Source organism: Cytobacillus depressus, assembly GCF_008923245.1.
Taxonomy (GTDB): Bacteria; Bacillota; Bacilli; order Bacillales; family Cytobacillaceae; genus Cytobacillus; species Cytobacillus depressus.
The window spans coordinates 230,687-288,357 of the sequence record NZ_WBOS01000005.1; the positions used below are offsets into that span (position 1 = coordinate 230,687).

Below are 57,671 nucleotides of genomic sequence, written 5' to 3' on the forward strand. Positions count from 1 at the left end.
TTTATTTCTAATATTCAAATAATTACCCACGTGCTTGCTCAGAGTTATTTCCTGTCATAGCTTTATCCCTTCCTCATAAAAAGGAAGGGAGTCCTGTTCAAACAATTGACTTTACATGTTGATCTTAAAAAATCATTTTCTTAATTGGAACAATCTCGATGCCGCTCTCTTTTAGCGCTTCAACTATTTTTTTTGCCAAAATTGAAGCTCCTGGTGTATCCCCATGAATACAAATAGTTTCAGCTTTAATAGAAGCATCTTTACCATCGTGGGTTATGACCTTTTCTTCTTTTACCATTCGAACAACTCGTTGTGCCATGGCTTCATAATCGCTTATAACTGTCCCCCTTCTTGTTAACACAATTGATCCGCTCTCTGTATGCTCACGATCAGAATAGACTTCCTTTGCTACAGGAACGCCCATTTTTATCGCTTCTTCCAGTAATTCAGACTGATTTAGAGCAAAAATAATCATTTGTGGGTCCATTTCGTGAAGCGTTTCTAAAATGGCACGAGCTAATGCCTTATCCTCCGCTGCTTTCATAAATAAAGCTCCGTGCGGTTTACAATGCTGGATGCTCACATTGGCCGCCGAACAGAATTCTCTTAAAGCACCTACTTGATACATGACGTAATCTTTAATTTCTGATGGGGTACAAGTCATATAACGGCGGCCAAAACCTAATAAATCTGGGAATCCGGGATGAGCGCCAATTCCAACATCATATTTTTTTGCCAGCTCCACTGTCTTTCTTATAACATGCGGATCTCCAGCATGAAAGCCACAGGCAATGTTGGCAGAGGTAATGTACTGCATCATTTCTTCATCATTGCCTAATTCATAAAGACCGAAGCTTTCTCCCATATCACAGTTCAAATCTACTTTATACATCATGTCAGCTCCCAAGTAATTGTCCTTTTTGTTCGGCCAGAAATTCAGTCGTATAGTTACCGCCGATAAATTGGTCGTTTCTCATGATTTTCTCAAGAAGCAGCAAATTAGTTTTGACTCCTTGTATATTCATCGCTTCAAGTGCTTTTTGCATTTTAGTAATAGCATCATCACGGGTTATTCCATGAACGGTGATTTTTCCAATCATTGGATCATAAAATGGGGTCACCGTACTGCCGTTTACAAAGCCAAAATCATATCTCACGTCATCCCCCGGCAGCTCCAAGCTAGAAATCACTCCTGGACTAGGGAAGAAGGTAAATGGATCTTCTGCATAAAGTCTGCATTCAATCGCATGACCTGTTTTTGTGATATCATCCTGTGTAAAAGGCAAGCGCTCTTTTGCAGCGATCTTGAGCTGTAGTTCAACTAAATCCAGTCCCGTTATTTCTTCCGTCACCGGGTGCTCAACTTGAAGGCGTGTATTCATTTCAAGGAAATAGAAGTTTTTATGTTCATCAAAAATAAATTCCATCGTTCCTACATTCGTATAATTGATTTCCTTTACACCACGGACAGCTGCTTCAAACAGTTCATTTCTAAGGTCATCATCTAAAAATGGCGATGGACTTTCTTCAATCACCTTTTGATTCCGCCGTTGGACTGAGCATTCTCTCTCATATAAATGCATCACATTCCCATAAGCATCTGCAATAATCTGGACTTCAATATGGCGTGGCTTTGAAATCCACTTTTCTAAAAAGACGGTACCATCATTAAAAAATGAATTAGCCTTTTGCTTCGTTGCATCAAACACCTTGATTAATTCTTCTTGATTGTGAACGAGTTGCATCCCGATTCCACCGCCTCCAGCACTCGCTTTTAGCATAAGCGGGTAGCCAAGCTCGTTCGCAATCTGGATGGCTTCCTCAATCGATTCAATGCTTTTATCCGTACCTGGCACAACCTTCACACCTGCTTTTTGCATTTGAAGCCGTGCTTCAAGCTTGCTGCCCATCAAGTGTATCGTTTCTGCAGAAGGACCGATAAAAACGATATTTTCTTCCTCACAACGGCGGACAAATTCCGGGTTCTCAGATAAAAACCCATAGCCAGGGTGAATCGCATCGGCACTTGTTTCTTTTGCTGCCTGGATTACCTTTTCAATATTAAGATAGCTTTTTTTCGCTTGGGCTGGACCGATGCATACAGCTTCTGTTGCTTCACTTACATGTGGAGCCTCTGCGTCTGCTTCTGAATAAACTGCGACTGTATCGATGCCTAGCCGTTTACAGGTGCGAATAATTCTCCTCGCAATTTCTCCTCTGTTTGCAATCAGCACCTTTTTAAAATAGGCCATCTGCACTTTCTCCTCCTTTTTTCAAAATATTTACTGTTCAATAATGACTGCGATCTCCTGGCCAGCGTCGAGCAGGTCTTCATCCTCAACAAAGAATTGTCCTAGTACGCCCTCATTCTCTGCTTTAATTTCATAAAAGTTTTTCATAACCTCTACAAGACCAATCACATCGCCTGCTTTTACTGGTTCTCCTTCTTTAATATACACATCCTTATCAGGAGCTGGTTTTCGATAAAATACGCCTGGGATTGGTGTTAACACTGTTTTTTGTTCAGCCATTTTTTATACCTCCAACTTGAGCTAATACTTGCTCCTTCATTTGATTGATTTTCTTCTGATAGTCTTTTCGTATTTCTAATGCTTCGTGAATATCAACCGCAACAAACCGTACCTTTTCGTTCGTTTTGATTTGCGCCATTTTATTTAAATCCGTACTAATAATGGTACAAATCGTCGCATACCCTCCGCCTGTCACCGCATCGTTTAATAAAGCAATCGGCTCGACACCATCAGGTACTTGAATGGATCCAATTGGATAACCTAAATCAACGACATTGGATGGGTTGCTGCCAGCTCCAAATGGCTGTTCACGTTCAACGAAATTCAAGCGCTCCCCTTTAAAGCGATAGCCTACACGGTTGGCTTCTGGTGTAACAGTCCAATCAATTGAGAAAAACCGTTCTTTACTTTCCTCTGTCAGTCGATAACTGCATAATCCTAAAACTACACGGATATCATTTGTTTTTGAAAATGAAGGAATGAGCTCTTCACTAATGCGGGTTCCTGCGGCGACCTCAAATTCCTTATCATTGCCAATCTTTAACTCATCACCGGCTTGAAGAGCACGGCCTTCGAAGCCTCCGATGCCACACAAAGTATAGGTGGAGCGTGATTCCATAATCAGCGGTACATCAATTCCACCTGTAACTGCTAAGTAAACACGGGCACCTTGCTTGATAAAGTCAAAGGACAGCACATCTCCAGCTTTAACTTCAAGTGTCTCCCACATCGGAACAGGCTCACCATTGATCTTTGGAGGCATCTCGCCCCCTGTAATGGCAGCGGTTACATTTTGTTGAAATTCTAAAACCGGCCCCATATACGTAATCTCGAGAACAGCGGCATTATCCTTATTTCCAACGAGTAGATTGCTTGCCAAGTAAGAATATTTATCCATGGCTCCTGATGGGGGCATACCCACTTCGTAATGACCAATTCTGCCTGAATCTTGAACGGTCGTTTGCAATCCAGGGTTAATTACTTTAATCATGCATACAACCTCCTTAATACAGAATCTGAAAATGCTTTTGGATTTTCGAGTACTTCTTGAGGTGTAAAGGTAATTTCCTTTGTCAAATAGCGGAATTCTCCACTTTCTACTTCTTTGCGAATATCTTCGTACTCCTCAATCGTAATGCTTCGATATCTAAAAACATCCCCTTGTCTAGGGAAGGTCATCGATTCTTTGAAATCTTGCAATCGCTGCTCTTTTTCAAAAATAGGTGCTGCTGCAGTCCCAAACAATTGATAGCCGCCAGCGCCTTGAACAGGATAGATAACCGCAAAGGCTCCACCAAATCCGAATGCTCTCTCTGGTGTATACGTTCTAGGTCGAACATATTTCGGCGCTTCAATTTGCTGTTCGTTAGGCACCATTTGGTAGCACCATGGCAAACCCGGTACAAATCCAATCATCGAGACAAGATAAGGGCTATCCGTAATCGATTTAATGAGTTCTTCTTTAGATTGAAAGCCATTTGTGCGGGCCACATATTCCAGATCTGTTGCTGTTGGATCCTGATGCCGATCCCTGAAACGCATTAACGCCTCATGTGTCCACGGATCTTCGAATAAGATCGGCACATCAACAGCACGTGCTGTAATTTCAAAGCTTTCTAAGGAAACCTCTTGTTCGAGTTCTTTCAATTTTGCAATTAACTCATCAGGATGGATAATATCTGGATTAAAACGAATCATGTAGGATGCATTCGAGGGACAAATATCTAAAATTCCAGGCAACTTTTCCTCTCTTAATGTTTTCGTAATAGCCATTGCCTGAAAATTCGTTTCTAGGCTCATTGCCTCAGATAATTCAACAAAAATAAACTCATCACCGCCATATTCATAACGGGCCAATGGTCTTCACCTCACTGAAAGTATTTACCTACTAATCTTGCAATTTCTATGCCAATTAAATATTTTTTGTTTTTTTTGATTATTGGTTGGTAGGAGGTGAAAATAGCGGTAAAAATCTTGCAATTTTGAAAGTTAATATTTCAGTATTGAAAGTGTTTGATTGGGTTGTTTTTCGAAATTAAGCAGGAAGGGGGATGATTTGGGAAGAGGTCGATAAATTTTTGAAAGTCGCCGATATATAATGAAAGTCGCCGATATATCTCGGAAGTCGCTGATATATCTCGGAAGTCGCCGATATATCTTGAAAGTCGCCGATTATCCTAACGAACTAAGCCACTTATCTATAAATAGAGCCCCTTGAATATAGAAAATCAATCAAAAAAAGGACTGCATCATCTTTTCAAAAAAGATTTGCAGTCCTTTTTCTTAATTTCTATTAAAAACGACTAGTTTCTGCTCTGTCATTTCTTCAATCGCATATTTAATGCCCTCTCTGCCGACTCCGCTTTCTTTCACCCCGCCATATGGCATATGATCTACACGGAAGGTAGGAATGTCATTGATCATCACGCCACCTACATGCAGCTGCTGTGCCGCGGTTAAGGCAGTATGAACATTATCCGTATAAATACCAGCTTGAAGTCCATAACGAGAGTCATTTACGAGTTCAATGGCTTCATCCACAGACTTTACTTTATTAATCAGTACAAATGGAGCAAATACTTCCTGGCAGGAAACCTTTAGACGAGGATCAGCTTCTAATAGAACAGTAGGTACTAACATATTCCCCTCTGATGTACCTCCTGCAACTACCTTCGCTCCCTGCTGTTTAGCTTCTTCTAACCAGTCAAGAGTTCTCTGCACATCGTTTGGTGTGATTAAAGCGGAAACATCTGTCTGCGGATCTAGCGGATCACCCAAATTCAGTTGCTTCGTTGCATCAACAAACTTTTCAACAAAGGCATCATATAAATCTTCATGGACGTAGGCCCGCTGCAAGGAGATGCAGACTTGGCCCTGAAAGCCAAATGCGCCTGCTACACAGCGGGAAATAATTTTATCAATATCAATCCCCTGATCAATAATGACCGCCGCATTCGATCCTAGTTCGAGAGTGACTCGCTTTAACCCTGCTTTATTCCGGATCCCAATACCTACTGCCGGGCTTCCGGTAAAAGAAATCTTTTGAACCCGGTCATCTTTCACAAGCTTTTCGCCAATAACTGAGCCGCTGCCACTTATAACATTTAAGGCTCCCGCTGGCAATCCTGCTTCTTGAAATAATTCAGCAATGAAAAAGGCCGATAAAGGCGTTTGACCTGCTGGTTTCAAAATAACGGTATTGCCAGAAGCAAGGGCTGGACCTACTTTGTGGGCAACCAAATTCATTGGAAAGTTAAAAGGGGTAATCGCCCCAATCACACCAATTGGTTCACGGACTGTATAAGCAATTCTTCCTTCCCCGCCAGGCGCCGCGTCAAGCGGAATTGTTTCTCCATGAATCCGTTTCGCTTCCTCCGCAGAAAATTTGTATGTCTGAATCGTTCGAGCTACCTCCGCCCTTGCTGCTGAAATTGGCTTGGCTGCCTCAGTGGCAATGATTTCAGCAGCTTCATCTGCCCGCTTCTCTAAGAGAAATACTACTTTTTCTAAAATCTGCGCCCGTTGATAGCTCGGGATCGCAGCCATTGTTTTTCGCGCATTATTAGCGGCTTCTATCCCCTTGTCAACCTCTTCAACCGTCGCAGCTGGAATCTCTGCTATTACCTTCCCACTGTAAGGAGAGTGAAGTGGTACATATTTACTTGCCTCGACCCATTCTCCATTAATGAATAATTTTTTCTTCATTTGTAGTTCTCTCCTATTCTACTATTCTTTATTTTAAAACCTGCGCTTCAATAGCCGCAATCGCATCATTGAGAATTTCAAGCAATCTTGCCATTTCTTCCTTGTTGATGGTTAACGGCGGCGAAAACACGAGAGTGTCTTGACTATCGAACACGACAGACCTGCAAATAAGTCCTCGTTTTGCCGCTTCCGTTACAATCATTGGAGCTATCGAAGTCTGAAATCTTTCATTTGTTTGTTGATCCTTGACAATTTCGATTCCACCCATTAATCCAAGGCCTTTTACCTTGCCTACAATTCTCCGCTCTCCTTGAATCCACTTAAATCCTTTGAGCATTTCATTCCCCATTACCTCAGCGTTTTTAATCAAATTCTCCTGTTCAATGATATCGATATTTTTCAATCCGACCGCACAAGCCATTGGATGTCCGCTGTATGTGTAGCCATGCAGAAGTGTTCCTGTCGATAATTCTGTAAAGTCCTTATGGATTTTCTCAGAAATCATCACCCCTCCTAGCTGGGCATACCCGCTTGTCACTCCCTTCGCAAAGCACATCATATCTGGTACAACACCGTAATGTTCAATTCCGAAATACTTTCCAGTTCGTCCAAATCCAGTGATGACTTCATCAGTAATAAATAAAATGCCATACTCATCACAAATGCTCCTAACCTCTTGGAAGTAGCCATCAGGAGCCACGTGCAACCCGCCGGCACCTTGCACAGGCTCTGCAATAAATGCAGCAATCGATTCCGGACCTTCCGCTTCAATCACTTCACGCAAATCTTGAGTCGAAAAATGATCTGCATAGCAGAAATCTGGGTCAAAGGAGTTCGTAAATTCACGAAATGGTTTTAAGCCTGTTGCGTTTGTTGCCCCCATCGCGACACCATGATAGGACTTCGTTCGGGAAATAATTTTTCTCCTGTTCGGCTGTCCTTTTAAAATCCAATAATGGCGTGCCAATTTATAGGCTGTATCATTCGCCTCTGAACCACCTGAAGTAAAAAAGGTCGCACTTAAATCCCCAGGCGCAATTTCAGCGAGTTTTGCAGCCAGTCGGATTGCCGGTTCATTGCTAAATGTGGCAAAGCACGACGAAAAAGCAAGCTTTGACATTTGCTCCATCGCCACTTTCCCTAATTCCTCTCTGCCATGCCCAACATTCACATTCCATAGAGAAGACATCCCATCAATAACTGTATTTCCTGCCATATCTTGAAGATGGACTCCTTTCCCTTCTGTAAAAATAAAAGAAGGTCCCTCGTCTTGCTGCTGTTTAATAGGAGAGGTTGGATGCAGAAAATGTTTCTTATCTAATTCCATTAATTCTTGAATTCTATTCTTATCTTTTATCATGATTAGATTCCCTCCAGAAAATTATAGTTTCGTTCTTATATAAGTTTTAAATGCAAATTTTATGCCAACTTTTTATTATTTGTTTCGCATAAAGAGAGCATAATTCCAATTTCTAAAAGAATACAATTAACCTGGGTATGAATTTTTTGTTTGATTACAAAGGGGGTATTGAATTGCCCATTTTGGAAGTGAAGGAACTTCGAAAGACGTTTCAATCAGTTGTCGCTGTAGATTCAATTAGCTTTTCCGTAGAAGCTGGAGAAATATTTACGATCATTGGTCCCAATGGTGCCGGGAAAACAACGACACTGGAGATGATTGAGGGGCTACAAACGCCAGATAACGGAGACATCCAACTAAAGGGATTGAACTGGAAAAGTGATTCAAAGCGAATTAAGCAAATGATTGGTGTTCAGCCGCAAACGAGCGCTCTATTCGATCTGCTCACAGTTTATGAAAGTTTGGATGTGTTTGCTGGGTTTTATGAACGCTCGCGACCCATTGAGGAAATCTTGGATTTTATTAATCTAGGCGACCATCGAAAAAAATTTGTAAAAACCTTATCTGGCGGGCAACGGCAACGGCTGGCGATTGGAATTGCATTGGTAAATGATCCTGACATCTTATTCCTAGACGAACCGACAACAGGGCTGGACCCACAAGCACGTAGAAACCTATGGGATATTATCCTCAAACTGAAAGGCTTAGGAAAAACAACTATTTTAACAACGCATTATATGGAAGAAGCCGAAAAGCTAAGTGACCGGGTCTGTATTGTTGACCAAGGGAAAATTATCGCTCTCGATACGCCACAGAACTTGATTCAGCTTTTAGCAAAAGAACGTGAAATTCACCTGACTTTTCCTTCAAGCATGAAAGAAGCTCAGAATATGGTTCAAGTGGTTAAAGACTATCCCGGAGTAACTAAAGTGCATTCCGAACAGAACGTACTCCTATTTTCAACAACAAGTTCAGAAGAATCATTGTATCAACTCTTTAAATACACAACAGAAAATCAAATCGAGGTAAGGCAGATTGGAATTAAAGATTTAAGCCTCGAGGATGTTTTTATTGCATTTACAGGGAAAGAGTGGAGGGACTAATCAATGAAACAGTTTCGTAAGCTCTTTGAGGCAAATTTCAAATCAACGTTCCGCGAAAAAGCAGTATGGGGCTGGTCTATCGCATTTCCCGTTTTGCTTATGGTTATTTTCCTAACTATATTTGGTGGTTCCAGTGATGGCGAATCAACCTTTGAGGCTCATATTGTAACAGTTATGGAAGAGCCTAATGAAATAGCTGAAGGATTCCAATTCATCCTCAAGCAAATCCCAGTACTTACATGGGAAAAGGACTCTCCAGTTAGCCGAACAGTGGCTGAAGAGTGGCTAAAAGAAAAAAAGATTGATGCCGCTATTGTGCTTCCAAATAATTTTGAAGCAAAGAGTGTAGAACTTCTATTAAATAAAGAAAAAGAAAATTCCATACTAAATCAAGCCATGGGCGGTATTCTTAACGGTGTTTTACAAGAAATGAACTATCGAATAGCAGATATAAGTCCTCAGCTTTCTTTGCAGACGAACTATATTTCATCTGGTAGCGATCAGCTGAAATATGTGGATTTCCTTTTTACTGGAATGATTGCATTATCCATCGGGCAAGCTGGGCTATTTGGTATGGTCGGTATGATTGAAATGCGCCGTAATGGGCTTTTAAAACGCTTAATGCTAACCCCTATTTCTATGGGTAAATTTGGTCTAAGCCAGACGTTAGTTCGCCTTATTCTGTCCATCATTCAAATTATCCTTCTTACTTGCATTGGCGTATTCTTTTTTAAAGCTTCTTTACATTTAAATATTCTTTCTTTTCTCATCGTCTTTATCATTGGAACGATTACCTTTTCTGCTTTTGGCTTTATGATTTCAGCTTTTACGAAATCAATGGACGGCTATATGGGGTTAGCGAATATTTTCAGCTTACTTATGATGTTCTTAAGCGGAATCTTTTTCGAATTATCCATACTGCCTAGCTATGTTAAACCCATTGCGGTCATCTCCCCGCTCACTTACTTTGCTAACGGGATTCGTGACAGCATGGTTTATGACATCGGCATTATGAACTCGGGCTTTTGGGTAAATATCGGTGTGCTTGTATTATGGGGAATCGTAACATTTGCTGTTGGGGCAAAGTTTTTTAAGTGGAGAGCCTGAATGAGACTTGAGACTAAGGACAGATTTCTATCCCTAGCCTCATCATAAAAATCCGAGTCAATATGGAACTCGGATTTTTATCTATTTCTCACGATTGTCATTTTGTCAATCCATTCAAGCTTTCTCGGGGCCAATCCTGCTTTTCGTCATCTTCAATAATTCCTAGAGTCACATCAGTTATATCTGGATCTGTCAACAGTTTATCCTGCACTCGAAACTTAATATCGTCTGCAACAGAGAGGGCGAGCCCCGGTCTTAATTCAATGATTCCCTCAACATGGTAATACCGGCCTTCCTGCAATATTCGAAGAGCACTTATATCGGTGACTTCCGAATCACTAAATATCGCATTCTGAACTCTATCCACTATTTCCTGCGGAGCGGCTACTCCAATTAGGCCGACCATATTATCATATCCAACTCGAAATGCGACGCCGATCATGAGAAAGCCGATAAGAATTGTAGCTATCCCATCAATTGCTAGAAAGCTTGTAAAAGAGGTCACAACGACTGCCATTAACGCTAAAAATGCACCTGTAACCGCCACGATATCTTCGTAAAAAACTAAGCGTGTGGGCGGTGCCGCTCTGCCGACATTTTTCAATGCTCCTGATACAATCCCCAAGCCATTAATATTTTCAACTCTTGCTTCTTTTAATATCTCTTTCATTGCCTTCACTAAGATCGCACCATCGATTACTAGGTTGATGATTAACACAATCATACTAATCCAAAATCCTCCTGTATTTTTTACAGGATGTTTAAGTAAATGCCAGCCTTCTTTAATCGTTTCATAGGCCATGATGGTGACTACTATAACAGCAATCATACAGAAAATATTGATGACCCTGCCAAAGCCAGTAGGAAATTTGCGAGTCGGTTTTAACTCAGAAAGGACACTGCCTACAAATACAAATCCTTGATTGACTGCATCCGCAAGAGAATGCATCGTAGAGGCAAACATCGCTCCATTCCCGCTGATAACAAAGGCAATGGCTTTGGCTCCTGCTATAATTGCATTCCCAATGGCTGCAACGGCAGAGGATTTATTTCCCTTTTTAATAAGTGCAAATACTTGATTGTTATTTGTCCTTTCCTCCACTGTAACGCCTCCAAGAACTATTTTATTTATATTGTTCTTAAAAATGCAGATATTAAACTGTAGTTTTCTTAGAGACATTTCAAGGATTTTGGAGTTGGCTAAATCAAAGGGACGGTTCTCCTGCTTCAGAAGCAGGAGAACCGTCCCTTTGATTAGTCCACTTAAGAGTTTTCATTTTTATTCGAAAACATATACTGTCCATACGTTTTTCTAATGGATAAGATAATCCCCATTATGATCATATTGGAGAATAAGGAGCTTCCTCCGTATGTTAAAAAGGGCAGAGAGATTCCTTTAACAGGCATAATGCCGATTACCATTCCGATGTTTTGGAAAATTTGAGCCGTTAAACTAAAGGCAATTCCTGCACAAATATATGTGCCAAATGGGGTTTCCGAGGAGTGCCCGATGATCACAATTCTGTACATAAGCAGAAAGAACAAGGTGACAACGATAGATGCAAGAACAAATCCTCCCTCTTCGGCGACGGTAGCAAAAATAAAATCGGTATGCTTTTCAGGGATGTACACATTCCCTTGCATCAATCCTTTACCAAACATTTCGCCGCTGCCAACGGCTAGTAGGGACTTCCCCGCTTGATAGGCCTCATTACTATTTCCTGTCGGGTCTAGCCAGCCGATCACTCTCTCCTGTTGGTGGGGTTTCAGTAAAGGGATTAATTGTTTATAAATCACATCCGGCTGAAAGAAATACAAATATACGAGCAATCCTACAAAAAGTAGAGAGGAAATAATAAACCCAGCAAGTATCTTTTTATTGATACCTGCCAAAAACAGCATGCTTCCAATGGCGATCAAGTATAACATAACCATTCCCGTATCGGGCTGTGAATAAACAAACAAAGAAGGCGGAATGGTCACTAAGAGAATTTTTCCTACTAATAATAAATCAGTGCTCAATGTTCTATAAGTATGAAGAGAATTATGTTTAGCCATGATCCGGGCAGCAACGAGAATCAAGGCGATTTTAAAATACTCAGATGGCTGAATCGAGCCTACAATCGGGATCTGAAACCATCTTTTTGCCCCATATACCGGATAGGCAATTGATTCTGGAGCAATCTTCAAAAAAACAAGGGAGAAAAAGAAAACGATATAAGACGGCCAAGCAATCCGTTCAATCTGATCCATATCCAGCCTGGCCACAATGAATAAAAGAGCAAACCCGATAAGATAATTAACCCCCTGTTTCATGGAGAAATTTTGAGCACCATATTGTCCCGTTTGCTGACTGCTATAAATAAAAAATAAGCTTACAATAAAAAAAGAGAGCAAAATAAAAAGAATTGTCCCATCTAATCTTCTATACCAATTTGTTTCTGAATTCATTCTTTCCACCATATCGTGAGTATTTACCAGTTAGAAATTCCTGCCATCCTTCTCAAAAGGTTTATTTTTAGGAACGACCGGTATTTTGTTATAAAGTGAAACTTCATTCAGTGGAGCGTAATTTCCCCACTGAATGTTAGTTGAACTTATCACGCTCAAAGCGCCACGTCCTCCCAAAAGCCTTGCTTTTGGTGGTGCGATGTATTACTGCCGTAGTATTCCTTGTCCTATGGCTCTCGCCTGACTTGGACTTCGTGTCCGTCGTCGGGCCTTTACGGACAGTTGGACATCCCGCTTAGAATTTTTTGCTTTCTCTACTTCTTGATGCGGATGTCTTAGTGCCCGTTAATCGGCGATAGATGCTAATAATTGTGCTTGGAATAGGCTTAAGAAAAGGAGAAAGCTTATAAACTAATAAGCTAGCTGCGATACCAACAACGATACTTCCAAGCACATCAAACGGATAATGATGTCCTACGTAAATACGGGAAAATCCTGTTAAGGCTGCAAACAAAACAGCCGCAATGCCCACTTTTCTATTCCATAATAAAATACCTAATGCTAAGGCAAACGCCCCCGTCGTATGATCACTTGGAAAAGATGCATCCGCTGCATGCGGGATTAACATATTCACCGAATGAGTAACAAACGGACGAGGTTCGAAATAAATCTGACTAATAATAAAATTAATAAACAATCCTAGAACTCCAGTAAGAGTAGCATAGACAACCGTATATTTATTTTTTTCATTGCCAAAAAACCACATAGACAATAAGACGAGTGCAAAAATAATCAAGGCTTTCTCCGTAACAAACACCATGAACTGATCCATGAACGGGTGATTCCCTGCTAGCTGATTAATTGCTTTAAATAATTCATAATTCATCTATACATCCCCACCTCTTCTTTTTTCATAGCTGCATAACGACTATTTCGCCTTGAGGCCACCTAGCACAAGCTTTACCGCAATGGCATCATCCAAATACCCAACTGGAAGAAGATAATCGGGAATCACATCTACTGGGAAAATAAAATATAACAAGGCGCCTCCGATTATCGCCAAATGTTGTGGCGATGCCTTCATTGAGCAAAATTCATCAAACATATTCTGCAATTGGTTGACAATCGGTCCTACACTGCCTAACTTTTTTACTTTTTCCTCGAAACCAATTAGAATTGTTTCTTTCCCCTCTTCCGTCTGGGAAAATTGCTGATATGTCAGTAATTCGTTTTCCACACTTTCAATCGAAAACTTTTTATTTACTAGATTCGTAGATTCAAGGATATATTGGACACTTTCAGCCGATTGGTAAATATCATTTGCATAGACCTTTTCCTGCTTTTCCTCATTTATATAACCAGCTGCCGAAAATAAAGCCGCAGCCTGCACATCTAAGCAATCTGCGAACTTTTGTAAATGGCCAGGAGTGGCTTTTCGTTTGCCGTTAATGATCCGTGAAATCGTTGCCGTATCAATACCAGTGAGCGCACTAAGTTTTCTCATGGAAAATGATTTCTGTTTTAATAAATCTTTTAATACGGATCCAAGTCGATCGTTTTTTTCACCTTCAGACATACCCAGCTTCCTTTCATTTTGGCTTAGTTAAATATACGCCATATGCGCATTCATACGGCTAAAAACAACCACAATCACTACATATTTAGTACTCTATTTCAAATACAAAATAACTATTTAAACGATCACTAAAAAATATAATCGGATATTGACAATTTGTCAATTAGCCTCAACACTTGGATGTTTTTTCTTATTTTCTACTTTATTCGTATAACGCGACAAATTTACCAAAATACCCGCAGTGATTAGCATCATAATTAACGAGGTACCACCGTAACTAATAAACGGGAGAGGAACACCTGTAATTGGGAGAAGACCGCTGACCGCTCCTAAATTAAAGATCGCTTGGACAATCAATTGAAAAGTAAGCCCTATTGCTAACAATTTCGGAAATGGCTGAGTAGAATATTGAGCAATACGAATCCCACGATACATGATAAAAAGGTAGGAGCAAATGACGATCAATAATCCAAAGATTCCAAGCTCCTCCATAATAATCGACATGATAAAATCCGTATGAGCCTCAGGTAGATAGCCAAGCTTCTGAATACTATTTCCTAACCCTCTTCCCCAAAACCCGCCAGATGAGATTGCATAATAGGAATTAACTAATTGGTACCCATTTCCGTCTGGGTCAGCAAAGGGATTGTGAAAGGAAAAAAGTCGCTCCAAACGATACGGACTCGTCACTGCAAGGAAAGCAATTCCCCCAAGAGCGATACTTCCTAATAAAACTAGATGGATCTTTCGTGCTCCCGAACAAAACAAAATAAACCCGCAAGGTAAGAGGATGATCGTAGCCGTTCCTAAATCTGGCTGTTTCAAAATAAGCATGAAAACAAGACCTAAAATAAAAAGCGGAGGCATGACACCCTTCCAAAAATGATCAATATATTCCTGCTTTTTCGCATAAATATAGGCAAAATAAATAATCATCGCGAGCTTAACCGCTTCGGTTGGCTGGAAAACAAACGATCCGATTTGCAGCCACCTTTGCGAATGATTCCGTTCCACCCCTATCCCAGGAATCATCACAGCGATCAAAAGAATTATGGATAGAATGACAAAAATTGGACTCAACTTTCCGTATACGCGAAATGGAAAGATGCAAGTGAAAGCAAATAACACTAATCCGATCCCGAAAAATTGCAATTGCTTCGTAAAAAAATACCTAGGGGGATCGAGATCCCATATTGCTAAAGGGTAGCTTGCACTAAAAATCATTATTAGCCCAAATAAGCTTAAAAAAACGACAGCTATCACTAATAAATAATCCATTTTTTTGAAAAAACTCAAAGAATCCCCTCCCTTTCTTGCTAAAAGTTGAAGTCCCGCCTCGAAATTTCTCTTGATTCGGCACGCTCACATGGACGTAATGAGTATTGAGCCTAAAAGTAAAAAGAGCCTTTATTTCCCAACAAGGAGAGATAAAGGCTCATTTCAATAAAAAAGAGATTATAAAAAAAATATTCACAGCTATTCGCACAACTGCCTAGCCTAATGAAATCCTATATGTATGTGTCTAAGTATAATATAAGATTTCGTTGTTAATTTGTCAATGATACTTACATATTAGACAACATTTTACGAAACTAATAGGAATAGATCATAGATCATTTTCCGGCTCCTCTTGTTCATGTCTCTTTCTTCGTTGATAGACCATTTTTGATAATAGGATACTAATTTCAAATAATAGAATTAACGGGATAGCTACCAAAATATGCGAAATGAACTCGGGTGGTGAAATCATACTAGCGATGATAACCAGAATGAAATACACATACTTTCTGAATCTGACAATTTTATACGGATTGATTAAACCTAAAGTCGTTAAGAACATGGAAACAAGCGGTAATTCAAAAGCAATACCAAAAGGTAGCGTCATATTGATTAAAAAACTAATATATTTTTCCGCTGTAAAGGAAGCAGTCATTAAGTCTTCTCCTAAATTAAGTAGAAACGACATGATATTAGGAAAAATAAAATAATAGCCAAATGCTAAACCGCCAAGAAACAGAAAAAACATCGGGGGGATATACAATAAGGCAGCTTTTCTTTCTAACTGCTTTAATCCCGGCTTTACAAATAGCCAGAGTTGCCATGCTGTAACAGGGATTGTGCCAGCTAAGGCAATGACTGTTGCGATTCGGAAGTAAACCCACATAATATCGCTTGGTCCGAGAACAATTAGTTTATAATCAAGATCCCCCAGGAAAAAGAGAAAGATATCTTTAACAAAAACAAATCCTACTACAAGAAATATCATGAAAGCCAAAACGGAAATTATTAATCTTTTTCGTAATTCATCCAAATGCTCAACAACATTCAGTTCCTGATCAGCCAAAGGGTCCCACGCCTTCCTCTTAAAATCATATGTTTTTACTTAGTGCATTATATAACATTCAATCCCTTATATCTACCAAGCATTATTTTGAAAAAGTACGGGCAGCTACCTCTCATCAATTTTTTCTTTTCACGAAAAGTAGGTCAAATTTCCTGTTTTTTTGCCCCAAAACCGTACTTACGCAAAAAAATTTCTTCCCCGAAGCCTGTCCCCTTGTCTGGAATCTTTTCTTTATGCTATTATCCATCTTAGAGGGGTAAAACCGCGGTTTTAAAGGAAATTTATTGACAGTATGATAGTTTTTAAGGAAAAACCGCCGAACTCCCTAAATGGGAGTTTTTTATTTTTCTATACTAATAGAGGGAGGTTATAGAATGCACTTATTGCCGCGTGAAATTGACAAACTCATGATTGTTGTGGCTGCGGATCTTGCCAGACGCCGGAAGGAGAGAGGATTAAAATTAAACCATCCGGAAGCAGTAGCCCTTATTACCTATGAAGTAATGGAAGGGGCAAGAGATGGGAAAACAGTCGCCGAGCTTATGGAGTATGGCGCGACTATTCTATCAAGAGAAGATGTCATGGACGGAATCCCTGAAATGATTAACGATATTCAGGTTGAAGCGACGTTTCCAGATGGAACGAAATTAGTCACAGTACATAGTCCAATTCGATAAAGAAAACTTGCCGATTGGCAAGCCTTGAAAAGGCGAAGACAGAGGTATAGTTGCACTTATCGCGCTCATGGCCGCCACGTCCTGTGGCATTCGCCCGACTAGGACATCCTGTCCGTCGTACTTAATTCCTAAAATTAGAATCTACGTCGAATCAACTTCTTCGCTGACAATTTATATTTATTAACGTATAAACAAGGAGGATATGTCAATGCAGCCAGGAGAATACGTCCTAAAAGAGGATGATATTATCATTAATGAAGGTAAAGAAGTCTTTATTATTTCTGTAACAAATACAGGGGACCGCCCTGTTCAAGTAGGCTCGCACTTCCATTTTTACGAAGTGAACGATGCTCTTCAATTTGAGAGGGACAAAGCTTACGGGAAAAGATTAAATATTCCTGCCGGAGCTGCTGTACGCTTTGAGCCTGGAGATGAAAAGGAAATCCAGCTTATTGATTTTGCCGGCGAACGCCGCGTATACGGTTTCAATAATAAAGTAGATGGCTCATTAGAAAGTGGGGAAAATAAATGAGTTTTAAAATGTCCAGAAAACAGTATGCTGAAATGTACGGGCCAACAACTGGCGACTCCATCCGTCTAGCAGATACTGACCTTTTTATTCAAATTGAAAAAGATTATACAACTTACGGAGAAGAAGTAGTATTTGGCGGCGGGAAAGTGATTCGTGACGGTATGGGGCAACACCCTCTAGCAACACGCGGTGAAGGTGTAGCAGATACAGTCATTACAAACGTCGTTATTTTTGATTACACAGGAATATATAAAGCAGATTTAGCGATTAAGGATGGCAAAATTTCTGGCATCGGAAAAAGTGGAAACCCGCTTATTATGAACAATGTTGATATTATCATTGGTGCTTCAACTGAAATTATTGCTGGAGAAGGCTTAATCGTGACAGCTGGTGCCATCGATACGCATGTGCACTTTATTAATCCAGAACAAGTGCAAACAGCTTTAACATCTGGTACAACAACATTAATTGGAGGAGGAACAGGTCCGGCAGCAGGATCACGGGCTACAACAGTTACTCCAGGCGAATGGAATATTCATCGCATGTTAGAAGCAGCTGAAGGGCTTCCTATTAACGTTGGCTTTACAGGCAAAGGACATGCAGCATCCATCGCGCCTTTAGCGGAGCAAGTAAAAGCTGGAGTTATTGGATTAAAGGTACACGAAGATTGGGGAGCAACTGGTTCATCCCTTGACTATGCTTTAAAAACTGCAGACGAATATGATATTCAAGTTGCCCTGCACGCAGATACATTGAACGAAAGTGGATTTATGGAAACGACAATGGCTGCTGTAAAAGACCGTGTACTGCATATGTATCATACAGAAGGAGCTGGCGGAGGACATGCCCCCGATTTAATCAAATCTGCGGGATACCATAACATCCTGCCCTCATCAACAAACCCAACCCTCCCTTATACCGTTAATACAATTGACGAACATCTTGATATGGTCATGGTTTGCCATCATTTAAACCCTTCTGTTCCGGAAGATATCGCGTTTGCCGATTCAAGGATTAGAAGAGAGACCATTGCCGCGGAAGATATTCTTCAAGATATGGGTGTGTTTAGTATGGTCAGCTCTGACGCTCAGGCGATGGGCCGCGTTGGAGAAGTCGTCCTGCGTACATGGCAGGTCGCTGATAAAATGAAAAAGCAAAGAGGCATTATGCTTGGTGACAGTCAATATGCAGATAATAACCGTGCGAAACGCTATATTGCAAAATATACGATTAACCCAGCGATTACACATGGAATTTCCAAACATGTCGGTTCAATCGAAATTGGGAAAATGGCAGATTTAGTGATCTGGTCACCAAACTTCTTTGGCGTAAAACCTGAAATGGTTCTTAAAAATGGGCTTGCTGTTACTGGGCTCATGGGGGATGCAAATGCTTCAATCCCAACTCCACAGCCTTATATTTACAGACCGATGTATGCCCAATTCGGAACAGCCTTATCGAAAAGCTCAGTAACCTTCATCTCTCAAGCTGCCTTTGATGATGGTGTTCATGAAAAGCTTGGACTGAAAAAATTGATTCTTCCTGTTGGCGGAATTCGGACTCTATCTAAAAAGGATATGAAATTAAATTCCGAAACACCTGATATAACCGTAGATCCGCAAACTTATGAGGTTAGAGTTAACGGTGAGCTGCTAACATGTGACCCAGTGGATACAGTGCCAATGGGACAGCGATATTTCTTATTCTGAGGTGAAAAGATTGATAATTGAAAAGGTTGTTACAAACATTGAAAAGATGGATCAAGAAGAAATAAAAAAACGCCATATCGAAAAAGTTTACTTAGAAAGTGCACATTTAGTGAAACGTATTCAAAGAGTAAAAACGGATCATGGCAATGAGCTCGGCATTCGCTTAAAAGAACCAAAAGACCTTTTAGCGGGCGATGTCTTACACATGGACGATAAAAATATGATTATCATCGATGTGCTGACAGATGATCTGCTTGTCATCAGCCCTCGAAGCATTAAGGAAATGGGTACGATCGCTCATCAACTTGGGAATCGCCATCTCCCAGCTCAATTTGAGGAGAATGATATGCTCGTTCAATATGACTATTTAGTTGAAGAGCTGCTGCAAGAGCTTGAAATTCCTTATAAACGAGAAGACCGCAAAGTGAAGCAAGCATTCCGCCATATAGGTCATAGTCATGGATAATCGGATTCTATCATTATTACAGCTATGCGACTCGAATTTTCCTACAGGTGCTTTCAGCCATTCCTTTGGCTTAGAAAGCTACATCCAGGAAGATAAAGTGAAAGATTCAAAGACTTTTTACGAGTGGCTCCAAGTTTATTTGCATGAACAGCTGATTTATACTGATGGGCTTGCTTGCCGTATGACATTTGACGCTCTTAGTGCAGATGATTTGCAAAAAATTTGGGACCTCGATCGTCTTATTACTGTTCAAAACTTGCCGAGAGAAACTCGGCAAGGAACACAAATGATCGGAACACGAATGCTCAAGCTCACAGAATCTCTCTATGAAATGCCTATTCTTGCGAAATATCACGAGAGAATTACAAAAAAACAATCATTCGGCCACCCTGCTATCGTTTTTGCAATGGTTGCTCATGGCCTTGGAGTTACAAAGCAGGAGGCCATTCTTTATTATTTGTATTCAGCTATTTCCAGTCAGATTCAAAACGCGGTCCGTGCCATTCCGTTAGGACAAACAGCCGGACAAAAGATTACCCATCAATGTCAATCTGAACTAATGCAGGCAGTGGAGAAAATCCTTCAGCTTCCTGAAGAGGATTTCGGCATTGTGTCCCCAGGATTGGAACTGTCACAAATGAATCATGAACGCGTAAATATAAGAATTTTTATGTCTTAACTTGATTAATATGCAATAAAGGAAGTGTTCTATATGGAAGCAATTAGAATCGGAGTTGGAGGTCCTGTCGGAGCAGGAAAAACAATGTTAGTCGAAAAATTAACCCGACATATGGCAGATGAAATTAAAATGGCGGTTGTTACGAACGATATTTACACAAAAGAGGATGCAAAGTTTTTAATGCAAAACGGAGTATTGTCAGAAGATCGCATCATTGGTGTTGAAACTGGCGGATGTCCTCATACAGCGATTCGTGAAGATGCATCAATGAACTTTGCTGCGATTGATGAGCTAGTTGAGCGCCATCCAGATCTTGAGCTTATTTTCGTAGAAAGCGGCGGGGATAATCTAGCAGCCACTTTTAGTCCGGAATTAGTAGATTTCTCTATTTATATTATTGACGTAGCCCAAGGGGAGAAAATTCCTCGTAAAGGCGGACAAGGGATGATTAAATCGGATTTATTCATCATTAACAAAACAGACCTTGCTCCGTTTGTCGGTGCGAGCCTTGAAGTCATGGCTGAAGATACAAAGGTTTTCCGTGGAGATAAGCCATTCTTCTTCACAAACTTGAAAAAGGATGAAGGTCTATCTGATGTGATCGACTGGATTAAGAAGCATGCTTTATTAAAAGGATTAGAGTAAGATGACAAATTGGACAGGCGTGTTATCTTTAGATCTTGAAGACAGACAAGGAAAAACGGTCGCGAAAAATGTGTACTTCCAAGGCGCATTTAAAGTCATGCGACCGGTTTACCATGATAATTCAGGACAGGTTTGCTATTATCTTTTAAACCCGGGCGGCGGCTATTTAGACGGCGACCGGTATAGCATGAAATTCTCGATTGATGAAGGCGCGAAAGCAACATTAACAACCCAATCGGCAACAAAGGTGTATAAAACGCCAAATGATTATGCCTATCAGGAGACAGAAATGATCCTAAAGAAAGGCAGTTTTTTAGAATATCTCCCCGATCCTTTAATTGCTTATGAGCATGCCCGCTATAAGCAGAAAACGGTCGTTCATATGGAAAAGGGAGCAACATTTCTTTATACAGATATTTTAACTCCTGGGTGGTCACCAAGTGGCGATAAATTCACCTATGATACGATTCAATTATTAACAGAGATTTATTTGGATGGAGAGCTTGGCGTTTTCGATCATATTAAACTTAACCCTGCCCAGCAAAAAGTAACCGAATTAGGGTTTATGGAAGGATATACTCATCTAGGATCGATGATGGTCATCGGTGATCAAACGGATAACGATCTTCTCGATGAAATATATCAAATGATAAAAACGGAAGAGGCAAACATTAAATTTGGCTTATCAAGGCTTGAGGTGCCCGGATTTAGTGTGCGCGTCCTAGCTAATTCGACCCAAGTAATCGAACGTATTTTTGCCGATTGTCACCGGCTCATTAACGAAAAATGGTTTAATCGTACTCCTCAATCTTTAAGGAAATACTAAAGCTAACGGCCCAGTTCGATAAAAAGAATCTGGGCCTTTTTTTGGTAATTCGCTTCCTCTTGTTGCATTGAATGAATATATAGTTTAAGCTGAAAAATAACTTTAGGAGAAGACTACGAGGAGGCTAAGAATGCCTGAAGAAAAAATGGAAAAACCAGTAATTGAAGATTTTGAGGTAGAAACACTTTACGAGGACCGTCCACATGAGCGTCATGCGTTCACATTTAAGGTTGATGGGGATGAATTTAAAGGGCATTACCATGAGGGCGAGATCATCTGGCTCCACCCACACCCTAAACAAATGGTTGGTGAAAGTAAAGTAGCCAAGATTGAAGCGGCGATTCAGTCATTAATGAGTAAATATGGGATTACAAGCGGGATTGAAGATTTCGAATTAATGCCAGCCTTTGAAGATCGCCTGCACGAACGACAAGCATTTACGATGCAAGTTGATGGGGAAGAATTTAAAGGCTTCGTCCACGAAGGTGAAATTCAGTGGTTCCACCCGCAGCCAATGCAAAAGCTCAGTGAAGACCATGTTGAGAAAATAGAATCAGAAATTCATGAGATAATAGCTGAACATACACAGAGCAATATTGAAGAAGATTAATGCAATTTGTATGGGAAAATCACTAAAAAGAAGGCATTTGTTAATAAAACATGCCTTCTTTTTTTGTTCATTTAGAAAACCATATTTTTTGTTTTTAATGAAAGGCTACCTTCTTTTTGTTCACTCTTTTCATAAAATTTTTCAATAATTGCGTGGTTCCAAATTATGTATACAATAGAATATTTAAGAGAAGCTAACCATGAGTTCAAAATAGCTTGCCTCATATCAATAAGGAGTTTTCATATGGATTACAATTTAATTTGGCAAACCATTCTCATTTTTGCAGTTAGTACTCTACTTTTAAGATTTGGCGGAAGAATGTCTATTTCGCAAATGACCATTCCCCAAACCGTTATTCTGATCTCATTTGGAACATTAATTATTAAGCCAGTAACGGGAAAGGGCTTATGGACAACCTTTGTCGTTGGTTTCGTATTCATTCTTTGCCTAGTTATTTCGGAATACATTCAATTGAAATTCAATCGCGCCGAAACTGCCATTTCAGGTAAAGCGATACCCGTGATCGAAAATGGAACATTAAATGAGTTGAACTTAAAAAAGCTTCGTATGCCTGTCGATGAATTAGAATCGAGACTTCGCCAATCAGGCATCTCTGCTATAACCGATGTGGAATTTGCCACGATCGAACCAAGCGGACTATTAGGTTATTCATTGAAAAAAGAAAAACAGCCTGCGACAAAAGAAGATATTCAAAACCTAATTCAATTGATTCAAAATGGTCATATAAATCATCAAAGCACCACACCCTCCAAACAAGATAATATATTTATTGAAACTTTAAAAAATCACTCGTCAGACTCACCCACTCACCTGCAGTGAATATACGGGAGGGCTCTCCTCCCTTTGTTTCCTTTTTTCTTGATTGAAGAAACGCTTTGATAATTTTCCCCTGTTATTCTTTCCCAAACTAGTGAAAATAGATTATACTAAATTCACTATATTATTTAAAAAGGCGGAATTTCCTATGACTGAAAACAATCAATCCGAAGCACCTAAAAAGAAAATTAGCCTGCAGGAGGCAATGAAGCAGCAGCTTGAGAAGAAAAAGAATCAGAACTCATCTGGTAAAGGAAAAGCAAATGGCGATTTATCGACCAAAAAGCTAAAAAGCCAGCAAACAAAAAAAGCGAGCAATACCCGCAGAAAAATGGGCAGCTAATGAATGGACAAAATCGTAACGACGTAATGCCAGGACTGACTGTTGAAATTGTTTTAAAAGCGGACCAAAAAACAGGGAAGCTGACTAAAGGCATCGTGAAGGATGTTCTCACCAAATCGAACACTCATCCCCACGGCATTAAAGTTAGGCTCACAGATGGACAAATTGGGCGGGTGCAGAAAGTTTATCCTAATTAATGAAGTGAAAAAGCATTCGAGGCCAGTACTCTGAATGCTTTTTCATTTTTATTATTGAATTATCTCAATTACTTCATTATTAAGACCCTCATAAAAAACGGTAATCCAGCCATTTTCCAACTTGTATGGTCCTTCTGATGGGTTAAGACCCTTCTCTATCAAACTTTCCTTCAAAACCTCCAAATCCTCCACCCCCCATGAAAGATGAATAGAGCTCGAAGGGACTAGAATTTCTCCTGATTCGATTAGTTCGATCCTTACCTCTTCCTTTTTTAGAAACGCAATTTTCTCCCCGGGCAACGTTAAATATTTCTCTACTTTAAAATCGAACATCGATTCATAAAACTGAATCGCGTCTGCTAAATGACGGACTTGAATGCCTGCATGATGCCACTTCATCTTTTCGCTCCCATTGGCAAAATCAAATTCATATCGCCAAACTCGTGCCAAAGATACCCTTCATCAAGTGCCTCCCTGTAAGCCTTCATAAGCAGATTTTCATCCATAATAGCTGAAAGCATATCAAGATGGCTTGCTTCCGGTTCATGAAAACCTGTAATAAGTCCGTCAACAGCTTTCAGGGGGTACCCTTTTTGAACATACAAACTCGTAATCCCTTCCATCGCTTCAACTTTGCCAGCTTTATTAACAGCTGTTTCCAATGCCCGAACGACGGTTGTTCCTACCGCAATGACACGTCTATTATTTTTTTTCGTGTTGTTGACCAATTCTGCCGTTTCCTCTGGAACGCAAAATACTTCAGCATGTTTGCTTGGATTTGGCCAGCGGTCGTTTCCATAATAGCCTAAACCTGTATGAAGCTGTAGAAAAGCGATGTTTATTCCTTTTTTCTTCAACTGATTAAGCAACATCCATGAAAAGGCTCTTCCAGCAGAAGGCATTTCCACAGAGCCCGGAACAGAAGCATAAACAGTTTGATACATCTCTAACGGCCAAGGGGTTTCAATATATTCATAGTGCAGCGGCTCTCCGTATCGATAAATCGCATCAATCAGTTCTAATCCGCTTTTCGAAAAGGTAAGGGTAACTAACGGTGCCTCGTTTCCTAATCCAGTAATCGTCGCCGTTAGGTCTCCAGGTAAATGAATCTTTTCTCCGACTGATAACTCTCCTTCTATGATGAGAGCTTCCCATTTACTTTCAGATAACTTTCGGGATAAACGAATTTCAATTAATTGCCTGCCCCTTCTACCTCTTAATACAGCTGGAAGAGTACGGCTATTATTTAGGACGAGCAAATCTCCCTCATGCAAATAAGTATCTAGCTCGTAAAAATGATGATGGAAGCTTTCCCCCGTTTTTGAATCAAGCGCCATTAAACGAACTTGATCGCGCTGTATTCCTCTATATTCGGCAGGCGTATTTGCATTTAAGTGTTCATGGACTTGGAATGGACGTGCAGTGAGCGTCATAGTTGGGACCCCCTTTTTTCTTCTAAAATCGCTTGTGCCTCAAATCTCTTTCCATTCACTTTCACTGATTCGCTTAATGCAAGATGGACAAATACGTCCGCAACCTCATGAGGATTTCCAAGCTCATAGTCACAATCCAGAACCGCAATCGCATGCATTTCTGTATCCATTTCCCCGGGGTCAACCATCCCGACACTTACACCTGTATCCTGTAGCTCATCCGCCCATGTTTGCGTTAATCCTTCCACGGCAAACTTAGAAATCCCGTAAGCACCCCATTCGGCAAACCCTGTCTTCCCCGCTTCCGATGTAACATTTAAGATCCGTCCTATATTTCGGATTAACATGCCTGGCAATACACGCTTCGTGACAAGGAAAGGATTCACCACATTCGCTCTAACCACTTCAGCAAAATCATGATCCGGATAATCAGCCAGCAGCATCGGACCCGGTCCAAATACTGAAGCATTATTAATTAAAATATCTATCCTTCCGAATGTTTCCTCAACAATCGATACAAAACGATTAACATCCTTTACATTAGTGACATCTGCATCCACCGCAATGACCTCTGCCCCAATCTCGCGTGCTTCTTGCTCAACCTTGCGCAGCATCGCTTCCCCTCTTGCACAAATCGCGAGCCGCACCCCTTGTTTAGCAAATGCCAATGTTAGTGCTCTTCCAAGACCTTTCGATGCGCCTGTAATGATAACAACCATTTTATTGTTCATATGAATCTCTCGCTTTCTTTAGTTTTCTTACTTTTATTTTAGAAAAAGAGAGCGCTCGTGAAATCGGAAAGTTGGATGAAAGCTTTTACGGAAATGGTTGGAGAGGGGTCTACGACTTTTGGATGAGAATTGCATTTTGCAATCCAGTTGCACTTAATCATAGAATTTTAGCCATTGATACGGACATCCTATGCTAAGGAGGGATGATGAATGGCATTGAGGATTTTATTATCAATCATATTTATTAGTTTTCATTTTTCAATGGGAGCTTCAGCTGAAGTTCCGCTTAAAGCTGCTTTTATACGGGATCATCAGCTGTGGATTATAGAGAGCGATAAAGAAGTTCAACTGACAACAGGCCGCTATGTATACTCTCCAAAATGGTCAATGGACGGACGCTTCATTGCCTATTTGGATGGGGATGAGCAGCAAAAGAATACATATTTGTATGTGTATGATTCAAAGAAAAAGGAAATATACCAGCCATATGAAACCATTGAAACGAGAGATTTTAAATGGTCACCCATATCCAATCAGCTTGCTTACAATTCAAGGGGAATCTTAAACGTGACCAAGACAAAAAATGGACGGCCACAAGGCTTTGAGAACGTCTCACTTGGCGTTAGTGATTTTGAATGGTTTCCCAATGGAAAAGAATTTATCGTTTCATCCCAATCTAATTTGCTTCCCACCGGATGGCAGCCTATTCATCTTTTTAAAGTGGCAGCAGATGCCAATTTAAATGTGAATAAAATTAAGCCATTTTATACGATTCAAACAAATGATCAATTATTTGCCATCGATGCTGTTTATTTTAAATGGAGTGCAGACGGGAAATGGGTAAGCTTTCTAGCCATGCCGACTGCATCGATCTCCAATGATAACAATACATTATGTGTTCTTTCATCAAAAGGGGACCACTTCCAAGTGATTGGTAAGATGCTCTGGTATGAAAACTGGATCAAATGGGCTCCTGCCAAAAATCAACTAGCCTTCATATCAGGTGAAGGGAGATTTTGGGTTGAAAACAAGCATGCAACCATTGCCGACATTCCCGTCATGAGCAAACGAAAGGAATATACCCCTAAAGGCTTTGTCGACCTTGATATCGAATGGGTCTCGCCAGACCAGGTCATTGTTGCCCGTGCAAAAGAAAACAAAGAATGGAAAGAAGGACCTGTCCCAACGATGTTTACAGCTCTTTACGCCATTAATATTATTTCAGGAGAACAAAAGCAAATTACCTTTCCAAAGAAAAATGAATTGGATCATGCCCCTCAAGTCATCGAATCAATGATTACTTGGTATCGAAAGACGGATAAGGCAGACCAGGGGGATGTGTGGGTGACAGATGGAGTGAATGGAAAAGAACATCTGTGGTTGAAAAATGTGGACTCTGCTCCGGTATTTTTTCAAAGAAAGTAGAAAGGAAAGGGTTTTTACATCAATTCCCCCTCTCCTTGTCCCAACGTGGGGGTCAATTATTTCCTATAAATTCCCTCATCTCCCTTGATAGAATCGCTGTGTCCCACGGATGCCAGAAATAAGTGGTTCCATCAAATTGCATGATAAATTTATAGGCAATTGGTGCGTTGAGTACTGAAAGGTGTATGACGGCAGCCGGTTAATATGCTTAAAAGAAAAACAAACATACTTATTCTTCGCATACGATCACCCCTTACTGAATTGGACGATTTTACCAGCTTTTTCGTTTCCTTTTGAGTTAAAAAAAGACCGTCCAGAAAGTCAATCTGACTTTCTGAACAGTCTCCACTTTTTTCACCTATTCATTATTATTCTTTTTTAGCGATTCTCCTTCAATTACCAACGATTTTACTAAAGATTTCATTCCATGTCATTAGGCGATCCCCTTCAATCGGTGGCGTTCCAACGGCTTTCTGGTTAATGGGCATTAGAGGCTCAACAAATGTCGAAACTACGTTTGGACTCGAAAAAAAGCCGACGACTTTTAAGGTTTCGGTACCAATATTTCGGATATTGTGAGGAACCATATTAGGAATAAGAGCCATCTCACCCTTTGTTAATTCCCCTTTTTCATTGTCTACAGTTGCTTCCGCTTTTCCTTCTAAAACGAGAATAATTTCTTCTGCACTATCAGTATGTGTACCAAGACTATTTCCAGGCTCAACTTCAAAATAAACGACGGAGAGATTCTTTGTACCTGTGCTTTTGTAGAACGGAAATGCAGCTCTTTGTCTTGTCGTTAGATCGTTTTCAAACCAGCATTCTAAAAGGTTCAATGATTTAAGATTTGATGTAATCATGCCCATCCTCCAGCCCCATATTTTCATTTAATTTTATGAAAAAAGACCTTAGTAATGAACAAAATACATCCGACAAATTAACCTCTTTTATATTATTGGCTTTACTCTTTCGATGCTTAGCCAACTCTCAATGAACAAACTGTTCATTTTCCTTGTTATGATTCACCCGTTGTTTGGCTAAAATTAATAAAGTGATCATATTAAAAAAGGATGAAGAATTTGGATATCATCTTACAAACGATTTTGCGAACATGCGCCTCTTTTATCATCTTACTTTTTGTATCATTATGGGTTGGAAAACATATCAATTCACATATCAATCATTATAATTTTGCACTATCGATCACGATAGGCTCCTTTATTGCCAACATGGGGTTTGATACAAACTTAAAATTCATCCCTATGATGTCTGCCTTTCTTACTCTTGTGCTCATATACTTTCTAATTTCCTTTATTTCATCAAGAAATAGACATTTAAGAAAATGGCTATCTGGGCAGCCGACCGTCATTATTGAAAATGGAAAAATTCTCGATAGCAATATGAAAAAAGCAAAATATTCTTTAGACGATTTAACCCAGCAGCTTAGGGAAAAGGATATTTTTGATGTATCTGAAATTGAATTTGCTATTTTAGAGATAAGCGGGAAGCTTTCTATTATGAAAAAAACTAAATATCAAATGATTACGAGACGGGACCTAACCCCTAGCATGCTAAATCAAACGATGAATCTTCCAAGAGAACTAATTATGGATGGAAAAGTTATTGGGAAAAATTTTAACAACCACTACTCAATTGAATGGCTGAATCAAGAAATAAAACGGCGAAATCTTCAATTAAAAAATATCCAATACGCTGTTATTTCCTCCAGCGGAACTTTATTTATTGACTTATTTGAAGATCAAATAATTGAACCGACAGATATGGAATGAAAAGAATCTTTTGTTAGTATTAAGATTCTCTGTTTTCATCTAGATTCTCTTCTAAATAAATTTACGAATCGCATACCAATATTCTTTCCAATGAACAATAAGAACAGTTTGCTCCATACCTCGTTAAAGTTGATACTATTTTTTATTTCAAAAAACAAAAGCTGCCGATATCGGCAGCTTCTGGTTATATTCATTAAGATAAATGGAGCCCATTCCTTACTATTGTTGCATTTCATTCACATAATTAATAAAATCCTTTGCTCCTTCAAACTCTGATTGCAGATCTGGAAGAATCATATCCATTTCTACAGGTCCATCACTTGGATTGACTCCGCTTTGGGCCAATACTTTCTCATATGTCATAAGGGCATCGATGTATTTATTATATTCCTCAGCAGCTAAAATCTCCTTACTTGATGGTTGCCCATTCAATTTATCAAAAATTGGCTGTATTGTTAGTAATGCTCCCTTAATTTCGGCAGCCTTTTCAGCAGGAACATGAGCATAATCAATATTCCCGAATTTATCTGCGTACTCGATTTTTGAATTAGCCACTATTTTCAATTGTTCTTTAAATTCTTCGTAGTCCTCTTTTCCTAATTCACCTTTAGCCTGTGACAATTTTGCATTTAAAAGTAAGTATCCTTCCATCGCTGCACTTGATATATGTTTTTTTACATTTTCAAATGAATGATAGATTTCATCGGCTAAAAAGGATTGATAGGCAAATGCACTTGTAGGGATAACGAGCAAAGCGACTAACAAACTCATTACTAATCGCTTTTTAAATTTTCCATTTACCGTGGTGATATTTCTCATCACTTTTCCTTTTAAATCCGGCGAAGGAATCAGTTCTCTTCCTTTTTCCTGTAAAGATTCCTTTAACTGAGTTTCAAAATTCATTATGCATTCCTCGCTTTCTCTATGAAAAATTTATTGTTTTGCCCCTTCGTGCGAAGCTTTTTTAAAGCAGAATGTATCCTTGACTTAACTGTACCAATAGGAATCTCTAATATTTTGGCTACTTCCTCTTGAGAATAATCGTTTAGATACCGAAGAATGATGACCTCCTTTAGCTTGAATGGCAAGTCATTCACCAAATGAACAAGGTGCTCATTTGTCATTCGATCAACGATATCATTGGAAAAATCAACGATCATCATTTGTTTATTTACTTCTGCCTTTTGCATAATACGGAAACGCATCCATCTTTTTCGGCGATATGCTTGGATTTGTTTAATCATAATCCCCATTAACCATGGCCTAAAAGGTTGATTCCTATCATAATTTCCGAGTGATTTATATAACTGTATATAAATCTCCTGTACTAAATCTTCGGCTTCAGCTTTTTCTTCAATTAAAAAATATACGTTCTTATAGACATCTTGAATTGTATTTTCATATAGCTCTGCGTATGCCTGATGATTTCCTGCCAGAATCCGTTCAATAATTTGCGAATATTCATCTCGGTATTCCATCTGATCCTTCCCTCCTTTCTTCCTTTCACTATATATTGGTAAGATATCATGATTTCGTTCGATTATTTTTCAAAGATATATCGGAAAGGTTGCCGATATATCCGGGAAGTAGCTGATATATCCGGAATGTCGCTGATATATCCGGGAAGTCGCCCATATATCCGGAATGTCGCTGATATATCCGGGAAGTCGCCGATATATCCGGGAAGTAGCTGATATATCCGGAATGTCGCTGATATATCCGGGAAGTCGCTGATATATCCAGGAAGTCGCTGATATATCCGGGAAGTCGCCGATATATTCGGAATGTCGCTGATATATCCAGGAAGTCGCCGATATATCCAGAATGTCGCTGATATATCCCGAAAGTCGCCGATATATCCCTTACTTTCATCATCAAAAATGAATATATCTTTGCTAAACTTTTTACTATTGTTCTTTATCATAATAAAAATCCAGCAAAAATGGAAAGAACAACCTTAAGATAACTTTTCACGATAGCCTTTTATATACAGTTTAAATTTCCTTGTCGTTTCAATAATTGGATGTTCATTCCCATAATAAAGAGCCATTTTCTAAATTAGAAAATGGCCCATCTCATTTATGGTATTTCAATTTCAAATTCTTCGTACGTAATTGGGTTTGGATACTTAATGGTTTTAAGTAGTAATCCTTTCTTCTTGCCAGTTGCAAATTCTTGTTTAAATTTGTTTCCTTCGATGCGTTCTGCGAAGGGTTTATCCTTTGACATTAGGTGTTTCCCGTTCGTATCTTCTAGCCATATCGGATTTCTTGATAAATTATTTTCGATAATGGCATCACTTTGAACATCAAAATATACAACCATCTTATCTTTTAAATATGTTATGTCTGTAATAAAAACCTTCTCAAATTCACCTTGATCAACTACAAAAGGTAAACTTTGATCATCTAAAGGTATCGATGCCTCTCCCAATCCCTCATACTTTGGATTTATATAAGGAATGACTCGAACTTTTTTCACTCCTTCTTTTAAAGGCGAATAGAGGAAATCAAGCTTTGCCTTTTCCTTGCCGTTTTCTATGTCTCCACTGCCGCTTCCGCTTATAGTGTCTAACACATTTCCTTGCTCATCTATCATATAAAAATTCAGCGCATATGGATCAACCCTCGTATTTTCCTCATCTTTTATTATTTTCACCGAAAGATTAGTTCCCGCAGGACCAAGCTTCAATGAAGTAATTTGCACTTCTGCCTGTTCAATCATTTTTACTTCCTGTGGTCGAATGACTATCACTTCATTCGATTGCTTCACCGGAAATTCGAACTCCCACTTTCCTGGAATCGAGCCAACTGCATCAATTCTTATTTTCATGTCAAATTCTTCTGGTAGTTCCTCTGTTGGGGTAATATCAATAATCCCCTTATATTTCTGCGGAGTAACAAAATCTCCTGAGTAGCCGGAACTGAAGTTAATATTCTTGCCATTTACTTTAATATTCGGACGTTCGAGGTCACCAATCGCGAACAATGATTCCTGCGTATATCCTAATGTAAATCGTGTACCGTCATAAAAAACTTCATTTATTGTTAAAGTAATCCCATTATCCTTTGCGGACTGCTCCAAAATTTGCGTTAAGCCCTGCTTCCCCGCTATTCTTAACCCCTCATCCCAAGCATCATTGAAAAAAGTTCCGATGATTGGAATATTAGAGGCGATTTTTGCCATAGTGGGAGAAACACTTGCTGATCCAATAAATAACCCAAAGGCTGCTACCGCTGTACCGAGCGAATAGAGAGCCATTTTCTTTTTCGATTTCTTGATCCGATTTTCTTTGATCGTATTAGTGATAATCGAATCAAGCTTATCCATTGGCACCGATATATTATCCATTTCCTTTTTTAAATCTGGCCATTGGCTGCTCATTTACACAATCCTCCTTTAATTTTCCCTTTAAAAGGTTGATCCCGCGATGTATATTGGTTTTCACAGTACCTTGTGGACAATCCAAAAATTCAGCAATTTGTTTAACTGTATAATCTTTGTAAAAGCGCAGAACTAAAACCGTTTTATATTTTTCATCAAGCTCCAAAACTGCTTCAAGTAAATCTGGATCTTTTTCACTTGATTGATATAGAGTCATCTTGCTTTCTAAAATCTCTCTTTCCATCGGAATAACTCTTTTCTTTCTTTTTAACAGATCAATTGCTGTATTTATAAGAATGCGGGTCAGCCAAGTTGAAAAATACCGTTCATCCTTCAAGTTTTTAATCGAGGTAAAAGCTTTGCATACTGTTTCTTGAAAAACTTCCAGCGCGTCATCTTCGTTTTTCATATAAATATAGGCCATTTTATAAAGCTTGATCTTTTCTTCCTCCATTAACTCCTGAAAGACTTTATGATTTCCCTTTTTCGCACGTTGCACTTTCTTTATATCTGCCACAATCCTGCCCCTCCTCTCTTCTAACTGTTAGACAAACAAGGTATGTAAAACGTTTCGATTTTTTGATTTTATTTCTTAAAGGAGAAAGTAACTCATACTTAGAAAAACGACTAACAAACAGACAAATATATCCTACTTCACTCCGGTTAAATTTATTTGTTTGTCAAATAATAAGCAAATACGACAAAACAGTTGGATTAGTTGTTTGAACTCTATATCGCCAATCACTCTTTGAAGTTTTGTAGGAAAAATAATAAAGAAAGAAGTGTATTATATGAATAAACTTCAACCTGAAAAAACAGCATTAGTGCTCATTGATTTACAGAAGGGGATTACTGCTTTAAAGGGGGCTCCTCACGACACGTCTACAGTTGTTCGTCATGCAGCACAACTTGTAGATGCTTTTCGGCGAGCAGGTGCATTTATCACATTTGTACATGTCGATTTTTTGGATGGAAAAGATGCTTTGCAGCCTGATGCTGAAATACAGTTACCTCCTAAACTTTCGGAAAATTGGGGGGATTTTGTCCCTGAACTAAACGTGCAGCCGACAGACCATATCGTTACGAAGCGTCATTTCGGCGCTTTCTTTGGGACTGATCTTGATTTGCAACTTCGCAGACGCGGAATCGACACCATTGTGTTAGGTGGAATCTCAACCCATGTTGGAGTTGATACGACTGCACGCGAAGCCTATCAACTCAATTACAATCAAATTTTTGTAACAGATGCCATGACGGCTACATCTATTGAAGCTCATGAATTCCCATGTAAGTTTATTTTTCCGCTTATGGGTCGAATACACACGACTGAGGAAGTACTTGCAGAGCTTGAGTCTTGATGTTTGTTAAAAAACAGGAGAATCGTACTGATAATAAAATGAAAATAAGGACTGTCCTATTGTTTTATTAAAAGTCAAGAAGTTGTTTAAAACACTTGCTGGTAATGCATCCTAATTTAATGTCACACATTATATAGGTTAAAAACAAAAGGATAGGTGAGCATAATAAAATGGACTCAACCTATCCTTATTTGTAATACAATAATCTCAATTACTACTACTTATTTAACCGCTTCTTTTAATTCCTTACCCGGTTTAAAGGCAGGAGCTTTAGAAGCTGCAATTTCTATTTCTTCACCTGTTTGTGGATTACGACCTTTTCTTGCAGATCGTTCACGAACTTCAAACGTTCCAAATCCAATTAATTGGATTCTTTCTTCTTTAGCAAGTGTGTTAGTAATTGTTTCAAGTATTGCATCAACTACATTCCCAGCATCTTTTATTGTTAACTCTGTCTGTGTTGATACGGCTTTCACTAATTCTGTTTTATTCATTTTTATACACCTCAATTTTTATATTCATATAGAAATTAAAAACATATCATATTTTCTTCTTTTTTTCTATTTTAAGTATAACCTAATTAGATAAAAATTTGATTTTCAAACTCATACTAGAGTATATTTCCCATGCCGAACAATTGTATTTGGCTGCCCACCTTTCTAAAATTATCTAAACCCAGACCGCTTCCTTACTTTGTGTTATCATACTAATTGCATATTTAAGGTTTTCTAAACATTCTAACCGAATTCTTTCATCGCAAACAAAATCATATAAAATTTCTTTTTTTAGTTTTGAAGTAATGGCGTTTAGAGAATCCTCACTAATTTCTTTTATTTGATTCTCATTCAGATAGTTGTAAATTTCTCTTTTAAAGTATTCAACTGTACCAAATAACACAGTCAATTAACATTCCACCTCCTTTTTTATTTTTGCCATTTATTCGATAGTCAAGCTTCGCCAAAACTATCTCAAAAAAGGCACACCAAAAAGATTGGTGGACTTGTATGATAAAGGCTATTCTATCATAGGTAACAGTATCCAATCATTTGGTAACCCGACTATCATAGCTAATCACCTTAGACTCGTGGCTTTGCGTCCTTATCTTTCAATAAGTTTGCCTTTATCAAACTGATACTTTTATAATAAAACTTTAGCATGATAATTTCCAATAAAATCCGCCATTTTCCAACAAATATTAACAAAAATAGTAGTTTCGCACCATTCTTATTAACCTAATTTGGTTTTTAATAAACAAAAAGTACACCACTATATATAAGTGATGTACTAAATTTTATTTAAAGTGTGACATTAAAGACAAACGACTACTCTTCCAATAAAAAGGTGAATTCTCCATAAATTTTACAGGGTAGCAGTCCTCTCATTAATTTTATACCTATTTATTCACCCACTGTAGCTGCTTTCCGGTCCTCTTTAAAGAACATCATCAGAAAGAATCCAATGGCGAGAACGACGACGGCTGAGTAGAATCCTGCTGCCATGCTTCCTGTTTTGTCTGCAAGGAAGCCGACAAACCAAGGAGCAATAATAGAAGAGATCATGCCGAAAAAATTATAGAGGCTAAATGCCACGCCATAGGCCGTTTGTCTGACGTTCTCAGAAACTGAAGAAATAAGGATCGGATCAAGAGCAATTTTCCCAAATAAACCGTATATCAATAAGGCTAAAATCAATAAGGCTGTGTTCTGTATATAGACGGTTGCCCATAAGGCGACTGCGGCGATTGGAATAAGAATAAAAGCGAAAGGCTTCTTCCTTCCGAGACGATCCGATATATAGCTGGCAATGAGTGCTCCGGGTATGGAAGCTAGCGGAACTAAGGCCGAGATTAAACCAACTTGACTTCCTTGGAAGCCGCGCTCAGTCGCCAGAAACTTCGGCAGCCATGTAACGATAACGGTAAAGCCGTAAATCGAACAAAAGAGGACAAGGAAGATGACTAAAAGATTGCGGTTTTTTAGTAACGATACTACCGAAACTTTCTCTCTATCTTGATTGAACGTCCCTTCTACAGCGTCCCCCGGAACCAATGGCTCATTTCGGCTTTTTTCTTTTACTATCATCGAAATAAATATTCCGGCAATTACAGTTAGCGCGCCAAAGATATAAAATGGGACACTCCAGCTCATTCCTCTATCTAAAACTAATGTGCTTGATAAGATAAAGCCAAAGGCAATCCCGATCCCTGAACCGCTATTAATAATGGCACTGCCGATCGTTCGATATTTTTGCGGAATCGCTTCAGAGGAAAGGGCAAATTGAGGGCCATACCAAGTCGCTGAAGAAAGCCCCGCTAACGCCCTCGCTACTAAAAATCCTGCAAAACTAGCCATAACACCGCTGATGCCAGTTAATAACCCGAAAAAAATAAACCCCGTGACAAGTAGCTTTTTTCTGCCAATTTTATCGCTAATCGCACCTGCTGGAATTTGCGCAATTGTGTAAGTCAGAAAGAAAATACTGTTGACAAGTCCAAGCTGGGAGTTATTAAGATTATATTCTGCGCCTATATTTCCTAAAATCGGATTTAAAAAATATTTATTCGCGTTGATAAACATCCAGCCTAAAGAAAAGGCAAAAACCGCTTTCCACCAATAGGGTATCGCAGATCTTCTATTATCCTCCAATTGCGCATCTAAAGCTTTTGGCGCCATAAAAACACTCCTTTCTTCCAAATTATTATTGGGCCGGGCCCCGAAGATCTCCATGGGAGACATCAGGACCCACACTTACTATTTCCCCATTATTTCTCCATTTTCAAATACTACCTTCCCGCCAACAATTGTTGTTTTAACTTTGCCTTGAAATGTCATGCCCACATACGGTGAATGCTTATGACGATAAAATAAATCTTCTGCCTTCAGTTCAAAGCTTTCATTTAGGTTCACAATTGTCAAATCAGCATCATAATCAGGGGCAATGGTTCCCTTATTTTCAAGTCTAAATACTTTTGCCGGGTTAGTTGAGGTTAATTCAACAATTTTTTCTAAAGGAATTTTTCTTTTGAAATGCCCTTCGGTTAACAAAATATTTAGATTAGACTGAGCGCCTGAAATACCGCCCCATCCTTCAAAAATATTGCCTTTGCCCTCTTTCATGGATGCGGGTGCTGGTGAATGGTCAGAGCCGATGACATCAATTTCACCGTTTGCAACAGCTGCCCATAAATTTTCTACTTCATCTTCATCCCGTAATGGTGGTGCACATTTCGCCAATACTCCTTTTTCTTCTAAATCTTTTACCGTCAATGATAAATAATGTGGGCATGTTTCCACAGTGACATCTAAGCCACTTTCCTTTGCTTCATTAATTAGCTGCACAACTCTGCGGCTGCTGGCATGGACAACATGCAGCTTACATCCTGTTACCTCGGCATAAGAAAGGATTCTTCTCACTGCTTCCACTTCAGAAATAATCGGACGTGACTCCACAAAATCTCTTGCAGATACTTTCCCTTGACTTATTTTTTCCTTCGCAAGCTGATCACACATCACCGTACTTTCCGCATGCACGGCTAAAAGAGAACCAAGTGAGGCAATTTCCTTCATGCCCTTATAAATTGATTCATCATCCACATTATTAAAATCATCAATTCCACTTGGTGACATAAATGCCTTAAAACCGATGACGCCATTTTCATGAAGCCCTCTTAAATCATCAATATTTTCTGGAACTAGCCCGCCCCAAAAACGGGGATTCACAATGGACTTTTCTGCAGCAAGGGAACTTTTTATCTCCAAGTTTTCTTTATTAATGGTAGGAGGTGTACTGTTCAGCGGCATATCAAAAAAAGTTGTCGCCCCGCCTGCAGCTAAGCTTCTGCTTCCTGTTTCCAGTCCTTCCCACTCGGTTCTGCCTGGTTCATTAAAATGAACATGTGTATCAATAAGCCCTGGAAGAATATGATGTCCTTCCGCGTTGATCTCTTTAGCTGCTGATCCCTCGATCGGTTTACCTACTGAAACCTCTTTGATTTTTCCATCCTTAATGGCAACATCTCCTTGAACAACGGCATCTGCAGTCACGATCTGCCCATTTTTTATGATTAAATCGTAATTTGTCATTTTTCATTCCTCCAGTTGTACTTCACTTTTAGCTCTCAAAGTAGTTTTTGTCATTAGGAGAAAATTAAACAGAAAAGTGAAATTAAATAATGAAGCAGTCATGACGAGGGTTTTAGGTGAAGACATTGGATAACACGTTCCATGAAGCGCTGATGACGAACGTTTTGGGCAAGGACCTTCTAAAACACGTTCTTTGTAAAGAAATTTATAGATAAAATACAAATTAATCCCCCACATGAAGTGAGGGATTTCTCTTAAGCTACCTTTATGACCTTTCCAAAAGGGACCTGGGGCAAAAAATCATCTGGGACGAGCCAGAACAATTCAAAATCGACATGATCAATTTCATCAGAAATAAAACCAGTTACGTCTGTAATATAAAACAATGTATCGATATTTTCCTCTTTCGCCCACTCAAGCACTAACGTATAAGAGGATTTCCCGTGCGAATAGTATTTAATTGTATCGCTTTTTATAGGTGCAATCGTTCGAATTTTAAAGTCTGCTTGAACCAAAATTGTATCCGGTTTAACTTGTTCAAACAGCTTGACAATATTATTAATAAGTAAAATTGGAGCTTCGTTCGAGGAAGTGTCGACACATAAGGCAACCTTCTTCTCACTTCGCTGCTGAATCATCGTAAGTATTCGTTTATGCCATTTCATATGACCAACCCCTTTGTGTTGATGAACAAGCCATCTTATCTTCGGTTACTCCGAAGTGGATTATGATTGGATAAAACAGAGAAAACCACTTCAACGTGGCGATTTTTCCAACATCCCTTCCTTCTAAACAAAATCAACATATAACGATAAATAATCGGCAAAACTACATATGATATCGGCAACTAGAGAATGAGGTGTTTAGATTGAAGCCTATTGTAGAAGTTAAAAATGTCTCAAAGATTTTTGGCAAATCGCCTAAGGCTGCCATTGATTTATTAAAACAAGGAAAAACGAAAAAAGAAATACTGAAAGCAACAGGGCAGACAGTTGGTGTGAATAAAGTCAATTTTGAAATTTATCCCGGTGAAATTTTTGTCATCATGGGGTTATCTGGAAGTGGAAAATCCACCTTAATCCGCATGTTTAATCGGCTAATCGATCCGACAATGGGAGAAATTCTGATTGATAATGAAGATATCGTTAAGATGAATGCCGTAAGACTAAGAGATGTGAGACAAAAGAAAATTAGCATGGTCTTTCAAAAGTTTGCCTTATTTCCGCATAAAACGATTTTGGAAAACGCGGAATTTGGTCTCGAAATTAAGAATGTTCCACCTAACGAGCGCCGTGAAAAAGCGCTGAAAGCCCTTGAAGTCGTCGGATTGAAAGGCTATGAAGATCAGTTTCCATCCCAACTGAGCGGCGGAATGCAGCAAAGGGTTGGGCTTGCGCGGGCTCTTGCCAGCGATACAAAAGTTTTACTAATGGATGAAGCTTTCAGTGCTTTAGATCCACTCATTCGCAAAGACATGCAGGACGAATTACTAGAAATTCAGGAGCTGTACAAGAAAACAATTATTTTTATCACCCATGACTTAGATGAGGCACTTCGGATCGGGGACAGAATTGCTTTAATGAAAGACGGCAGTGTCATTCAATTAGGAACCCCTGAACAAATTATGATGAATCCGGCCAATGAATTTGTGGAGAAGTTCGTAGAGGATGTCGATTTATCAAAAGTATTAACAGCATCCCATGTGATGAAACGACCGGAGAAAATTAGTCCAGACCGTGGCCCAAGGGTGGCTCTGGAAATTATGAGGAAGCAAGGGTATTCCAGCATCTTTATCGTGGATCGAAAGCAAATGCTATTGGGTGTGCTAACGGCTGAACAAGCTCGGCAGGCAATTGATCAAAACCAAACCATTTCCGAAGTAATGACAACTGACATGCCCACCGTTTCAGAAGATGCATTGCTAGTCGATTTTATGGATGATATGGCAACTTCAAGTTTGCCATTATCGGTTATTGATGAAGAGAAGAGATTGAAAGGAATCGTTATTCGCGGAGCTGTAATCGCTGCTTTAGCTGGAAATAAAGATTCTTTGAATGATTTGGAGAGTGATTGAATATGCCGAAAATCCCATTAGGACAATGGATCGACACGCTCGTTAATTGGATTACAGTCACATTCGCTGGATTATTTTCATTTATAACTCATGCGGTGGAGGGTCTTTTAAATATTTTTGTGGATGTATTAAGTGCAGGTCCACCCATCGTATTAATCATCATCTTAGCCCTTTTGGTTGCTTATACGAGCAGATGGCCATTAGGCGTTTTTACACTGATTAGCTTACTTTTAATCGTTAATCTTGGATACTGGAAATCAAGTATTCAAACACTGGCGATCGTTATTTTATCAGGTTTGCTTACTATTATCATTGGAATACCAATGGGGATTTGGTGCGCACGAAGCAAAAATGCCCAAAACATCATTACACCTATTTTAGACTTTATGCAAACCATGCCAGCATTTGTATATTTAATTCCATCCATTCTATTTTTTGGGATTGGCGTCGTACCAGGAATTATTGCTTCCTTTATTTTCGCGATTGCTCCGACCATCCGGATGACCAATCTTGGCATTAAGGAAGTGCCTGAAGATTTAATTGAAGCTTCAGATGCTTTCGGTTCTACACCTAGCCAAAAGTTGTTCAAAGTCCAATTGCCTTTAGCCACTCCGACAATTATGGCTGGGGTAAACCAAAGTATTATGCTCGCTCTCTCCATGGTTGTAACAGCTTCCTTAGTTGGGGCGCCAGGACTTGGAGCAGATGTATATCGAGCAGTTAGTCAAATTAATGTGGGACAAGGCTTTGAAGCTGGGTTATCCATCGTCATCATTGCCATCATTCTTGACCGGATCTCACAAAACTTTCGCAAGCCGGCGTATGAAAATATCGTTAGCCGAAAAATTATTTTATCCATTTTAGCGGTCCTATTAGTAGGAACTGCACTCGTATTATCGTTTACAAAAAGCACTGCTGGAAATGAAAATGGAAATGGAATTGGGGCCAAAACAGATTATAAAATTATCGGGATTGAGCCGGGGGCAGGAATGATGAAGACGGCTCATCAAATGTTAGAGGAGTACAAATTAGAAAAATGGCAGCTTGTTGAAGGCTCATCAGCCGCAATGGTTGCTGTATTAAAGAAAGCCATTGATAAGAAGGAACCCATCATTGTCACTGGATGGTCTCCACATTGGATGTTCTCTGCTTTTGATTTGAAGTATCTCAAAGATCCAAAAGGTTCCTTCGGCAAAGCTGAAAATATTAATACAATTGTTAGAAAAGGGCTTGATCACGATGCCCCTGGTGCTTATAAAATCCTCGATCAATTCTTTTGGGAAACGAATGATATAGAAAGCGTAATGATCGAAATAGAAAAAGGGACGGATCCAGTTAATGCTGCTGAAAAATGGATTGCTGCCAATCCAGATAAAGTTGCCAAGTGGACAAACGGTGCCCAAGCAGGGAATGGGGAAAAGATTAATCTTGTTTATGTAGCTTGGGATACTGAAATAGCGAGCACAAATGTCATTGCGAAGGTGCTTGAACAAAATGGCTACGATGTAACGATGAGTCAAGTTGAAGTCGGCCCAATGTTTGCTGGAATTGCAAACGGCAGCGCCGACGCCATGGTTGCTGCCTGGCTGCCAACTACCCACCAAGAATATTTCAATACGTATAAGAACGATATCGTCGACCTTGGCCCGAACCTAAAAGGGACAAAACTTGGATTAGTTGTACCAGATTATGTTGAAATTAATTCGATTGAGGATTTGAAATAATGAATTGCACTGGTAAAAAGGATTTGCCCCAATAGGTTTATGATGTATGAATACTTTTTGAAGTTTCGGTCAATGAAATGCCCTTTCATTGACCGTTTGCATGCCCTTTTACGATTTGTGGTAAAAGAAACATAATTGCTTTGACCGTATCTGTACTTTTCTAGTGCTTGGGGTAAATGAAACTCCATTGCTTTGACCGTACCAGTACCCTTTTAGTTTTTTTGTAAATGAAACACACTTTCATATAAAAGGCTATCCAATAGCGGAAAAACCGACTTGGATAGCCCCTTTAATATTTTCTAGTTCACAGTAACGATTTACTCCTTCACCCTCAATAGCCGCAAAGAGTTTAACACCACAATAAGTGTAGCTCCCATGTCCGCAAAGATCGCCATCCATAATGTTAGCCATCCCGGGACTATTAAAATTAACGCTAATAATTTGAGCCCGAGGGCGAACGAAATATTTTCCTTAATAATCCTCAATGCCCGGCGGCTTAGCTGGATGGTATAAGGCAGCTTATTTAAATCATCCGCCATTAAGGCAATATCAGCAGTCTCGATAGCGGTATCGGTTCCCGCTCCGCCCATGGCAATCCCAATTGTTGCGGTTGCTAAGGCTGGTGCATCATTGACGCCATCTCCGACCATGGCCACTTTTCCATATTGCTCTTTTAAAGATTTAATCGTTTCTAATTTATCTTGTGGCAATAATTCGGCTTTTACATCACTGACCCCGATTTGTCTTGCAATGGCATGACCTGTTGCCTCATTATCTCCAGTTAGCATAATCGTTTTTTGTATGCCAATATCAAGCAATTTTCGAATAACTTTTGCACTGCTGGCACGTACTTGATCGGCGACAGCCATTAGTCCAATAACCTCTTTTGCTGTGCCCACTAACATGACCGTTTTTCCTTGAATTTGCAAGGCTTTTACTTCATCTTCAACGGAAGCGGGAAGATTGTTCATCTCGGCAAAAAGCTTTGGACTTCCAATATAATACACGACATCCTGAACTCGGGCTTTTGCTCCTTTACCCGTAATGGATTGGAATTCTTCAGCTGTATAATCATTTGAGGAAATCCCCTTTTCTTCAGCTTTTCTGATAATAGCCGATGCTAAAGGATGCTGTGAAAATTTCTCAATAGCCGTGGAGATGCCTAATAATTCGTTTTCGCCATTTCCTTTGAATACCTTAATATCTGTCACTTCTGGTGTTCCTTTTGTTAATGTGCCGGTTTTATCAAAAGCTATGACTTTCAAACGTCCCGCTTCTTCTAAGTGAATGCCGCCTTTAATTAATACTCCTTTTTTCGCCGCGTTTCCAATGGCTGTGACAATCGCTACCGGGGTAGAAATAACTAAGGCACATGGACAGCCGACAACTAAAACAGCCAGGCCGCGATAAATCCATTCAGACCAGTCTCCGCCCATGAAAAGTGGTGGAACAATAGCGATTAAAAAAGCGATCAGCATAATAGCTGGTGTATAATATTTCGCAAATTTATCAACAAATGCTTGAGAAGGAGCACGTTCTGCCTGAGCCTCTTCCACTAAATGGATGATTTTTGCAATTGTTGTATCTTCCACTCTTTTCGTGACTTTTACTTCTAAAGAACCTTCTTCATTTAATGTGCCGGCAAACACTTCATCACCGGGTACTTTTAAAACAGGGATGGATTCGCCAGTTATGGCTGCTTGATTGATCGAGGATTGCCCTTTTACGACTTCCCCATCCATCGCGAGCTTCTCACCAGGCTTAATAATTAAAATATCGCCTAATGTAATGTCTTCAACATCCAATTCTATCTCTTGACTTCCTCTTCTTACTAAAGCTGTTTTCGGGGCAATATCCATTAAGGAGCGAATCGATTCTCGCGCTTTATCCATGGAATAGCTTTCTAAAGCCTCGCTTAATGCAAATAAGAAAACAACTACTGCCCCTTCACTCCACTCTCCAATAATGGCGGCTCCAATGATCGCAATCGTCATCAATGTTTTTATATCAAATTGCAGCTTTGAAAGGTTTTTTAACCCTACCTTAAAAAGATTAAACCCGCCTAAAATAATCGATAAAGCAAAAGTGAAAATAGTAGCGAGGTGGTTCTCTCCTAAAGTATACACGGATGCATATCCTAAAATAAGGAAAGAAAGTGAAGCCACGGTATTTATATTTTCGAGCTTCTTCCAAAATGAAACTTTTTCTTCTTTTCCTCTTTGATTCTCAGGGACCACCTTAATTCCATCGAAGGCTCCAGCTTTTTCAAGCTGATCAATCGTCGCTTCCCCGATGATTGTTAATTTTGATGCACCAAAGTTTAATTGAACATCATTTACCGTTTGAATCTCACGAATATTCTTCTCAAATTTCGCTGCACAGTTGACGCAGGAAAGTCCTTGTAATCGGTACATTTCCTTATTATTTTCCAGTGCTTTCCCCATCGCTTACACCTTCTTTTGAATGAATTAATGCGATCGATACTAATTGATGCACATGATCATCTGCTAAGGAATAAAAAACAAGCTTTCCTTCTTTTCGATGCTTCGCTAACCCCATATCACGTAATAAACGTAAATGATGGCTCGCTGTTGCCGTCGAAGATCCGATAATATTTGCGACGTCACAAACACATAATTCATTCTCTATTGTTAGCGCATAAGCAATTTTAATGCGAGTAGAATCAGACAATGCTTTAAATAATAACTCTACACCACTCACTTCATCTATCCTCTTTTGGATGCGATTGACCTTTTCTTCATCATAGTAAAATGTCTCACATGACTCATGCGTAGTTGAAATGATATTTTTTTGGCTCATTTGTCCACCTCATTCAAATGATCGTTTGATTAACTAATATTAGCTTATGCTACATGGCGATAAAATGTCAAAGGATATTCAAATGTTCTTTTGAATAAACAAGTTAGTCGTAAGTTCCCTATAAACAAAAACACCGTTCGCAAAGGGAACGGTGTACTAACTAAAGCGTTTTATATTTTCGTAAAGAATTTGATGTTTTTAAAAACGTTTCTGCCTAGTTCTTTTCAAAGTTATTACAAGGAGATAAACAACGATACCTAATATAGCAATGATGATAACTGGTTGAATATACGGCTTGGCCAACTCATTAATTTGTTCCCAGTTTGAAGCAAGTTTCTGTCCAAGATAAACAAAAAAGATAGACCAAGGAATAACAGCTAACGTCGTATAAAGCGTAAACTTTCGTAATGACATTTTAGAAATGCCTGCTGGGATTGAAATCGCATGTCTAACGACTGGAATAAAACGAGCAGTAAAAATAACCCCAACTCCATACTTTTGGACCCATTTTTCCGCTAAATCGATATGTTTTTCACGTATTAATAGAAACTTTCCGTATTTTTTCAAGAAAGGTCTCCCGCCGTATTTACCTATCCAATAAAGGAAAAGTTGGGCAATGACTCCCCCGATCGTACCGGCTATAACGGCCCCAATAAAATTGATTTCTCCCTGTGATACTAGAAACCCAGCATAGGCAAGGACAATCTCACTTGGAATGACTTCTGCCATTAATGCGAGGGCAATACCGAAATATCCTAAATTCATCAGAAAAAGTAAAAACGAATGAATAAATTCACTCATAACGTGTCTCCTATAAATGTTAGTGGACTACCTATTTCAATAAAGCTCAAAAAAATCAAGCAATTACTAATTAATTAATGATAACCCCATTTATATAATAGACAAGGAATCTTATTAATTCAATCATTGATACTTTTTCGATAAGAAAAAATTAATTTGCGCTCTTTAACCAAATGTAAGTCTAATACAAGGATCAACATAGGAAAGGAAACGGGGTATCTATCTTTATGCATTCTGAATCCTAGGGAAGCACTTGTTGTAATTATTGGTATAATACAATATTATCATTTTTATAATAAAAAGACTGAGCGCCTAAACACTCAGTCAATGGAACTACATGCTGCATGAATTTACCCATAACCTTATCATCAAAATTCTCTTCGTTTAGTTCAACCATTTCAATTGATTCCAAGTCATTTATCTCTTCTACAATTATTGCACTCCACTTTCTAAAATCGCAAAAGTCTTCTTGTCACAATTTATTTCTGCTGTGGCCCCGTATGGCAAAATAAATTTCGGTTCGGTATGACCAAAGTTTAAATTATAAAGAATCGGTAAATCCTCCAATTGGAATTCCTTCATGACCTTTCGAATTTCTACTTTATATTCATCATAATATTTCTCGTCTTGCGGTTTTCCAAAAATAATTCCATTCGCTTTTTGGAGAATGCCTTGTACAGCATAATTTCGCAACCAATACTTAATGAAATTGGGGTCAGGCTTTTCTTCAGAGGTTTCAAAGAAGAGAATGCTGCCGTTCCAATATTTCTTATCAGGCCACAATTCTGTTCCTTTCGCAAACTCTAGCACTTCAATATTGCCGCCAATCAAATGTCCTTGCACTACACCAGAGCCTTGAAGCACCTCATATCCTAAATTTCGCTGCATTGTCCGTCGTTTGTTCTTATTTTCTTCTAGCCATTCTAAATGCTCACTCGTCCATTCCTTAGCCGGCTGAATGTCACCAATAATCTCATTAGAAAAGAGCGTGCGATTCACCATTTCAATCGTATACGGATCCATCTCAACATTTTCGGCAAAATCAGTTAAAATGGCAGGACCATAAAAAGAAGAAATTCCAGCTTTATGACAGAATAAATGGGAAACGCTCACATCAGAGTATCCCATAAAAATTTTCGGGTTTTCCCGAATAACATCAAAATCAATATAAGGAAGTAAGCGAATACTATCTTCACCGCCAATATTGGCAAAGATTCCTTTAATCCTCTCATCCTTAAATGCTGTCATCAAATCTTCGGCACGTGCTAGCGGATTTTTGTAAAGATAGTCTTCACCTTTCAAACTATTCGGCATGGGGATCACCTTCAGTCCAAACACTTCTTCTAATCTCCTTACACCTTGTTCATACCGCCATCTAATCTCTGGATTACCAGCCCCTCCCCAAGATGGACTGACTGTTGCAACAAGGTCTCCTGACTGCAATCTTCTTGGCTTTATTAGCATATTGACTCCCCCCTTATCTATTTGCTTCGAAAATACGGTCCTCATAATTGAAGAACTGAGGCATGCCTTTAATTTCTCCAACATTAATTGATTTACCGTCTGTTATTCAAGAATATCAAAAAGTAAGTTATTTCTAAGAAGCTAATTGGTGTGTCAGCTCCCTCTCATGTAAAATAATTATGTCCACACAAAGCATAAAATGACAGGATTAATGTAAACAGCATGGTTAGAATTGAATTAAGGAGTTGAGTTCCATATGGCATTAGTTGAATCATTGCAAAAGGCAATAGACTTTATGGAGGAGCATTTACTGGATAATATAACGATAGAAGATATAGCTAAACAGGCAAATGTATCTCCCTTTCATTTTCAGCGGACTTTTATGATATTGACCGATATTTCTGTTGGAGAATATCTTCGTCGCCGCCGTTTAACATTAGCAGCTCAAGAATTATCTAGTACGAATAGCAAGATAATCGATATTGCCTATAAATATGGCTACGATACTCCGGAATCATTCTCAAAGGCTTTTCGAAAACAACATGGTGTAACGCCGAGTGATGCACGAAAAGGCAATGGGAAGCTACAATCTTATAACCGCCTACTAATTCAGGTGAATCTGAGAGGAGCAGAACCAATGAAATATAAAATTGTTGAACAAGATGCTTTTCAGGTGATTGGGATTAAAGAAACATTTGCATGTGCTACTAAGGATACAGATGCCGTTATCCCAAAGCTCTGGAGTAGAGCCAATAGCGATGGAACGATTGATTCATTGGCCCAATTAAATAATGGTCAAATTAAAGGCTTATTAGGAATCACAGATAATAATAAAGAAACAGAAAATTTTATGGACTATTGGATCGCAGCAGCACACGATGGGGATGTACCCGATGGTTTTTCCAGCTTAAATATCTCTGCAGCAAAATGGGCTGTATTTGAGGTTCAAGGCCCAATCCCAGAGGCCATCGTAAATACGTGGAAACAAATTTTTTCGGAATGGTTCCCATCCAATGGCTATGAATATGCCGAAATCCCATCACTTGAAGTCTATATTGGCTCTTATCCGAATCCCTCTTGCGAAATATGGGTTCCGATCAAATAATAACGAATTCAATATATAGGAGTCTAATTGATTTTTAATTAGACTTCTTTTTTCAAAATTAGGACATAACCCTTAGTGATTATATTATTTTCCAACTATAAAATGCGCACGGATTGTTGAATATAAAGGACTTTAATAATCTACAAATCTTCTTTATCAAGTTCAATGAAATAATGATCTTTACGATAAGATACTGCCTCCATCGATGCGATTAGATTTTCTCCATGAAAGACATCGATTCGATAGAACCCTGTACGGTAGTTTCGTTTAACTTCTGTTGCACGTGCGACGATCTTGTCTCCGGGTTTCGCTGATTCCATAAACTGAATCGTTGTCGAAAGTCCTAAAGATGTTTTTCCATATGCATTGCAAGCTACGGAGAATGCATGGTCTGCTAACGCATAAATAACTGCCCCGTGAACCGTTCCATATGCATTGACCATATGGCCTTGCACCTCCAGCATTGCTTTCGCAAAACCAGCCTCAAATTTTGTTAGCTGAATGCCTAAAGACTGAGCATATGGATCGTTTTTTACTTGATCGTAAATTTGTTCGTAGTGCTTCTCATGAATATGCAGCTCATCAATTTTCTTCCTCACTTTTACCTACCCCTTTGAATATTTATCTTCATCAATGGTATTAAAAAACTAATTGCACTAAAATCATATAGATAATTGTCCCTCCTGCTATAGAGAGCAACATCCTTTTCTTCCAAAAATGCAGCAGGGCAACTACTGCTACCGCACTCAATTCAGGAATACCGTGACTTCCAGATAATAAACTGACGTCTTTAAAACAATAAATGACCAAAAGACCAATAACCGCCGGTGGCAGTACTTTTCCTAGATACTGTACAAACTTAGGTGTGGATTTACCTGATGGGAAAACGATGAATGGAAGAAACCTTGTAACCATTGTACCTAAAACAACCATAGAAATCGTAATCATCTGTTGCGTTAATGTCATTGTCATATCGTATTAACCTCAACTTTCTCCAAGGGCTTTCTAAGAACAGAGAGTACCCCCAGTATGGTAATCATAGCTGGAATAATGAAGTGATTTCCACCAAAAATAATTAGGCAGATAGTTGAAAGACCAAGACCTGCGAGAGCACTATAGTGCTTTTTCTCTTTCATCCACTGTTCAATGAAAATAAAAACAAAGAGCGCAGTCATAACAAAATCGAGCCCTTCCGTGTTGAACTTGACAAGAGATCCAAAAACGCCGCCAATTGCTGATCCTATGACCCAATATGAATGATTGAGTATTGTCACAAAAAACATAAACCAGCCCTTATCTACATTCTTCGGAACATCAGCTGAGTAATTGATAGAAAAAGACTCATCGCATAGTCCATAAATTAGATAAAATTTTTTCTTACCAATTCCCCCATACTTACCTAGCATGGAAATGCCATAAAACAAATGGCGTGCATTCACCATTAAAGTTAGAAACAGGGCGTTAATCGGGTTGAACGACGCTAGCAACAAATTGGCTGCCACAAACTCCATTGATCCGGCAAATATAGTTAAACTCATCATAATTGGGTAAATGGCACTGAATCCTAATGAATTCATATAGATTCCATAAGCAATTCCCAAAAATAAAAAGCCTGCAAAAATGGGGACTGTGTACGGAAAAGCTGTAAGAAAAGCGTCTCCTATTTGGTTTCTTTTTTCCATAAGATTCACATCCTAAATGGTTAGCGTAATTCTATTAATAGCACAATGAATACATACAATGAATAAAATAAATGTATGGATTACACTTTTCTCGAGGAAGAAAAAATCCCCTCATTTCAAAATGGGGAGATAAATGTGTAATATTCTTATCTAATGCAATCTTTAGTATTAACTCCAGTTGGGTTCCAGTTGATTTTTTTTTACTGTATTACGACCTTTTGATAACCATACAATAAATGATACGATTGTATGGAATACGATAGTAGAGGTGTAGTATGCCAGTAAATTCATTTGATCATTACCCAATGTCTTGGAAGCCTGATAAGCAAGCACTAAACCGTCCTTATTATTCTTCTATAGCATCCCTACTTGAGCAGGATATAATAAATGGCTTTTTAGCACCGGGGACAAAATTACCTCCGCAACGGGAATTAGCAGATTTCCTAGACTTGAACTTTACGACGATAACTCGCGCCTACAAACTATGTGAGATGAAAGGATTAATTTATGGAGTCACCGGAAGCGGAACATTTGTCTCCCCTAATGCCTCTCGATCGATAACTATTTCCAAAGATAAATTCACAAATTGTATTGATCTTGGTTTTGTAGCTTCTTTTGAGCAATCCAATGATATTGTAGCCAAGGTTATTCAAAAGGTTGTGGATAAAAGTTATTTGGAGCAACTATTAAATTACAATGACCCAACCGGGATTCCCCATCAAAAAGCAGCAGGACTAAACTGGATGGAATCTTTCGGCGTTCATGCAGCCCAAGAGAATATAGCAATTGTTTCCGGTGCACAAAATGCGTTGGCCATTGCATTAACTGCTTTGTTCGAGCCTGGTAATAAAATTGCAACTGATCTATACACATACTCAAATTTTATCCAGTTAGCAAAAATGTTCCATATTCAGTTAGTTCCTATTATCGGAGACCAGTTTGGGATGCTGCCAGACGAGCTTGAAAAGCAGTGCAGCCAAATAAATATTCACGGCATTTTCCTTATGCCCTCTTGCAGTAATCCAACTACAGTCATGATTCCAAAATTTCGCAAGCAAGAATTAGCTGCGGTCATCCATAAGCATCGATTGATTTTGATTGAGGATGACATTCATGCGTTTCTAACTGCAGGGATTATACCGGAATACGAGCAGCCAATGTTCAATTTACTTCCGGAACAGAGCGTTTATATTTGCGGCACATCTAAGTCCATCTGTTCCGGATTAAGAGTTGCCTACATGGTCTATGGGGATGCATTCCGTGAGAAAATTTCGCAGGCTATTTTTAACATCAATGTAAAAACCTCTTCTTTTGATGCAGAGGTTATCACCGAGATTATCTTATCAGGGAAAGCTCATGAAATTGTTTCGCAAAAGAAACAGCTTGCACAGGATGCAAATGATCTATTTATTAAATATTTTCCGCAATGTAAGAATGTCGGACATCCTCTTAGTTTTTATCGTTGGCTTCCGATTCAAAAGCATAGCGGCAGTTTACAATTGGAAACTGATTTAAAAAAACAAGGTATACAAGTTTTTCATTCTGATCGTTTTCTTAGCGGGCAAACCACCACTGATAAGTATTTGCGTATTGCACTATCTTCAACTAACTCGTTAGAAGAGTTAAAAATGGGATTGGAGATATTAAAACAGTATCTTAGTTAATTTTATAACTATATTTTACAATTCATCGATATCCTGTCCCCCATAAACTTAATAACATCATTAGCCATTTTATCAAGAGGAGCGCATTTCTTGCACCAGAAATGCGCCCCAATTGTGAAATGGTAGAAATGTGAAAAGGCTGATAAAAAATATCCGAAGATTAACTCATACCTCTGTCTAATCTTTATTTACTTACAGCTTCCATTAAAAGTTCAAAAGAACGTTTTCTTTTTTCAAAATCATAGATAGGTGTGATGGCCATTAATTCATCAATTGGCAATCTTGTAGTCAAGTCTTTGATTTTTTTAGCGACTGTTTCTTTTGACCCAATGATATACGTTTCCTTTACAGCTTCGATTTCTTGTATTTCGGAGGGGGTTCTTACATGTGTTAGTGCGATTTCTGGAGCAACTAGACGCGTAAGCTGACCACGATGTAAATAATAATTAAATCTCAAAGCAGTTTCAGCAATTTTTTCTGCCTCTTTATCCGTATCTGCAACAATAACTTTCATTGTAACCATTACTTGTGGTTTATCTAGATATACGGATGGCCTGAAGTGATCGACGTAAAGTTTTAAAGCTTGATCCATTCCACCAGGTTGATAATTAATAAACTGAGCAAAAGCGTAAGGTAGTCCTTTTTCTGCTGCTAAAAAAGCAGAGGAATTACTTGTACCAAGTATCCATAAATCCGGTTTTTTCTCGATGGTGGGAGTAGCAAGTAAACCTCTTAACGGGTGTGATTCTGATAGTCTGTCCTCAAGATATTCCAGCACTTGGTCAATTTGTTTTGGGAAGGTATCAACATTTCTAGCCCTTTCACCTTGTAGAGCGATATTAGATAAATGATGTCCTCCTGGGGCACGCCCTACCCCAATATCTACACGATCCGGAGCTAGTGCACTCATCACCTTAAAGTTCTCTGCTACCTTGTATGCACTATAATGCGGTAACATAACTCCTCCCGTACCTACCTTAATACGGTCTGTTTTCGCTAACAAGTGACTCGCAAGAATTTCAGGAGAAGAACCAGCTAAAGCATCTGTACTATGATGTTCTGATAACCAGTAACGGTGGTATCCAAGTTTATCAACATATTTAGCTAACTCCACTGATTGTGCAAAACCTTCTTCCGCTAAAATCCCTTCTAATAACTGTGTTTGATCTAATACACTGATTTTCATCATTTTCCTCCTATGTTATGAAGTCGAATTAATATATTGATTAATTGCAATTTAACGATATAAGCACTTTAAGGAGTTATTTATCCTCAGGTAAAACTAAGAAAATTATTAATTGATGTATCTAGATATATCGATATTATTACTTTTTAAAAGGTGTGTGTCGGAAAATGTGGTAAGATCTCCTCACCGATTTCCTGGATCATCTCTTCAACTGGCCGTGTAGCAAAATACGGTACGAACGCCAAATGATTAACCCCTATTGCCTGGAATTTATATAAGAGTTCAAGTAGATGATTACGCCCTAAACGGAAACCTAATGGAATATTCGTAGGAGTTTCATCTGGATTTTCAGATAAATCGATATATAATGTTTGAGTAAATGGTTTAAATTCACCCGGCTTCTTTATGTCTGTCAATGCACGATAGTCTTTAATTAAAATCGCCTGATCCTCGATACTTCTCGGATATTGAATCCAACCATCCCCGTTCTCTGCAATCCATTCAAGTGTTTGCTGGCTAAATCCTGTCACCATCGTTGGGATAGATGTTACAGGTCTAGGTATCAACTTCATATCGTCTCCATCTACAACACCCAGGGGTGAATGAATCGTCGGATTCTCCTCCTTGAGTAACCGCTCAAGGAATTGATAATGTTCAATAAAAAGATCCCCTCTGTTTCCCCTCGGTACACCAATCGCTTGGAAGTCTTTTTCACGGTCCCCTGAAGCCACTCCCATGATCAACCGATTGGGAAAGAGCCTGTCAATGGATGTGACTTCCTTTGCAACCCGAACGGGATGGCGGAGCGGAAGAACGACACTTGCGGTTCCAAGCGCAATATGTTTTGTATGGGCAGCAAGATAGGTTAAATAAATCCAAAGATCGAAGACTTGTCCATGATCGTTAGCTGCAAGGTTTTGAATGGTGACATCCCTTAGCCAAATGGCTGAAAACCCGTACTTTTCTAATTTTCTCGCCAGTTCAACAGTGTTCTCCATCCTTGGAAGCTCATTTGTCATCGGTTCAAATGGTGGTAAAAATCCAAGTGTCATTTTACCTTTTTGATATAGCCTATTAAATGCCCCATGCTTTTCTAAACTCATGATATCCTCCTTCCGTTTTAAAGGTCCTTACCAATAAAGCTCCCCAATTCTTTAATCATCTCTTCATTTCTACGATAATATGTCCATTGTCCGATTCTTTTCATTTCTAGAAGACCGCTGTTCTGTAATAATGATAAGTATTGAGAAGTGGTAGATTGGCCCAAGCCTACCTTGTCTTTAATATCTCCGACACAAACCCCTCCAGTGAAATTGTCTCCTTTCTGGATATGGACTTGAGGAGAAAAGTTTTTTTCTGGTTCTTTAAGCATCTGCAAAATTTGCAACCTGGTTGCATTTGATAATGCTTTAAACATATCTACTAATTTTTCATTATTTACTTGCTGTTCTTCAGTCATTTTTTGTCCCCTTTCTAAAAGAACGGAATGAAACTTATATATCGGTATTTTACAATATATCGATGTTATAATTTTAATACCATATTGTCAACTACTATGTTATTCATTTATTCGTGTTCATTGAACTTATATCTATAAAAAGCTATGATACTGAACTATTTACGTTTTTCTCAATTAATAGTAGTTTATCTTTATTCTATTTCAATTCTTTCCTCTTTTCACCTTATTAAACTATAAGGATATAAAAAAAACTGCCTTCAGATTTACTGAAAGCTGTCTATTTATCATTAGCTATTTGTTGAACACTGACTAGTTAGCTCACTCCAAATGATATTCTCCTGCTTTTCTTTGTTTATGAACAATTTAAAAACATCCGGCCTTGAATAATGCCCCACTGGATCGAAGTCAAATTGACTAGAGGCTATTTGTCTCATATCAAGATCCGCAATAATCATTTCTTCTTTTCCCCAAACAGGTTCAGCAACATATTCACCAAGTGGCCCAACGATGGCACTACCACCGTTACACATCACATCTGGAGCTGAGACCAGGTCATCATAACACGCTAAATCTTCAGGGTACATATCCTTCGTTACATATTGATTAGAGGATAAAACAAAGCATCTACCTTCCATTGCAATATGCCGAATGGTCGACTGCCATGATTCCCTCGCATCAGCGGTAGGTGCAATATAAAGCTGAACACCTTGTGCATACATTGCCGCCCTGGCTAAAGGCATATAGTTTTCCCAGCAAATCAGTGCGCCAATTTTTCCATACGGAGTATCAAAAATAGGTAAGGTGCTGCCATCGCCTTCCCCCCAAACAATCCGCTCCGCTGCAGTTGGTTTTAATTTGCGGTGTTTCCCCAAAAGGGAACCATCCGGCCCAATAAAAATAACTGTACAGTAAAGTGTACCACCGCTGTATTCGCTATCTCGTTCGATTACACCCATTATAAGGTATACCCCTGCTTCACGTGCGGCTTCACCAAGTTGTTCCGTTGCTTCACCAGGAACAGGAATCGAGTTCTCCCAATATCGATACCAATCTTTCCTTCCATCGTCCGTACGGCTTCCTATGACAGTGCCAAAGGATAATCCTCTAGGATATGCCGGAATAAAAGCCTCTGGAAAAACAACAATTTGCGCACCCTTTTCGCCTGCTTGTTTTATTAAACTAACTGCTTTATCTATGGTGGCATCACGGTCCATAATAATTGATGCAGCTTGAATAACCGCAACCCTTACACTTTGATTCACATTTGCCATTAAAATGACCTCCATTTAGATTCAGAGTCTTTAGTTAATTTTTCCGATAGATTGCAATAATCTATCTAACTATATTCCAAATATCTTTACGGAAGAACTAGTACCTATGAATGTGATTTACAGAGTAACCCACTTTTCTATCATAATGAATATAAATATTTTTTAATCATCCACTTCAATACTTTTTTCCTCATCCAATTCACGCCACGAAGTGGGTGAGGAAAAAAATTGAGGATTGGATGGTTATTTCTAATGAATTTTCATCTATGATAGTGCGATGGGGAAGTGGTTAAGGGATGCCTATTTATTATTTGTTTAACTACCGTCTATTAAATTAAGGAGTTGATATGAATTGACTTGGACGACTATTGCTGTTGTTATAGTAATTGGAACAATTTTAACATTTGCAACGTGTCCCCCAAGTGCACTTGTGGGATGGGTTTTAAGTAAATTTGCACTTCATCCAAAACTTGATTCAAAAGATATTACTGTAACATTTAACGGAACGCGCTTAGAAGAGGAAGAAAAAATTAGATTTAATGACTACTTTAATGAAGCTCAATTTTTAGAGAGTAATCATATATTTCCAGGTAATGAAAAATTGTTTTTACATCCAGAGACTAATGTTATTCCATTTGTCATCAACGTAAAAAGTCGAAAAAAAGAAATGAATTTCTTTATTTATAGTTACGATGACCACGTTGACGTAGTCAAACAGTGGAAGAAGAAAGTTGCTTCTTATAGTCTTAGATCTGAGTATCTACAAAAGTTTACTATTTCAAATAGTATAAAGTGAAACTTCATTCAGTGGGGGTTTTCCTTCATCCCCCACTGAATGTTAGTTGAACTTATCGGGCCTTTACGGGCAGTTGATCTCCCACCTAAACTTCTCTGATTCTCCTAAAGTTATGAGGTGGGAGTCTTACTGCCCGTTAATCTGCGATAAATAAAAAGGCTTGAAGTACATATTTAAGAGAACTGTTGATTCTTACACCGCCCTATGTGTATAGGTTCGCTACATTACTCATACCGAATAAAACCCGTTCACGCCATACACATAAGGCTAAATTCAACATTGTATATGAGCACAGCCTAAAATAAAAAAAGAACCATAAATGAAATCATGACTCTCTTTTTTATCTCGTTGCGTTAAGTGCCTCCGCAAACCGTTTTATTCCTTCATTTATGGTCTCTTCATTCTCTCTAGCAAAAGTGAAACGTGCATAACATTTTTTGGATCCCATCATGGACCCAGGAACATAGATAACTCCTCGCTTTATGGAGTTTTCCAATAGTTTCATTTCATCTACATCTCTTTTTAATTTGCACCAAATATGGATTCCACCTTGAGGAATCGTAAACTCCACTTGATCTTTTAGAAAATGATTAAAACTTGATACAATTTGATTGCGCCGCTTTTCTAATTCCTTCACTAATTTCTTGATATGAGAATGGAATTGCTCTGATTCTAAAAAGTCGTTAGCGATCCATTGGGTAAAGCTAGCATGCCCAAAATCAATTTGTTGTTTGGCATCAGATAATCTCTCTATTACCGATCTTGGCCCTATAATCCAACCAATTCTTAATCCTGAAGCAACAATCTTCGATAAAGAGCTAATGTATAAGACATTCCCGTGCTTATCCAGGGATTTTAATGTTGACACTTCTTCTCCTTTAAAAGACGTTAAACTATACGGATCGTCCTCCACTACAGGAATTCCAAGTTCTGATGATATTTCTAAAATGGCTTTCTGCTGGCTCTCTTTTAGCAAAGTGCCTGTTGGATTTTGAAAAGCTGGATTTAAAAATATCATTCTTATACGATGTTTTTTATGTAATTCCAGTAACTCATTTGGATTTACACCATTATCATTTACAGGTAAATAGAAAATTTTTAAACCTGCTGATTTAAATATTGGGAGATTATAATGATAGGATGGATCTTCAATCACTACTGAATCACCAGGCTTTAATAAGCATTGAATAACTAGGTGTAAAGCTTGCTGAGCTCCAGAAGTAATTAGAATTGATGAGGGATTTGCTTCAATATTTCGAAACTCCTTCACATGATTTGTAATGGTATCCCTTAATACTGCACTCCCCTGTGGATGATCATAACCTAGCCTGCCGATAAAAGACCGAGTGGAAGTAATTTCTCTTAATGCGTTCTTCGGAAAGAGATCCTCCGATAATTCACCACTGGCTAAATTAATTAATTTTTGCTCTTCCAACTCTTTACGTATTCTTTGCGCGACCGGTAGATTAGGTAAAAATGAACCTGCTTCAATGTATCTATTCCAACTAGGTAGCCGCTTTTTAGTTATCCCCCATATATCTTTACTTATAGTCGTACCACTTCCACGATTTCGTTGAATCAGACCATTCGATTCAAGCTCATCATATGCAGCTACAACAGTACTCCTATTTATATTTAGCTCATTAGCTAAGTACCTTTCAGAGGGCAGCGGTTTATCTGGTGGAAAGGTTCCATCAGCAATGCCATTTTCAATATACTCAGCA

60 protein-coding genes and 1 riboswitch (1 of these 61 cut by a window edge) are annotated in these 57,671 nt (G+C 38.9%); of the genes, 21 read left to right on the forward strand and 39 right to left on the reverse strand.

Translation table 11 applies throughout. The annotated features are described in order from the left end of the window. Positions 1-124: 124 nt before the first annotated feature. The 7 genes from F7731_RS13910 to F7731_RS13940 form a co-directional block, all read right to left on the reverse strand. Entirely contained in the window at positions 125-892 is a 768-nt protein-coding gene (locus F7731_RS13910) for a LamB/YcsF family protein (protein ID WP_151535391.1), read from the reverse strand. A gap of 4 nt (positions 893-896) precedes the next feature. Next, positions 897-2,252, reverse strand: a complete 1,356-nt coding sequence (locus F7731_RS13915) for an acetyl-CoA carboxylase biotin carboxylase subunit (protein ID WP_151535392.1) — start codon at positions 2,250-2,252, stop codon at positions 897-899. A gap of 30 nt (positions 2,253-2,282) precedes the next feature. After that, positions 2,283-2,531: an acetyl-CoA carboxylase gene (locus F7731_RS13920; RefSeq protein ID WP_151535393.1), complete on the reverse strand. Its 249-nt coding sequence runs from the start codon at positions 2,529-2,531 to the stop codon at positions 2,283-2,285. Continuing rightward, on the reverse strand, positions 2,524-3,522 hold the full coding sequence (locus tag F7731_RS13925; RefSeq protein WP_151535394.1) for a 5-oxoprolinase subunit C family protein: 999 nt from the start codon (positions 3,520-3,522) through the stop codon (positions 2,524-2,526). The genes F7731_RS13920 and F7731_RS13925 overlap by 8 nt, the downstream gene beginning before the upstream one ends. Next, positions 3,519-4,388 (reverse strand): 5-oxoprolinase subunit B family protein, encoded by an 870-nt coding sequence (locus tag F7731_RS13930; RefSeq protein ID WP_151535395.1) that lies wholly within the window; start codon positions 4,386-4,388, stop codon positions 3,519-3,521. Before F7731_RS13930 ends, F7731_RS13925 begins: the two co-directional genes overlap by 4 nt. 426 nt (positions 4,389-4,814) lie before the next feature. Beyond that, positions 4,815-6,236, reverse strand: coding sequence for an aldehyde dehydrogenase family protein (locus tag F7731_RS13935; protein ID WP_151535396.1), 1,422 nt, complete (start codon positions 6,234-6,236; stop codon positions 4,815-4,817). Between the two features lie 28 nt (positions 6,237-6,264). After that, on the reverse strand, positions 6,265-7,596 hold the full coding sequence (locus F7731_RS13940) for an aminotransferase family protein (protein ID WP_151535397.1): 1,332 nt from the start codon (positions 7,594-7,596) through the stop codon (positions 6,265-6,267). Positions 7,597-7,769: 173 nt separating this feature from the next. Here F7731_RS13940 and F7731_RS13945 point away from each other — a divergent pair, with 173 nt between their 5' ends. Together F7731_RS13945 and F7731_RS13950 are read left to right on the forward strand one after the other, a co-directional pair. Then, positions 7,770-8,699: an ABC transporter ATP-binding protein gene (locus tag F7731_RS13945; protein ID WP_151535398.1), complete on the forward strand. Its 930-nt coding sequence runs from the start codon at positions 7,770-7,772 to the stop codon at positions 8,697-8,699. Between the two features lie 3 nt (positions 8,700-8,702). After that, positions 8,703-9,806, forward strand: coding sequence for an ABC-2 transporter permease (locus F7731_RS13950; protein ID WP_151535399.1), 1,104 nt, complete (start codon positions 8,703-8,705; stop codon positions 9,804-9,806). 97 nt (positions 9,807-9,903) lie between these two features. Here F7731_RS13950 and F7731_RS13955 read toward each other — a convergent pair whose 3' ends face one another. The 6 genes from F7731_RS13955 to tatC all read right to left on the reverse strand — a co-directional run bounded on the left by F7731_RS13955 (position 9,904) and on the right by tatC (position 16,177). After that, positions 9,904-10,908 carry a cation diffusion facilitator family transporter gene (locus tag F7731_RS13955; RefSeq protein WP_246197215.1) on the reverse strand — a complete coding sequence of 335 codons (1,005 nt, stop codon included), beginning with the start codon at positions 10,906-10,908 and terminating at the stop codon, positions 9,904-9,906. Positions 10,909-11,069: 161 nt separating this feature from the next. Next, the gene (locus F7731_RS13960; RefSeq protein WP_151535401.1) at positions 11,070-12,257 is read right to left on the reverse strand and encodes an FtsW/RodA/SpoVE family cell cycle protein; all 1,188 of its coding nucleotides are present in this window, start codon (positions 12,255-12,257) and stop codon (positions 11,070-11,072) included. A 295-nt stretch (positions 12,258-12,552) separates the two neighbouring features. Then, the gene (locus F7731_RS13965) at positions 12,553-13,143 is read right to left on the reverse strand and encodes an undecaprenyl-diphosphatase (protein ID WP_151535402.1); all 591 of its coding nucleotides are present in this window, start codon (positions 13,141-13,143) and stop codon (positions 12,553-12,555) included. Positions 13,144-13,185: 42 nt separating this feature from the next. Continuing rightward, positions 13,186-13,833 (reverse strand): DUF1232 domain-containing protein, encoded by a 648-nt coding sequence (locus F7731_RS13970; RefSeq protein WP_151535403.1) that lies wholly within the window; start codon positions 13,831-13,833, stop codon positions 13,186-13,188. Between the two features lie 159 nt (positions 13,834-13,992). Further along, positions 13,993-15,111, reverse strand: coding sequence for a putative lipid II flippase FtsW (gene ftsW, locus F7731_RS13975; protein WP_151535473.1), 1,119 nt, complete (start codon positions 15,109-15,111; stop codon positions 13,993-13,995). A gap of 328 nt (positions 15,112-15,439) precedes the next feature. Beyond that, positions 15,440-16,177, reverse strand: coding sequence for a twin-arginine translocase subunit TatC (gene tatC, locus F7731_RS13980; protein ID WP_151535404.1), 738 nt, complete (start codon positions 16,175-16,177; stop codon positions 15,440-15,442). Between the two features lie 374 nt (positions 16,178-16,551). Between tatC and F7731_RS13985 the strand changes: the two genes are divergently transcribed. From F7731_RS13985 to F7731_RS14035, 11 genes are all read left to right on the forward strand, one after another. After that, a complete protein-coding gene (locus F7731_RS13985) occupies positions 16,552-16,854 on the forward strand; it encodes an urease subunit gamma (protein ID WP_151535405.1) in 303 nt (100 codons plus the stop codon). 208 nt (positions 16,855-17,062) lie between these two features. After that, a complete protein-coding gene (gene ureB / locus F7731_RS13990) occupies positions 17,063-17,386 on the forward strand; it encodes an urease subunit beta (RefSeq protein WP_151535406.1) in 324 nt (107 codons plus the stop codon). Beyond that, on the forward strand, positions 17,383-19,095 hold the full coding sequence (gene ureC / locus F7731_RS13995) for an urease subunit alpha (RefSeq protein ID WP_151535407.1): 1,713 nt from the start codon (positions 17,383-17,385) through the stop codon (positions 19,093-19,095). Before ureB ends, ureC begins: the two co-directional genes overlap by 4 nt. Positions 19,096-19,105: 10 nt before the next feature. Then, positions 19,106-19,561 carry an urease accessory protein UreE gene (gene ureE, locus F7731_RS14000; RefSeq protein WP_151535408.1) on the forward strand — a complete coding sequence of 152 codons (456 nt, stop codon included), beginning with the start codon at positions 19,106-19,108 and terminating at the stop codon, positions 19,559-19,561. Continuing rightward, entirely contained in the window at positions 19,554-20,240 is a 687-nt protein-coding gene (locus tag F7731_RS14005; RefSeq protein WP_151535409.1) for an urease accessory protein UreF, read from the forward strand. The genes ureE and F7731_RS14005 overlap by 8 nt, the downstream gene beginning before the upstream one ends. Before the next feature lie 33 nt (positions 20,241-20,273). Next, positions 20,274-20,885, forward strand: coding sequence for an urease accessory protein UreG (gene ureG / locus F7731_RS14010; protein ID WP_151535410.1), 612 nt, complete (start codon positions 20,274-20,276; stop codon positions 20,883-20,885). 1 nt (position 20,886) lies between these two features. Further along, positions 20,887-21,711 (forward strand): urease accessory protein UreD, encoded by an 825-nt coding sequence (locus F7731_RS14015; RefSeq protein ID WP_151535411.1) that lies wholly within the window; start codon positions 20,887-20,889, stop codon positions 21,709-21,711. 130 nt (positions 21,712-21,841) lie between these two features. Beyond that, positions 21,842-22,321, forward strand: a complete 480-nt coding sequence (locus tag F7731_RS14020; RefSeq protein ID WP_151535412.1) for a hypothetical protein — start codon at positions 21,842-21,844, stop codon at positions 22,319-22,321. 243 nt (positions 22,322-22,564) lie between these two features. Continuing rightward, complete coding sequence (locus F7731_RS14025) at positions 22,565-23,161, forward strand: DUF421 domain-containing protein (RefSeq protein ID WP_151535413.1); 597 nt, start codon at positions 22,565-22,567, stop codon at positions 23,159-23,161. Between the two features lie 145 nt (positions 23,162-23,306). Beyond that, entirely contained in the window at positions 23,307-23,501 is a 195-nt protein-coding gene (locus F7731_RS14030; RefSeq protein ID WP_151535414.1) for a hypothetical protein, read from the forward strand. Then, positions 23,501-23,698, forward strand: coding sequence for a YwbE family protein (locus tag F7731_RS14035; RefSeq protein ID WP_151535415.1), 198 nt, complete (start codon positions 23,501-23,503; stop codon positions 23,696-23,698). The genes F7731_RS14030 and F7731_RS14035 overlap by 1 nt, the downstream gene beginning before the upstream one ends. A gap of 51 nt (positions 23,699-23,749) precedes the next feature. Here the strand turns inward: F7731_RS14035 and F7731_RS14040 are convergent, their stop codons facing one another. The 3 genes from F7731_RS14040 to F7731_RS14050 are packed head-to-tail and all read right to left on the reverse strand — an operon-like array spanning position 23,750 to position 25,862. Beyond that, on the reverse strand, positions 23,750-24,097 hold the full coding sequence (locus F7731_RS14040) for a VOC family protein (RefSeq protein ID WP_151535416.1): 348 nt from the start codon (positions 24,095-24,097) through the stop codon (positions 23,750-23,752). Further along, the gene (locus F7731_RS14045; RefSeq protein ID WP_151535417.1) at positions 24,094-25,131 is read right to left on the reverse strand and encodes an S-adenosylmethionine:tRNA ribosyltransferase-isomerase; all 1,038 of its coding nucleotides are present in this window, start codon (positions 25,129-25,131) and stop codon (positions 24,094-24,096) included. Before F7731_RS14045 ends, F7731_RS14040 begins: the two co-directional genes overlap by 4 nt. Beyond that, entirely contained in the window at positions 25,128-25,862 is a 735-nt protein-coding gene (locus tag F7731_RS14050; protein ID WP_151535418.1) for an SDR family NAD(P)-dependent oxidoreductase, read from the reverse strand. Before F7731_RS14050 ends, F7731_RS14045 begins: the two co-directional genes overlap by 4 nt. 210 nt (positions 25,863-26,072) lie before the next feature. Here F7731_RS14050 and F7731_RS14055 point away from each other — a divergent pair, with 210 nt between their 5' ends. Further along, positions 26,073-27,287 carry an eIF2A family protein gene (locus F7731_RS14055; RefSeq protein ID WP_151535419.1) on the forward strand — a complete coding sequence of 405 codons (1,215 nt, stop codon included), beginning with the start codon at positions 26,073-26,075 and terminating at the stop codon, positions 27,285-27,287. Between the two features lie 392 nt (positions 27,288-27,679). On the opposite strand, the gene F7731_RS14060 is transcribed toward F7731_RS14055, so the two are convergent. Beyond that, positions 27,680-28,147 carry a cupin domain-containing protein gene (locus tag F7731_RS14060; protein ID WP_170289707.1) on the reverse strand — a complete coding sequence of 156 codons (468 nt, stop codon included), beginning with the start codon at positions 28,145-28,147 and terminating at the stop codon, positions 27,680-27,682. A gap of 210 nt (positions 28,148-28,357) precedes the next feature. Between F7731_RS14060 and F7731_RS14065 the strand changes: the two genes are divergently transcribed. Next, positions 28,358-29,077: a DUF421 domain-containing protein gene (locus tag F7731_RS14065; protein WP_246197216.1), complete on the forward strand. Its 720-nt coding sequence runs from the start codon at positions 28,358-28,360 to the stop codon at positions 29,075-29,077. Between the two features lie 219 nt (positions 29,078-29,296). Here F7731_RS14065 and F7731_RS14070 read toward each other — a convergent pair whose 3' ends face one another. From F7731_RS14070 to F7731_RS14085, 4 genes are all read right to left on the reverse strand, one after another. Further along, a complete protein-coding gene (locus F7731_RS14070) occupies positions 29,297-29,980 on the reverse strand; it encodes a DUF3600 domain-containing protein (RefSeq protein WP_151535422.1) in 684 nt (227 codons plus the stop codon). Continuing rightward, positions 29,980-30,555: a sigma-70 family RNA polymerase sigma factor gene (locus tag F7731_RS14075; RefSeq protein WP_151535423.1), complete on the reverse strand. Its 576-nt coding sequence runs from the start codon at positions 30,553-30,555 to the stop codon at positions 29,980-29,982. The genes F7731_RS14070 and F7731_RS14075 overlap by 1 nt, the downstream gene beginning before the upstream one ends. A gap of 601 nt (positions 30,556-31,156) precedes the next feature. After that, positions 31,157-32,461, reverse strand: coding sequence for a DUF4179 domain-containing protein (locus F7731_RS14080; protein WP_151535424.1), 1,305 nt, complete (start codon positions 32,459-32,461; stop codon positions 31,157-31,159). Continuing rightward, on the reverse strand, positions 32,421-32,978 hold the full coding sequence (locus tag F7731_RS14085) for a sigma-70 family RNA polymerase sigma factor (protein WP_151535425.1): 558 nt from the start codon (positions 32,976-32,978) through the stop codon (positions 32,421-32,423). The genes F7731_RS14080 and F7731_RS14085 overlap by 41 nt, the downstream gene beginning before the upstream one ends. A gap of 274 nt (positions 32,979-33,252) precedes the next feature. Here F7731_RS14085 and F7731_RS14090 point away from each other — a divergent pair, with 274 nt between their 5' ends. Beyond that, positions 33,253-33,819, forward strand: a complete 567-nt coding sequence (locus F7731_RS14090; RefSeq protein WP_151535426.1) for an isochorismatase family protein — start codon at positions 33,253-33,255, stop codon at positions 33,817-33,819. A gap of 221 nt (positions 33,820-34,040) precedes the next feature. Here F7731_RS14090 and F7731_RS14095 read toward each other — a convergent pair whose 3' ends face one another. The 5 genes from F7731_RS14095 to F7731_RS14115 form a co-directional block, all read right to left on the reverse strand. After that, positions 34,041-34,313 (reverse strand): HU family DNA-binding protein, encoded by a 273-nt coding sequence (locus F7731_RS14095; protein WP_151535427.1) that lies wholly within the window; start codon positions 34,311-34,313, stop codon positions 34,041-34,043. Positions 34,314-34,488: 175 nt separating this feature from the next. Beyond that, positions 34,489-34,716 (reverse strand): hypothetical protein, encoded by a 228-nt coding sequence (locus tag F7731_RS14100; protein ID WP_246197223.1) that lies wholly within the window; start codon positions 34,714-34,716, stop codon positions 34,489-34,491. A 148-nt stretch (positions 34,717-34,864) separates the two neighbouring features. Next, positions 34,865-34,948, reverse strand: a riboswitch (cyclic di-GMP riboswitch). A gap of 268 nt (positions 34,949-35,216) precedes the next feature. Beyond that, positions 35,217-36,491, reverse strand: a complete 1,275-nt coding sequence (locus tag F7731_RS14105) for an MFS transporter (protein WP_151535429.1) — start codon at positions 36,489-36,491, stop codon at positions 35,217-35,219. 78 nt (positions 36,492-36,569) lie between these two features. Beyond that, positions 36,570-37,901 (reverse strand): allantoinase, encoded by a 1,332-nt coding sequence (locus tag F7731_RS14110; protein ID WP_151535430.1) that lies wholly within the window; start codon positions 37,899-37,901, stop codon positions 36,570-36,572. Between the two features lie 254 nt (positions 37,902-38,155). Then, positions 38,156-38,566, reverse strand: coding sequence for a vWA domain-containing protein (locus F7731_RS14115; protein WP_151535431.1), 411 nt, complete (start codon positions 38,564-38,566; stop codon positions 38,156-38,158). 203 nt (positions 38,567-38,769) lie between these two features. Here F7731_RS14115 and F7731_RS14120 point away from each other — a divergent pair, with 203 nt between their 5' ends. Both F7731_RS14120 and F7731_RS14125 read left to right on the forward strand, forming a co-directional pair. Continuing rightward, positions 38,770-39,975, forward strand: coding sequence for a quaternary amine ABC transporter ATP-binding protein (locus tag F7731_RS14120; protein ID WP_151535432.1), 1,206 nt, complete (start codon positions 38,770-38,772; stop codon positions 39,973-39,975). A 2-nt stretch (positions 39,976-39,977) separates the two neighbouring features. Beyond that, the gene (locus tag F7731_RS14125) at positions 39,978-41,699 is read left to right on the forward strand and encodes a glycine betaine ABC transporter substrate-binding protein (protein WP_151535433.1); all 1,722 of its coding nucleotides are present in this window, start codon (positions 39,978-39,980) and stop codon (positions 41,697-41,699) included. A 317-nt stretch (positions 41,700-42,016) separates the two neighbouring features. Here the strand turns inward: F7731_RS14125 and F7731_RS14130 are convergent, their stop codons facing one another. The 5 genes from F7731_RS14130 to F7731_RS14145 form a co-directional block, all read right to left on the reverse strand. Then, a complete protein-coding gene (locus F7731_RS14130; protein WP_151535434.1) occupies positions 42,017-44,143 on the reverse strand; it encodes a heavy metal translocating P-type ATPase in 2,127 nt (708 codons plus the stop codon). Beyond that, positions 44,121-44,519 (reverse strand): ArsR/SmtB family transcription factor, encoded by a 399-nt coding sequence (locus F7731_RS14135; RefSeq protein WP_151535435.1) that lies wholly within the window; start codon positions 44,517-44,519, stop codon positions 44,121-44,123. The genes F7731_RS14130 and F7731_RS14135 overlap by 23 nt, the downstream gene beginning before the upstream one ends. 198 nt (positions 44,520-44,717) lie before the next feature. Then, positions 44,718-45,320: an undecaprenyl phosphate transporter UptA gene (gene uptA / locus F7731_RS14140; protein WP_151535436.1), complete on the reverse strand. Its 603-nt coding sequence runs from the start codon at positions 45,318-45,320 to the stop codon at positions 44,718-44,720. Positions 45,321-45,582: 262 nt separating this feature from the next. Next, positions 45,583-45,732 (reverse strand): hypothetical protein, encoded by a 150-nt coding sequence (locus F7731_RS26495; protein ID WP_170289708.1) that lies wholly within the window; start codon positions 45,730-45,732, stop codon positions 45,583-45,585. 20 nt (positions 45,733-45,752) lie between these two features. After that, the gene (locus F7731_RS14145; RefSeq protein WP_151535437.1) at positions 45,753-46,784 is read right to left on the reverse strand and encodes a S66 family peptidase; all 1,032 of its coding nucleotides are present in this window, start codon (positions 46,782-46,784) and stop codon (positions 45,753-45,755) included. Positions 46,785-47,040: 256 nt separating this feature from the next. On the opposite strand from F7731_RS14145, the gene F7731_RS14150 reads away from it, so the two are divergent. Further along, positions 47,041-47,889 carry an AraC family transcriptional regulator gene (locus F7731_RS14150; RefSeq protein WP_151535438.1) on the forward strand — a complete coding sequence of 283 codons (849 nt, stop codon included), beginning with the start codon at positions 47,041-47,043 and terminating at the stop codon, positions 47,887-47,889. A 140-nt stretch (positions 47,890-48,029) separates the two neighbouring features. On the opposite strand, the gene F7731_RS14155 is transcribed toward F7731_RS14150, so the two are convergent. From F7731_RS14155 to azlC, 3 genes are read right to left on the reverse strand one after another with little or no spacing between them, the layout of a single operon-like run. Next, positions 48,030-48,488, reverse strand: coding sequence for a PaaI family thioesterase (locus F7731_RS14155; protein ID WP_151535439.1), 459 nt, complete (start codon positions 48,486-48,488; stop codon positions 48,030-48,032). 40 nt (positions 48,489-48,528) lie between these two features. Next, entirely contained in the window at positions 48,529-48,861 is a 333-nt protein-coding gene (locus F7731_RS14160; RefSeq protein WP_151535440.1) for a branched-chain amino acid transporter permease, read from the reverse strand. Next, the gene (gene azlC / locus F7731_RS14165) at positions 48,858-49,571 is read right to left on the reverse strand and encodes an azaleucine resistance protein AzlC (RefSeq protein WP_151535441.1); all 714 of its coding nucleotides are present in this window, start codon (positions 49,569-49,571) and stop codon (positions 48,858-48,860) included. The genes F7731_RS14160 and azlC overlap by 4 nt, the downstream gene beginning before the upstream one ends. A 275-nt stretch (positions 49,572-49,846) precedes the next feature. Between azlC and F7731_RS14170 the strand changes: the two genes are divergently transcribed. Further along, positions 49,847-51,235: an aminotransferase-like domain-containing protein gene (locus F7731_RS14170; protein WP_151535442.1), complete on the forward strand. Its 1,389-nt coding sequence runs from the start codon at positions 49,847-49,849 to the stop codon at positions 51,233-51,235. Positions 51,236-51,419: 184 nt separating this feature from the next. Here F7731_RS14170 and F7731_RS14175 read toward each other — a convergent pair whose 3' ends face one another. The 4 genes from F7731_RS14175 to F7731_RS14190 form a co-directional block, all read right to left on the reverse strand. Then, positions 51,420-52,421, reverse strand: coding sequence for an LLM class flavin-dependent oxidoreductase (locus F7731_RS14175; RefSeq protein WP_151535443.1), 1,002 nt, complete (start codon positions 52,419-52,421; stop codon positions 51,420-51,422). A 146-nt stretch (positions 52,422-52,567) separates the two neighbouring features. Continuing rightward, the gene (locus tag F7731_RS14180; RefSeq protein ID WP_151535444.1) at positions 52,568-53,524 is read right to left on the reverse strand and encodes a TIGR03571 family LLM class oxidoreductase; all 957 of its coding nucleotides are present in this window, start codon (positions 53,522-53,524) and stop codon (positions 52,568-52,570) included. 17 nt (positions 53,525-53,541) lie between these two features. Next, positions 53,542-53,880: an ArsR/SmtB family transcription factor gene (locus F7731_RS14185; RefSeq protein WP_246197217.1), complete on the reverse strand. Its 339-nt coding sequence runs from the start codon at positions 53,878-53,880 to the stop codon at positions 53,542-53,544. 287 nt (positions 53,881-54,167) lie between these two features. Then, positions 54,168-55,151: a carbon-nitrogen hydrolase family protein gene (locus F7731_RS14190; RefSeq protein ID WP_151535445.1), complete on the reverse strand. Its 984-nt coding sequence runs from the start codon at positions 55,149-55,151 to the stop codon at positions 54,168-54,170. 352 nt (positions 55,152-55,503) lie between these two features. On the opposite strand from F7731_RS14190, the gene F7731_RS14195 reads away from it, so the two are divergent. Further along, positions 55,504-55,947 (forward strand): YfmQ family protein, encoded by a 444-nt coding sequence (locus F7731_RS14195; RefSeq protein ID WP_151535446.1) that lies wholly within the window; start codon positions 55,504-55,506, stop codon positions 55,945-55,947. Positions 55,948-56,287: 340 nt separating this feature from the next. Here F7731_RS14195 and pdxR read toward each other — a convergent pair whose 3' ends face one another. Further along, positions 56,288-57,671, reverse strand: the 3' portion of a protein-coding gene (gene pdxR, locus F7731_RS14200; RefSeq protein WP_151535447.1) for a MocR-like pyridoxine biosynthesis transcription factor PdxR. The gene runs 50 nt beyond the window's last position; the window shows 1,384 of its 1,434 coding nt (coding positions 51-1,434); the start codon falls outside the window, past its right edge; the stop codon is at positions 56,288-56,290.

Excerpts from the sequence above, each read along its gene's own strand:
- F7731_RS13910 (WP_151535391.1), bottom strand. The coding sequence starts at position 892 with ATGTATAAAGTAGATTTGAACTGTGATATGGGAGAAAGCTTCGGTCTT.
- F7731_RS13915 (WP_151535392.1), bottom strand. The coding sequence starts at position 2,252 with ATGGCCTATTTTAAAAAGGTGCTGATTGCAAACAGAGGAGAAATTGCG.
- F7731_RS13920 (WP_151535393.1), bottom strand. The coding sequence starts at position 2,531 with ATGGCTGAACAAAAAACAGTGTTAACACCAATCCCAGGCGTATTTTAT.
- F7731_RS13925 (WP_151535394.1), bottom strand. The coding sequence starts at position 3,522 with ATGATTAAAGTAATTAACCCTGGATTGCAAACGACCGTTCAAGATTCA.
- F7731_RS13935 (WP_151535396.1), bottom strand. The coding sequence starts at position 6,236 with ATGAAGAAAAAATTATTCATTAATGGAGAATGGGTCGAGGCAAGTAAA.
- F7731_RS13940 (WP_151535397.1), bottom strand. The coding sequence starts at position 7,596 with ATGATAAAAGATAAGAATAGAATTCAAGAATTAATGGAATTAGATAAG.
- F7731_RS13950 (WP_151535399.1), top strand. The coding sequence starts at position 8,703 with ATGAAACAGTTTCGTAAGCTCTTTGAGGCAAATTTCAAATCAACGTTC.
- F7731_RS13960 (WP_151535401.1), bottom strand. The coding sequence starts at position 12,257 with ATGAATTCAGAAACAAATTGGTATAGAAGATTAGATGGGACAATTCTT.
- F7731_RS13965 (WP_151535402.1), bottom strand. The coding sequence starts at position 13,143 with ATGAATTATGAATTATTTAAAGCAATTAATCAGCTAGCAGGGAATCAC.
- F7731_RS13970 (WP_151535403.1), bottom strand. The coding sequence starts at position 13,833 with ATGTCTGAAGGTGAAAAAAACGATCGACTTGGATCCGTATTAAAAGAT.
- ftsW (WP_151535473.1), bottom strand. The coding sequence starts at position 15,111 with ATGGATTATTTATTAGTGATAGCTGTCGTTTTTTTAAGCTTATTTGGG.
- F7731_RS13985 (WP_151535405.1), top strand. The coding sequence starts at position 16,552 with ATGCACTTATTGCCGCGTGAAATTGACAAACTCATGATTGTTGTGGCT.
- ureB (WP_151535406.1), top strand. The coding sequence starts at position 17,063 with ATGCAGCCAGGAGAATACGTCCTAAAAGAGGATGATATTATCATTAAT.
- ureC (WP_151535407.1), top strand. The coding sequence starts at position 17,383 with ATGAGTTTTAAAATGTCCAGAAAACAGTATGCTGAAATGTACGGGCCA.
- F7731_RS14005 (WP_151535409.1), top strand. The coding sequence starts at position 19,554 with ATGGATAATCGGATTCTATCATTATTACAGCTATGCGACTCGAATTTT.
- ureG (WP_151535410.1), top strand. The coding sequence starts at position 20,274 with ATGGAAGCAATTAGAATCGGAGTTGGAGGTCCTGTCGGAGCAGGAAAA.
- F7731_RS14015 (WP_151535411.1), top strand. The coding sequence starts at position 20,887 with ATGACAAATTGGACAGGCGTGTTATCTTTAGATCTTGAAGACAGACAA.
- F7731_RS14020 (WP_151535412.1), top strand. The coding sequence starts at position 21,842 with ATGCCTGAAGAAAAAATGGAAAAACCAGTAATTGAAGATTTTGAGGTA.
- F7731_RS14025 (WP_151535413.1), top strand. The coding sequence starts at position 22,565 with ATGGATTACAATTTAATTTGGCAAACCATTCTCATTTTTGCAGTTAGT.
- F7731_RS14030 (WP_151535414.1), top strand. The coding sequence starts at position 23,307 with ATGACTGAAAACAATCAATCCGAAGCACCTAAAAAGAAAATTAGCCTG.
- F7731_RS14035 (WP_151535415.1), top strand. The coding sequence starts at position 23,501 with ATGAATGGACAAAATCGTAACGACGTAATGCCAGGACTGACTGTTGAA.
- F7731_RS14040 (WP_151535416.1), bottom strand. The coding sequence starts at position 24,097 with ATGAAGTGGCATCATGCAGGCATTCAAGTCCGTCATTTAGCAGACGCG.
- F7731_RS14045 (WP_151535417.1), bottom strand. The coding sequence starts at position 25,131 with ATGACGCTCACTGCACGTCCATTCCAAGTCCATGAACACTTAAATGCA.
- F7731_RS14050 (WP_151535418.1), bottom strand. The coding sequence starts at position 25,862 with ATGAACAATAAAATGGTTGTTATCATTACAGGCGCATCGAAAGGTCTT.
- F7731_RS14055 (WP_151535419.1), top strand. The coding sequence starts at position 26,073 with ATGGCATTGAGGATTTTATTATCAATCATATTTATTAGTTTTCATTTT.
- F7731_RS14060 (WP_170289707.1), bottom strand. The coding sequence starts at position 28,147 with ATGATTACATCAAATCTTAAATCATTGAACCTTTTAGAATGCTGGTTT.
- F7731_RS14065 (WP_246197216.1), top strand. The coding sequence starts at position 28,358 with ATGAAGAATTTGGATATCATCTTACAAACGATTTTGCGAACATGCGCC.
- F7731_RS14070 (WP_151535422.1), bottom strand. The coding sequence starts at position 29,980 with ATGAATTTTGAAACTCAGTTAAAGGAATCTTTACAGGAAAAAGGAAGA.
- F7731_RS14075 (WP_151535423.1), bottom strand. The coding sequence starts at position 30,555 with ATGGAATACCGAGATGAATATTCGCAAATTATTGAACGGATTCTGGCA.
- F7731_RS14080 (WP_151535424.1), bottom strand. The coding sequence starts at position 32,461 with ATGAGCAGCCAATGGCCAGATTTAAAAAAGGAAATGGATAATATATCG.
- F7731_RS14090 (WP_151535426.1), top strand. The coding sequence starts at position 33,253 with ATGAATAAACTTCAACCTGAAAAAACAGCATTAGTGCTCATTGATTTA.
- F7731_RS14095 (WP_151535427.1), bottom strand. The coding sequence starts at position 34,313 with ATGAATAAAACAGAATTAGTGAAAGCCGTATCAACACAGACAGAGTTA.
- F7731_RS14105 (WP_151535429.1), bottom strand. The coding sequence starts at position 36,491 with ATGGCGCCAAAAGCTTTAGATGCGCAATTGGAGGATAATAGAAGATCT.
- F7731_RS14110 (WP_151535430.1), bottom strand. The coding sequence starts at position 37,901 with ATGACAAATTACGATTTAATCATAAAAAATGGGCAGATCGTGACTGCA.
- F7731_RS14115 (WP_151535431.1), bottom strand. The coding sequence starts at position 38,566 with ATGAAATGGCATAAACGAATACTTACGATGATTCAGCAGCGAAGTGAG.
- F7731_RS14125 (WP_151535433.1), top strand. The coding sequence starts at position 39,978 with ATGCCGAAAATCCCATTAGGACAATGGATCGACACGCTCGTTAATTGG.
- F7731_RS14130 (WP_151535434.1), bottom strand. The coding sequence starts at position 44,143 with ATGGGGAAAGCACTGGAAAATAATAAGGAAATGTACCGATTACAAGGA.
- F7731_RS14135 (WP_151535435.1), bottom strand. The coding sequence starts at position 44,519 with ATGAGCCAAAAAAATATCATTTCAACTACGCATGAGTCATGTGAGACA.
- uptA (WP_151535436.1), bottom strand. The coding sequence starts at position 45,320 with ATGAGTGAATTTATTCATTCGTTTTTACTTTTTCTGATGAATTTAGGA.
- F7731_RS14145 (WP_151535437.1), bottom strand. The coding sequence starts at position 46,784 with ATGCTAATAAAGCCAAGAAGATTGCAGTCAGGAGACCTTGTTGCAACA.
- F7731_RS14150 (WP_151535438.1), top strand. The coding sequence starts at position 47,041 with ATGGCATTAGTTGAATCATTGCAAAAGGCAATAGACTTTATGGAGGAG.
- F7731_RS14160 (WP_151535440.1), bottom strand. The coding sequence starts at position 48,861 with ATGACAATGACATTAACGCAACAGATGATTACGATTTCTATGGTTGTT.
- azlC (WP_151535441.1), bottom strand. The coding sequence starts at position 49,571 with ATGGAAAAAAGAAACCAAATAGGAGACGCTTTTCTTACAGCTTTTCCG.
- F7731_RS14170 (WP_151535442.1), top strand. The coding sequence starts at position 49,847 with ATGCCAGTAAATTCATTTGATCATTACCCAATGTCTTGGAAGCCTGAT.
- F7731_RS14175 (WP_151535443.1), bottom strand. The coding sequence starts at position 52,421 with ATGAAAATCAGTGTATTAGATCAAACACAGTTATTAGAAGGGATTTTA.
- F7731_RS14180 (WP_151535444.1), bottom strand. The coding sequence starts at position 53,524 with ATGAGTTTAGAAAAGCATGGGGCATTTAATAGGCTATATCAAAAAGGT.
- F7731_RS14185 (WP_246197217.1), bottom strand. The coding sequence starts at position 53,880 with ATGACTGAAGAACAGCAAGTAAATAATGAAAAATTAGTAGATATGTTT.
- F7731_RS14190 (WP_151535445.1), bottom strand. The coding sequence starts at position 55,151 with ATGGCAAATGTGAATCAAAGTGTAAGGGTTGCGGTTATTCAAGCTGCA.